A 41,662-nucleotide genomic window follows, 5' to 3' on the forward strand; every position below is an offset into this window, starting at 1 on the left:
TGGCCGGGATCCGCTCCTCGATCGAGACGTAGGAGAACAAGGAGCCGCTGCGCTCCTGCTGACCTCGCATCAAACCTGGGGCAGTTGGCCCATTCTCGCAGAGGTGGCGGGGTTTTTCAGCAAACTCCTAAACTTTGTTCAACTTATTCCGGGTCAACCGGCAGCACCCTGGCGATGCAGGCACCCCCGATCTGGCAACGGCTGCTGGCCGCAGTGATCTATGCGCTGCCCTGGGCCGATGCCGTTCCCTTCGGACGCGCTCTGTTTGGCCTGTTCCCAGCCTTGCAGTGGCTCACCTTGCCGGCGCTTCCTCTGGCGCTGTTGCAGAACCAGATCCCCTTCGGCGGCTTTCTCCTGTTCCTGGTGCTGTTCCTGGCGGTGGTCCGCAATCCACAGGTGCCTTACCTGATCCGCTTCAACGCGTTGCAGGCGATCCTGATCGACATCGTGCTGATCCTGATTTCGCTGGCTTTCAACGTGTTGCTGGCACCTCTCGGCGGCGGCTTCGCCCTGCGCACCCTCAGCAACACCATCTTCCTTGGCACGCTGGTTCTGGTGCTGTTCGCCGTGATCCAGTGCCTGCGGGGCAAGGAAGCCGACATCCCCAGCCTCTCCGAGGCGGTGCGGATGCAGCTCCACTGAGTCGGCGCCCAGGACCAGAGAGGGTGCGCTGATAGGATGGTCAATCCGTCGCTGAAGGTCCTGCCAAGGTCCCTTCAGCCCATGCCCGACGCGGCGATTCCCGACAGGCGACCATGACGCAGCCTTATTACGAAACCATGTACATCCTCCGTCCGGACATTCCGGAAGAGGAAGTGGAAACCCATGTGACCAAATACCGCGACCTCGTGACCGAGGCCGGTGGCGAGGTGCTCGACTGCCAGATGCGCGGCAAGCGCCGTCTGGCCTATTCGATCGCCAAGAACCGCGAAGGCATCTACGTCCAGCTCAATCACAACGGTGACGGACAGCAGGTCGCCCCCCTGGAGCGTGCGATGCGCCTCTCGGAAGATGTGATCCGCTATCTCACCGTCAAGCAGGATGGTCCCATGCCCGCGCCCCGGAGCACGACCGGTGCCGCTGGCGAGCCTCAGGAACAACCCGCCGGCGCCTGAAGCCTGCCTGTCTCCCGACAGATCCGCGATGAACTTCAGCCCCGGCTCTGGCCGGGGCTTTTCCATGGGCTGGCGGCGACAGGGCCACAGCTCCACCGTTCGCCATGTCTTGTAATGGTCCCAGGAGGCCAGTAAGGTCGCGCCATGGAGCCGGATCGTTCCCACCCTCCGCATCTGCCGCCCGATCCGCCACAGGCTGGTGGGCCTCTCTCGACCTGGCAGCAGACGGTCAGCCCGCAGCAGATGCAGCAGCAGGCCTGGCAGCAGCAGATGCTGGAGCGGGAACTGGCCAGCACCCGCGCGGAGCTCGAGGCGATGCAGGAGCTTCTGCAGGAACTGCCGGAGATCTTCGAGCGAAAATTTCAACAACGGCTCCAGCCCCTGCTCGCCCACCAGCAGCGGCTCCTCAGCGAAAACGAAGGGCTGCGCTCCCAGATGCGTCTGCTGCAGCCAGCTGAGTCCGTGGTGACTGGCGATCCCGCCAACGCAACACCCTCAACCCCTCCCACGCCTCTCCCTGGACCGACAGCAGCCAATCCCGCAGAGCTGCCCCCACGGCCACCCCTGCAGTGGACACCATTTCAGGCGCGGGTGGGCTCTGGCCGACCCACAGCGTCTTCCTCATCGGATGCCGGGAAAGGGCCGGGGACAACGAGTGCCGCTGAGACAGCAGAGCCCGCACCGCTACTGCCCCAGCTGCCGCAACGGCCCCGCATCCCCCAGGCGGTCCGCCACGCCTTCAGTCTGAGCCGGCGGAACCGCAAGACGGTCAGCCGCCGGAGCGATGGCGGCCTGCCCACAAACGGGTCGGAAGACCCCAGACGTAAATGAAGCCCTCTGCGGCTCTGTGGTCGAACTGGTCTTCGGAGCCGTAGGTGGCCATATCCGGCACGTAGAGGCTGTCGTTGCTGCTGCTGCGGCCCACCACCGTGGCGTTGCCTTTGTGCAACCGCAGCCGCACCAACCCATTGACACTGGACTGGGTGCGATCGAAGAAGCCGTCGAGGGCATCTTTGAGCGGGCCGAACCAGAGGCCCTGGTACACCAGATCGGCCCACTGCATTTCGAGCTGACGCTTGGTGCGCAGCACATCGGCGGCCAGGGTGAGGCTCTCGAGTTCCTGGTGGGCCCGGATCAGCAGCAGCAGGCCGGGGGTCTCGTAGATCTCACGGCTCTTGATACCCACCACCCGATTCTCGATCATGTCCAGTCGGCCGAAACCGTGGCGACCAGCGAGGGCATTGGCCTGGCGGATCAGGCTGACCGGATCGAGGTGGACGCCATCGATGGCCACGGGATTGCCCTGCTCAAAGGCAATCTCCACCAGTTGCGGTTCGTCTGGAGCCACCGCCACCGAGCAGGTCATGGCGTAGATCTCCTCGGGAGGCTCCACCATCGGATCCTCCAGCGGACCGGCCTCGATCGAGCGGCCGAGCAGGTTGAGATCGATCGAATAGGGAGATCCCTTGCTCACGGGTGAGGGGATGCCGCAACGCTCGCCATAGGCGATGGTCTCTTCGCGGCTCATGCCCCACTCCCGGGCCGGGGTGAGCACCTTCAGATCAGGAGCCAGGGCACCGATGGCCACATCGAAGCGCACCTGGTCGTTGCCCTTGCCGGTGCAGCCATGGGCCACGGCATCCGCTCCCACCTCCCGAGCGATCTCCACCAGGCGACGGGCGATCAGGGGGCGGGCCAGGGCGGTGGAGAGGGGATAGCGACCCTCGTACAGGGCATTGGCCCGGATCGCCGGGAAGGCGAACTCGGTGATGAAGGGCTCGATCAGGTCGCCCACGATCGACTGGCTGGCTCCGGAATTGAGGGCCTTCTGGCGAATGGGCTCCAGTTCATCGCCCTGGCCGAGATCCGCGGCGAAGGTGATCACCTCCTCCACGCCCCACTCGTTCATCAGGTAGGGGATGCAGACGCTGGTGTCGACGCCGCCGGAATACGCCAGCACCGCCTTCTTGGCCCGACCCATCAACCCGTCTCCATGGACTTAGTCGCCCGATTCTCCCCCCTCACCGACCGGGGCCCCGTGCGGGGGGAGACGCCAATGCGCGGCGATCCACAGCGCCAGCCCCAGGGACGGGCTGAACAACAGCACGCCGATCAGCCAGGCACGCGGCACCAGCGCGGCGCTCCAGTGCTGGCCGGCCGCGACCAGCAGGGCGCTGAGGGCCAGGGCCAGGGTCCAGAGGCGCAGCACCGAGGCGAGCTTGCTGCTGAGGGCCATGGGGGCAACGAGGGGGGCGAACGCCGGGAGAATGGCCAGAACCAGGATGCCGCTTCTGCGCCAGAACAGCTGCACAGGAACGACTGAAGAAGAGTCGCTCCACCGAAAACTGCTTCAACGACGCCACTGGAGCAGAACCCGGGCACCGCGGAGCCTGTGGACCTGAAACCAGTCCGGCCGAACGGCTGGGCTGCAAAGCCGGGGGGTTGATCCAAAGGGTTGATCCAAGGGGTTGATCGGGACGATTGATCAGCTGGCAGCTAAGGTGTCTGATTGGCCATTGAAGAGTCCGCGCGACGGCATGAGTGATCTCGCCTCCACCTCCGGCACCCTGACGGGATCGCTGGACAGCATCAACCCCTCGCTGACCCGCTACCGCCGCGTGGACCCGGCTCCGGTGCTGCCCTTGCGGGATGAGCCCGATCTGCTCAGCTGGCTGGAGACCACCGGCCGGCTCGTGGCCGACGAGGAAACCGCCAGCACGGAAGTGAGCACGGTGGAGGAGGAGGAACTCTCCGCCCTGATGGGCGAGAAGGAGGACTACAACGCGGCCGACGACCAGAACGACGAGGCCTGGGAGGACTGAAGCTCCGGGCCGCTCCGGCAAGCAGCCAGTGCTGCGGGAACCAGCGCTGCGGGAAACTGAGCGCCCTCTCCCGCCGTGTCCGTGACAGCCGCCAGTCCTGCCGATCGCTCCAGGCCGCGCACCGCCAGAACGGCAGCAGCCGTGCTCAGCCTGGTGCTGCTGGGCGCCTGCCTGCTCAGCGACGCCCTGGTGGCCAACTCGATGCTCAGTCTGCCCCTGGTGGTGGCCCTGGCGATCAGCGCTCTGACCACCGCCTGGGGTGTGCCTCGATTGCGCCGGCTCAAGCTCGGCCAGGTGATCCGCGAGGAAGGGCCGCAGGGTCATCTCAGCAAGGCCGGCACCCCCACCATGGGGGGCCTGCTGGTGGTGCCGGTGGGGGTCCTGGTGGGAGGCCTGGTGAGCCCTGAGGACCCCAGGCTGCTGGCGATAGCCGCCATCACCCTGGCCTACATGGCGATCGGCGCCGTCGACGACTGGCGCAGCCTCACCAAACTGACCAACACCGGCCTCAGCCCCCGCGGCAAACTGATGCTGCAGGCCGGCGCGGCCCTGCTGTTCCTGCTCTGGGCCGCCCAGGGCCAGTGGCTCGGCGGCGCCGACGGCGGTGACATCGCCCTGCCCTTCGGCTGGATTCTGCCCCTGGGGCTGCTGATCTGGCCCCTGGGCCTGTTCGTGTTCCTGGCGGAGAGCAACGCCACCAACCTCACCGATGGTCTCGATGGGCTGGCGGCGGGCTGCGGCGCGGTGGTCTTCACCGGCATGGGCCTGCAACTGATGCTGCGAGGTCACGAAGGGGATCCGGCCCTGGCGGCCTTCTGCGTGGCGATGGCCGGTTGCTGGCTCGGCTTCCTGGCCCACAATCGCCATCCGGCCCGGCTGTTCATGGGGGACACGGGCTCCCTGGCCATGGGCGCCGCGCTCACGGCCGTGGCCCTGCTGAGCAACAGTCTCTGGCCGCTGCTGCTGATGGGAGGTGTGTTCCTGGCGGAATCACTGTCGGTGATCCTGCAGGTCTGGGTGTTCAAGGCCACCAAGGGTGCCGATGGCCAGGGCCGCCGCCTGTTTCGCATGGCACCGCTGCATCACCACTTCGAGCTGGGCGGCATCAGCGAACAACGGGTGGTGTTCAGCTTCTGGGGCGCAAGCTTGCTACTTGTGCTGATGGGCCTGGTGCTCCTGCCCTGAGCCCTCCATCCCTGAGCCCACCGTCACCCTCAACCGCACCCGTCATGGCCTATTTCACCTGGAAGGAACAAGGGCTCACCGGCGATTGCGCCAGCCTGGAGGCGATGGCAGCCCGTTTCGAAGAAGCGGCGGCCCTGATGCGCCGCATGGCAACCGAGGGCTTCCGGCTGGAACGCGACAGCACAGGCCAGCGGATCACCCATCCCGATCCGGCCGTGTTCGAGTCCTATGGCTTCATCAGTGAGGAGAAGCCGGAGCGGCAGCTCACGCTCATGTCCGGCCTGGAGAGCTGAAGCGCTGCAGAAGGCCTCAGCCGCGGCGCAGGTAGCCCACCACCCAGACCACCACAAAGGCCAGCGACGACAGGCCGAGGTAGACCAGTGCCCCCTGCTGCAAGGTGACGATGTCCCAGCCGAACAGCAATCCACCGGCCGCATCGCCGGCGGTGCTGAAGGCCAGGGGGAGATCGGCGCGCATGGGGGAGAGTCCGCCGGAAGCGAATGCGGGCCCCTCTCTAGCAGCGCCACCCCAGACTCCTGCGACAGGCTGGACCGGCGGAGGCGAGGATCAAGGCCCACCAACCCAGCTCCCAAGGATCCCCCTCGATGCCCGATCCCCGCAGTGCCCCCTTCCCCCGCACCCTGATGCTGCTGGGCAGCGGTGAGCTGGGCAAGGAAGTGGCGATCGCAGCCCAGCGCCTGGGCTGCCGGGTGATCGCGGTGGATCGCTACCCGAACGCACCGGCCATGCAGGTGGCGGATCAGGCGGAGGTGGTGGCCATGGGCGACGCCGCGGCCTTGACGGCCGTCGTGCGGCGCCACCAACCCGATCTGGTGATTCCGGAGATCGAGGCGCTGGCTGTGGATGCCCTGGCCGCCCTCGAGGCCGAGGGCATCACCGTGATCCCCACGGCGCGGGCCACGGCCGTGACCATGAACCGCGACCGCATCCGCGACCTGGCCGCCGCTGAACTGGGCCTGCGCACAGCCCGTTTCGCCTACGCCGCCAGCGCCGAGGAGCTGGCGGCGGCCGCGGCTCCCCTGGGCTGGCCGGTGGTGGTCAAACCGGTGATGAGTTCCTCCGGCAAGGGGCAGAGCGTGGTGCAGGGTCCCGAGGGCATCGGCGCCGCCTGGGAGGCCGCCCTGGCAGGGGCGCGCGGGGCGGGAACCCGGGTGATCGTGGAGGAGTTCCTGCGGTTTGATCTGGAGATCACCCTGCTCACGGTGAAGCAGTGGCAGGGTCCAACCCTGTTCTGCCCGCCGATCGGCCATCTTCAGGAGCGGGGCGACTACCAGTGCAGCTGGCAGCCGGCGGCACTGGGACGCGAGCAGCTGGCAGCCGCCCAGGCCATGGCCAGGGCCGTGACCGACAACCTTGGCGGTGCTGGCCTGTTTGGCGTGGAATTCTTCCTCTGTGGCGAACCCGGTCGTGAGGAGGTGGTGTTCTCGGAACTCTCGCCACGCCCCCATGACACCGGGCTGGTGACCCTGGTGGGCCAGAACCTGAGCGAATTCGCCCTGCATCTGCGGGCGGTTCTGGGCCTGCCAATCCCGGAGATCCGCTCGCTCGGCCCCGCCGCCAGCCGGGTGATCCTGGCGCCGGGCAAGGCCAGCACGGTGCGCTACGACGGCGTCGCCGCAGCTCTGGCCGAGCCGGACACCGAGGTTCTGCTGTTCGGCAAGCCCGAGGCCCACCCGCAGCGACGCATGGGCGTGGCTCTGGCTCGGGGCGCAGATCTGACCGAAGCACGGCGGCGCGCCGATGCCGCAGCAGCCTGCGTGCGGGTGGGCGCCATCTGATCTGGGGACGGATTCCGGGCATGACAACGGACAGGAACCGCTCGGCAAAGCGCCTCAGGCCACTGGCCGGAAGCGAGCATCGCCCGTAAGGTGCGCCGATCAGGACCCACCATGAGCCAGGCCCAACCCACACCCCGTTCCAATCGGGAGGCCGCGGCCAGGGGCGCTGCCGCCATCACAGACCTCACCCGCCGGCGGCGCCAGCAACGCGCCAGCAAAGCGCTGGGTCCACCGGTCGATGGCAACCAGGCACGACCCGGCAAGGCGAGAGTGGCCGAAGTCCAGACCGGCGAGGCGTCTGGTCGGCGCCGCCCACCCTTGCTGGCCTTCGGATTGGGTGCCGTTCTCGGCTATGCCCTGGCCGGTCCACTGCCCCACTGGATCACACCGGTGGTGGCAGGGCTGAAACAAGGATCGAGCAGTGTCACCAGCCTGATCAATCCTCTCGCCCAACAACGCCGGATCCTGGTGCTCGGGACCGATGCGGTGAGCGGCAGCACCGATGTGATGCTCACGGTCCAGGTCAAGGACGGCACCACCGAGCTCACCCAGGTGCCCCGCGACACCTACATCGAAACACCCGACTTCGGCGTCCAGAAGGCCAACGCCCTCTACGCCCTTGGCGGCCCTGAGGCGGTCAAGCGGGAACTGACCCAGCTGCTGGACGCGCCCGTGGACCACTACCTCAAGGTGAACCTGCGCGCCGTGCAGCGGCTGGCGGACGCCCTCGACGGCGTGGAGCTGGATGTGCCCAAGCGCATGTACTACGTGGACAACAGCCAGGGCCTTTACATCGACCTCTACCCCGGCGTGCAGGTTCTCAAAGGCGAGAACCTGGAGGGATTCCTCCGCTTCCGTCACGACGAACTCGGCGACATCGGCCGCCTCGAGCGCCAGAAGCTGGTGCTCTCAGCCGTGTTCCGCAAGCTGGTGCAACCCGGCACGGTGACCCGCCTGCCGGAGCTGCTCCGCATCGCCGGAGACGACATCCGCACGGACCTATCTCCGGTGGATCTCGCCCGGCTGATGGGGTCGATGGCCACCACGAGGCTGAAGACCGAGCAACTGCCCGGCCACCTGTATTGGTACAACGATCTCAGCTACTGGATGCCCGAGACTGGAGCAGGCCAAGGCGGCCAGGATGGGGCTGCTGCGGACGGCACCAGCGAGGGGGTTCGCGCCGCTGCCGAATTCCAGCCTTCAGGAGAGAGCCGCTACTGAGCAGCCGAGCGACCCTGAACAGCCAGAAGACAGCGGAGGGGACGGGTTCAGGGCTCCTGGTTCTTCGGCACGGATTCTGCTGAAGCACCATCGGACGAGCCGCCCACCTCGGACCCCACCGACGCTTCGGACGTGGGCGAGCTTTGTCGTTCTGACTCGTCCGGTACCGGAGGCGGTGCCGGCGGGGGCGGAATCCGCGGAATCGGAGCGTCGCCTTCCCGCAGGGGCGGCGGCGGAATCTCCGATCCGATCGGCAGTTTTTGCGAGGGGTTGGGCTTGGCCTCGGGACCTACCACCACAATGGCGGACTTCTGCACCACCAGCCGGTAGCGGATGGGTTGCTGGCTGTTGATGAACTTCTGCACCGCTGCCACTTGAGCCGGCGTCGGAAGCGTCGGATCGGTCACCCGCACATAGGCGCGGATCAGGGGAGGGTTCTGGGCCCAGTCGATGTTCACACCCACCAGCTGGGCATCGCGGCCGAGGGTGATCGTGCGATTGCGCAGGCTCTGCGCAATCGCTTGCTCCACCTGGCGCAGACTCGCCCCCTGGCGGGCCTGGCGCAACAGCCCGACCAGACTGCCGGTGAGGGGCACCAGCAGCAAGGCCGTCAGGCCCAGGCTGGTGAGGCCCAGCCGACTGCGCAGCAGCACCAGGCGGAAGCTGGGTTCAACCACAGCGAGGGCCACCAGCGCACCGCTGAGGATGCCCAGCAGGTTGGTCACAAACAGCAGACCGGCGCCGAGGGCGCTTTTGAAATCACCACTGGCCAGCACCAGGCCCATGCTGCAAACGGGCGGCACCAGCGCCACCGCGATCGCCAGGCCAGCCAGAGAGGAGACCGCATCACGGCGCAACTTGGCATAGATGGCCAGGGCACCGGCCACCAGGGCGATGGCCAGATCGAGCAGGTTGGGGTTGGTGCGGCTGAGTACTTCGCTGCCGTAGGTGGCGAAACCAAGCAGGCGCCCGATCCCCACAGACAGGATCACCGTGGTCGTCACCCCCAGCATCAAGGTGATCAAGGCCCGCAGCACCAGGTTGAAGCGGCCCCGCAGAATGCCGTAGGCAATCGCCTGCAGCGGCAGGATCCAGGGCGCCACCACCATGGCGCCGATCACCACGGCGGCGCTGTTGGAAAGCAGACCGAAGGTGGCGATCAGGCTCGCGCCCACCGAGAGCACGAGGAAAACCTGGCTGAGGCGTGCGTCAGCCTCAAACTCCCGGCGCAGTCGCTTCAGGAAGGGGTTGTCTGGGGCATCACCCCGTGACCATGCCGACGGGGCTTTGCGATCATCAAGATCTGGTGGCACGCCAGGCTCAGCGGCGCAGGAATCGATCGTGATCTAAACCATCCAGCAGGCCCCAGGCCTGGGGCTTTGAGGAGAAGTACACACGGCGGTGCCCCCTCAGGGATTCGAGCGAGGGATCATGGTCTTCAGGCACCACGCCGAGGGGCAGGCCCTGCAGCAGTTCCCCGTCGCCCTGCTGGCTGGCCCCCACCAGAATGCTGCTGAGCGGCAGCTTCCAGCGCAGCGCCACGTAGCGGATCGCTTCCGCCTTGGAAGCCGTGAGCGGCAGCACATCCAGGAACCAGTGCTGAAACACATGGGGCCTGGCCTGCAGGGCATGGTTGCGCAGGGCCTGCCGCACCAGCGGCAGGATGCCCTGGTCAGGCTCCTGCAGGACATAGCTCACCTTGTAAGGCCCCTGCTCGCTCTCGTCCTGCAGGCAGAGGCGCGGCTCGAGCTCAGCCATGGCCGCAACCACCTCCTGGCGCTGCCAGCTGCGGCCGATCTGCTGCTGCCAGAGCGGGTCCAGCACCAGGTCGGCGATCTCAAGGCCAGGTGCGGCCCACTCGCCGGCAGGCTCGACATCGCCCAGGCCCGGATCGCACCAGCCCAGCTCGGGACCAGACAGATCGCGGAAACGGATGTCAGTACCGGCCTGAGTGATCGTGACGCGAGGTGCCGGCAGATGCAGCTCGGCAAAGCGCTGGCAGGCCGCCTTGAAGGAACGGCCGCTGAACACACCCACCGACAGGCGAGGGTCAGCCTCCAGCCGACGGCGCAGCTCCACAAGGCTGGCGTCATCGGGCGAAGCCAGCAATACATCGAGATCGAAGAGCAGCAGGCGCTGGGACGGAGCCAAGCGTCTGGGGGGAACCACCATGGGACCGGATGTTCCCGGCACACTGGCATCGGAGCTGACGGCAGCAGCGGGGTGTCGCACCACTTCGGCATGGCGAGCGGCAGCGGCAGCGGCCTCACCCAGGTAGCTGCAGACATGGGCATTCCAGCTGAAGTGGCGGCTGACCGCTTCGATGCCGTTCTCCGACCAGCGACGCCAGAGCAGGGGACTCGCCAGGCTTGCCTCCAGCGCCTGCTGCAGGGCATCGAGATCGGAGACGTCCACCAGCAGACCGCTGTCGGTGCGGCTGAGGATGTCGCGGGGGCCGCCATCATCGGTGGCCACGATCGGCAGGCCACAGGCCGCCGCCTCCAGCAGGGTGAGACCGAAGGGCTCGGTGAGCGCAGGATTGACGAAGACGCCGCCCAGCTGGGCCGCCCAGCGGTAGAAGGCCGGAATCTGGTCGCGTCGGTGTTGCTTCGGATAGGCCACCTGGCCATAGAGATCGAAGCGGTCCACCTGCTCGAACACCTGCTGGAACACCTCGCGCTGCTGTTTCTCCAGCTCACGGGGGTCGTCGCGGCAGCCGAGCACCAGCACCAGATTGTGGTTCTTGCGTAGGTGCTCGGAGCGGCCGAACACCTCCACCAGGGCCGGGATGTTCTTGCGGTGATCGGCACGGCAGATGGCCAGCACCGGAGGCTTGGCCGGATTGCGCAGGAACGGCTGAACCAGTTGATCGATCGCCGTTTCAACCTCACCACTCAAGGGCGGGCGGAACTGGCGGGCGTCCACACCGGGAGGGATGACACGGGCCTGCTCCAGCCGGAAGCGGCCATAGCGGGCGTACTGCTGCTCCCGTTCCTGGCTGGTGCTGGTGACCACCATCGACGCATGGGCCAGGACCAGCTCCTCGGCATCGATGCGACGGGCCATGGCGTAGGTCTGATCGATCTGGCGAGGATCAAGACCGGAGAGCATCAGCCGGCGACGCTTCTCACGTCCGAGCGAATGGCCCGTGAACACCAACGGGATGCCAAGCCGGCGCCTCAGCAAGGCCCCCACATACCCGGCATCGGCGTAATGGGCGTGGATCCAGTCCGGCAGGCGTGGCTGAGCCACCAGAACCTCCGTGAGGGCGTCAGCCAGCTCGTCGAGGTGGGGCCAGAGCAGTTCCTTGCGCAGATAGCGCGGCGGACCGAAGGGAAGGCGACGGATGGCGGCATCAGGCCCGATCGGCTCCAACGGCCGGGCGTAATCGGACGAAACGCGGCGGTCGCGGATCAGCCGGGTGACTACCTCGACCCGCTCCACCTCGGGCCGTGCCGCCATTGCCCGGGCCAGTTCCAGCACGTAGGTGGTCTGGCCACCGGTATCGGGATCACGACCCAGCTCCAGGTCATGACCTCGAAACAGACCGTGCAGATGCAGGTGGAGGATGTTGAAACCCATGGCGGCCCCGAAGTGGTGGACGAACGGGTGAGCAGTGGTCGATGACCACGGCGTCAGGGGTGGTCAATGACCACGGCGTCAGCCGTGACAAGAGGGTGGAAGTGATTGAGTACGTAAGGGATCCATAGCCAACTTTTCGGAATCACGCTGCAGGGAAAACCGGCCAAGCGCAGGCGCAGCATGGCTGCGTCGGGCACAGATCCCGCACGAGTACGGCATCAGGCCGCCCGGCCACGCAAGGGCCCCGGCCCAGCCCTGTCAGCGTTCACAGACAAAGAATGGGCTCCGCCGCACCGAGGACACCCAGCCGAGGCTGCCCACCGCAGGTGGAGTGTGGTCTGCGCTGCGACGCTCAGCGCTGCAACGGAAGCACGCTGGTGGTGGCATCCACCAACGGCTTGTCAGCATCCCCCCAGCCGTCGGCTGGAAGCAGGGGCGGAGCACCGGGAGCCGGCCGCAGGTTGGGACCGGCGGCATAGGCCCCGTTCACCCAGCCCAGCAACAGACCCCGGAGTGGGCCGCCATCGCCAGTCGCTGGTCCACGCAGGTTGAAATGGTCGCCGCCACCGGCCACCACCAACTGATGCCCGGCCGGGCGCGAGCGACTGAAGGGAGCGATCGCCTCGGGGCCGGCAGGCACAACCCAGTCACGGCTTCCGGTCACCAGCAGGGTCCGGGCCGACATGCCGGCGGAGCTTCCCTGATCAAACAGCAGAAAAAGGGGCGGACTCACCGCCGCCACGGCGATCACCCGTGGATCAGCCACGTTGGAGCGATCGGCGCTGCTGAGGAAGCTGCACTGGAGCACCCAGCTCATGTTGCGGTCGGGATCGTTGCGGTTGCGGCTCGGATCCTTGCTGTCGTTGCAGCTCTGATGCAACCGACTGCTGCTGGGCTTCAGCCCGGCCAGCTGCAGAGCGGTGGTGGCGCCCCAGGAGTGACCGATCACCACAGCGTTCTGAGTATCGGCTCCGGTGAAGCCATCGAGAATGGCCTTCACATCGAGGGGGCGCAGCCGCAGCTCCTCCGGGCTGGGGGGCTTCGCCTCTCCTGAGAGCATGGCCCGCTGCTGGTCGCGGTCGCTGCCCGGGTGGAGAGGCAGCACCACGGTGTAGCCGTGGCTGGCCAGGTGGCGCGCCCAGCCCTCGAAGCTCTCGGGAGCATCCCAGAGGCCGTGGGAGATCACCACCAGCTGGCCATTGCCCCCCTGGGAGGGCTTGAACAGCACCACGTTCAGGGGTTCAGGGCGATAGGACACCGGCAGGGTGAAGCTGCTGCGCACCGGGGTGAAGGCACCAGGCGCGGAGAGGGCTGGATCCTGGGTTGCGGGCGGGAGGTCGCGCACCAGCTCCACGGCGGGGGCCTGCTGCTTCTGCAGCCGACGGGCTGCCGACAGAGCCTTCCCCAGGTCCACAGTCACGGAGTCGCCGGGCAAGGCACGCAGCAGGGACAGCAGGGTGAGCTGCCCGCCGGAGGCCGCCTGCCGCACAGCCTCTGCCAGCTGGTCCCCGCCGATGTCGGCGCCCGCAGGCAGCCCCTCCACCTGGCCCAGGGCGGACACGGCGAGCAGCGCCTGGGTGAGCAGGGGCGTGCCGCTGGCCTGATCCACCACAGCCTCCACCTGCAAGGGCAGGGGGCGATTGAACACCTCCAGCAACTGCCGCCCCACGGCACCATTGGTGGCGCGATCAAGCTCAGCCAGATCGCTGCTGCCGCTCAGAAGTCTGGCCGGTTGCTCCAGCTCGCTGAGTTTGACGCTGAAGCTGGTCTCCATCAAGGGCAACTGCAGCACCACCGTTTCCAGGGAGCGGGCGGGAGCCGCAGCAGTGGCCAGGGCCAGCCCGGCCGCCAGCCAGCCGATGCGACGAAGCCGGACACGGGAAACGCGCATCGGAGGGGAGGAGGTCGGGAGGGAAAGGCCTGCAGGGAATTGTGATCCATCCGACCCCGGCAACAGCAACCGGCGCCACAGGCTGCCGGGGTCAGGCTGCCGGGGTCAGGCGCCGGAAATCCTTGACGAACTGGCGACCGAGCTGGGCCACGATGGTGGGATCGTCCTCGATCAGACCCATCTCCCGGTTCAGGGTCGCCGAGTCGGGGGAGAGGCTGATCGAGCCCACATAGGCGAGGCGCCCATCCACCCGGGCGGCGCGGGCATGCATGTAGGGCGCATCGAAGCTCTCGAGCGGCCCGCTGGTGCGCACCCGCACGCCGGCGGCCGAGAGGGCCTGGATCGATGCGGTGTGCTGGCGGTTCTGCTCCTCACTGGCGCCGTTCACCTGTACCGGGGTGATCAGACGCACGATCACCCCGCGGGCCACCGCCGCCACCAGTTCGCTCTCGAGGGCCGCATTGCCCAGCTCCTCGGTGTACACATCCAGCCGCCGCTCGGCCTGCTGGTAGAGATCCGCCATGCCGGAAGCGGCGTTGCGCGGTGCGATCAGCAGCTCCGGCGGCTCCACTGGGGGAGTGGGATTGAAGGCGGGCGGTTCCTGTCCCACCGGGGCCGAATAGGCCCAGTCGTTGGCGAAGAGGCGGCGGATCGTGCGCAGCACGGTGGGATCGGTGCTGCTGAGGGCGAAATCGCGGTACTGGGCGAAGGTGGTGGAGTCGAGGCAGGCGGAGCCGTACACCAGCAGCTTCGAATCGATCAGGATCGTCTTGGGAAAAGAGCGCGGAAAGATCGGATTGCTGAGGTGCAGCTCCCCGCCGGCGGCCACGAACTCCGCCGCCAGGTTCTGCCGTTCCGGCTCCAGCGCCTCGTATTTGCCCCGGTCCACGATCGCCCGCACCCGCACGCCGCGGTCCAGGGCATCCCGCAGGCCGGCCAGGATCTTCGGATCCTCCAGCACGCAGATCTCGATGCGGATCTGCTGCTCAGCCAGGGCGAAGGCCTCGCGGTAGATGCGCCGGCCATCCTCGGGCAGCACCTGCAGACGATCGAAGGGTTCCCCGGTGAGGGGATCACGGGAGGAATCGGCGGCATCGCCGCGGCTGCCTCGGGCGCCGGCGGCTCCGGCGGTGTCCCGAACGGGAAGAGGGCGGAGGAGGAAGAAGCGGAGCGGGCCCAGTCCGGCAAGGCGGGCCGGGGATCCGGCTCCAGGAAGGGCGCAGGGGAAAGGGACTCAAGCATGGACGAGGCCGGAGACACTCCTGCCACTGGGATCTCAGGCTAAGAGCCTGCTGAAAAAGTCCCGAGGTCGCCATGACTTGAGTCTGACCTCTGGGCGCAGCGCCCGTGAACACTGGGCTCGGAGTCAGGCGTTCCCGGGCTGAATGGCCCTTGAAGGGGTTTTTCAGCAGTCTCCTAAGGAGCGCGGACCGGGCCGGCCAGGGCAGGCCGGGCCCCAGCGGGAAGGCTGCGCAGGCTGAGCAGGGCATCGCTGAGCATCAGCAGGCGGCTGCAGAGCAGCAGCTCGCCTTCGCCTGAGGGGGGCTGATCCTCCAGCTGGCGCTGCAGCCGCTGCCGCAGAGCCTGCAGATCCCGGCGGCTGCGGCGCCCATCGGAGCCGCAGGCAGAGGCGCGCAAGTGGGCCGCCCCACAGCTGATCAGGGGAGCCCAGGGGAAGGTGGCCGCGGCGGAGCCGGGCCCGGCCGCGGCAAGGATGGGGTGGAGATCGCGGGCACAGCTGAGCACCGTGCCGGCCTGGAGCAGCAGATCCTGCGCCAGGTTGAGGGGATCCTCGCCGCTGAGATGGAGCACCCCCTGCTCGGCCGCCAGCTGCGGCAGGCGCCGGCGCAGGCCATCGCGCCGCTCCCGCATCCGCAGATAGGGCTCCTCCGAGTGCTGGGTCAGGGCCACACGCTCGAGGGCATCGGCCAGGTCGAGCAGCCACTGGCGGCAGTCGGCCTGCCAGAGCAGCAGGCTGCGCTGGCTGTAGATGTGCCGCGACACGAGAATGCCGATCCCCACCCCCAGCAGGGTGGTGACCGTGCGGAACAGGGCATAGGGCCACCACTCGAGGCCGTGGTGGAGCAGGCTCCCCGCCACCACCTGCCCGCCCACGATGTAGCCGCTGCGCAGGCCCGCCGCGAAGCTGAACAGACGCACCAGGGTGAGCCCCCCGAAGATCGCCAGGGGCAGCGGTGCGCCGCCGAGGGCGCCGGCCGCGATCACCACCGCCACCAGGCCGCAGAGGGTGCCGAGCAGGCGCTCCCGGCCGGCCAGCACGCCCTGGCCGAGGTCGGACTCGAGCACCGTGAGGGCCCCCAGCGCCAGGAACAGCCCCTCGGGCAGGCCCAGGAAGGCGGCGGCGGCCATCAGCAGCGCCAGCACGCTGCCGTTGCGGAGGATCAGCGCCAGGGGCGCGGGCGAGGACGACGAGGGGGAGGAGGCCATGCTCAGGCCAGCTCCGGGAAGGTGCCGTAGCGCCCCAGGGCCTCCCGGCAGGCCCGTTCATCCAGGGTCTTGAGCACCGTGGGGCCGCGCAGCATGGCCACGGCGTGGCGCAGGGCGATCTCGAGGCAGTCGTGACGATCGCGGTAGGAGGGGGACTGCAGCAGGGCCGCCTCGCTGCCCCGCAGAACCTCCGAGCGGACCGCCCGGTGCTCCGCATAGCTGGCGATCAGGGACTCGGCCGAGCAAACCTGGCGGCCGGCCAGCAGATCGTGCAGCCGCTGCACCAGAGCCCGTTCGCTGGTGATCAGGCGCTGCAGCGGCGCATCCGGCCAGAACAGACGCTCCACGGCCATGCCGATCCCGAGGCCCAGGGCATGCCAGAGGGTGCGATCGAAGACATAGCGGAACCCCATGGCCCCGTAGGCGGGCACACCGAGCAGGAGCACCACCATCACCCCCGCGTTCACAAGGGTGGCGCTGCTGAAGCCGCAGCGCCGACCGATCCGATGAATCAGCACGTAGGCCACCCCCATGGCGAGCCAGTCGCGGAAGGCGAGCATCACCAGGAACACCACCACCCCGCCGAAGGCCGTGCCCTGCAGCCGTGCCTGGGCCGCCTGCAGGGAGGCATCCCGGCTGGGCAGCAGGCTGCGCACGGCTCCGTACACCAGATAGAAGCCCTGTTCGGCCGCTACCGCAGGCCCGGACCAGAGGTAGAGGGCAGTGGCGAGAAAACCGGCGAACCCCACCAGAAGGGCGTTTCTGGTCTGCTGCGGGGAGAGGGAGCGCAACGGCATCTTGCTGTGGTCAGGAGTGGATCATCCCGACCACACTGCGAAACAGAAACTCAGCGGCTTCGTGACACTTCCCCCACGCGCTCTGAAGTTCCTCGGAGGCCTTCGCCCAAGCCGGAACACCCCAGCAGAGCCGCCGATCAGCCATGACTCCCTGCAGGAAGACAGGGTGGAATCCTCCTTTCCAAGCCTGTCGTTCTTTGTATTGCTGATCACGTCCACGATCATTGCAACACTGGGGCTTCTGGTCGACAGCCCCGCTGTGGTGATCGGCGCCATGATCGTGGCGCCGTTGATGAATCCGATCCTGAGTTGTGCCTTCGGGATCAGCACCTCCGACGGGATCCTCATTCAACGTTCCTTGCTCACGATTGTGCTGGGAAGTTGCACGGTGATGCTGCTGGCCTGGGCCCTCGATGAAGCGGTACCAGCCACGATCCTGAGCCGGGAAATCATCGCCCGCACCACACCCAACATCGTGGATCTCGGCATCGCTCTGGCGGCCGGTGCCGCCGGTGCCTTCTCCCTGACCAGGCCCAAGATCGCCAATTCCATTGCAGGCGTCGCGATCGCCGTGGCTCTGGTCCCTCCCCTGTGTGTCGCCGGAATCGGCCTCGGCCTGCGGGACGACATCGGCGTCTCGGTGGAAACCGTCGTGCCCATCGGGATCGGCAATCAGGTCACGACGGGAGCCCTGCTGCTCTTCTGCGCCAACCTGATCGGCATCACCGTGGCCGCATCCCTCGTCTTCCTGTGGCAGCGGTACGGCCACTGGCGACGGGCGGGGGTGAGCCTGGTGTCTCTGGGGCTCCTGCTGGCCGTGGTGAGCGGGCCCTTGAGTGGAGCGATGGGGGAATTCATCCTGGAGAAAAGGATCGACAGCCAGATCGCGAAACTGTGGGAGCGGTATCCCCACTACCGCGAAGTGATCCAGCTCAAGAATCTGAGCGTCCAGACAAATTCCAAAGGGGTGAAGGTCGACTTCCAGCTCTATGCCCCATCTAGCCTGCTCGATGATCAGATCCTGGATCAGCTGCACGGGGAATTGAGTCAGGTGCTGGAGAAGAGTGGCCTCGGTACAGTCACCACCACGATCCGGCATGTCCCCACGGAAGTGAGGAGCTACCGCAGCACGCTCGCCCCCTGAACTCCCCAGTTACCGCACACCGCACCGGAAGGCGTCAACCCACGACCCAGGCACGGAACAGCACGGGAGATTCACTGTTGGGGGGCGTGGTCCCCTGGGGGAAGGGCGGCACGGAATGAAAGTCCAGGCCCGTGGGCGGAGTGAGGAAGCCGGCGTGGAACACGTTCGAGTAGGTGCCATCCGCCAGGGCGAACTGGATGCCGCTCTGGGTCAGCTGGGGATCGCTCTTCCGCCCCTCCGGCAAGCGCCGGGGCTCGTAGCGCACGAGGTTGTCGCCGGTGTAGGGGGCATTACCGGGGATGGAGGTGCCAGCGGGCACCAGCCCGGTGATCCGGTCCCCGTTGCGCTGGCCACGGATGCGCAGAATTTCGTGGAAGCCATCCCCGTCGGGGTCCCGATCGGTGAGGAAGCGGCCCTGGGCCCGGATGCGTTCGCCATTGCCACTGCCTGTACTGGTGCCGGTGCCGCGGTAACGCCACCGCCAGCGGAGGGGTTCGTCGGCCTGTCGATGGGACATGGGGAACTGGCTCCGGAAGCGGGCATCCGCGTGCCTGGATCCCTGGATGGTGGCACCGGAGCGTCCGAACGCCATGGGACTGTTCACAGCTCCCTCCACCCGGTGGGAGGCCTGCTCCATAGGGTGAGGATGAGGGTACTTCCGCAGACCATGGAGCCAACGCCGCAGGGCGAGCGCATGCGGTTCCACCGCATGGACGAGATGAGCCCGGACGATTTCCGGCTGCTGCGCACGGTGCATGAGCAGAACCTGCTGCAGCTCCCGGATCTGCTGCTCGATCTGCTGGAGAGGCTGGGCGGGGACGAGGCCTACCCCGTGGATCGCCGCACCCATTCCCTGCAGGCGGCGACCCGGGCCCTGCGGGACGGCCGCGACGAGGAAACCGTGGTGGTGGCCCTGCTGCACGACGTGGGGGAGGCACTCGGCCCCCTCAATCACGGTGAGGTGATCGCCGCCATCCTCAAGCCGTTCATCCGGGAGGAGAACCACTGGATGCTCGCCCACCATCCGGTGTTCCAGACCTACTTCTACGGCAGCCAGGTGGGCATCGACCCGAACGGCCGGGAGGCCTACCGGGAGAGCCCGCACTTCGCCTACACCGCTGAGTTCTGCGCCCTGTACGACGAGGTCTCATTCGATCCGGACTATCCCCAAGAACCAATCGAGACCTTCATTCCGATGGTCCGCCGCGTTCTGCGCAGACCGTGGGATACCCCGGCGCCGGAGCCAGAGACAAGAGGAGGAGAGTTGAACTAGAATTGCTAAAACACTCTATCGCGCATGGAGATCAACTGGGCATGCGCTCAGCTGAGCACTCCCTGGCATCACCCGGACAAGACGCTGCTCGTTATCGCGATCGAATCCGATATCGAAATGGTTTCGGCATGCGGAGGAAAAACCATCTGCAGCTCCTGCAAGGTTGAGGTTCTCGAAGGGCTGGATTATCTGGAGCCAAGAACCCCTGAGGAAGCACGCATTGCCGAGCGCCTCCACTGGCCGGATAACATACGGCTGGGCTGTGCGACGAGATTTCGCGACAGAGGAAAGGTGAAGATCAAGCGACTGATCAAACCTCCCGGGGAGAGGAAAGCGGAAAAACGAAAAGCCAAACAGGGGGGGGGTTAGGCGTTGTTCGATCCCTGGCGATCCTGTTCGTGGATCTCAAAGGATTCACCCCCTTTCAGAAAGCATTCCCGCGTTCGACTTGGTGTATATCCTGAATCGCTATTTCACGGCACTGAAGGAGGAGATTGTCTAAAACCATGGAACGATCAACCTCTGGGTTGGCGACGAACTGAGCTGTGTATTCGGCATCCAGGAAACCGATTCAGGATCCTATTGCGAAGATGCTGTGAAAACCGCCTTTGCAATCCGCAAAAGAATCCTCGTGCTCTCCGAAGCACTCCGAAAGGAATTCAATCGCTCTGTTGACGTTGGCATCGGCATCCATTACGGACCCACCGTCGTGGAGAACACTGGCCCGGTAGACGACCTGCGCTTCGGGCTTGTGGGTGATTGCGTGAATATCGCCAGCCGAATTGAGCGCAAGACCAGGGATTTCAATTGCGACATCCTGATCAGCCAGGCCGTCTGGGACAACCTCACGGAATCCCGCGATCTAATCCAGGAAAAACATGAGGTGCCCCTCAAGGGCGTCAGCCAGACGATGACGGTCTATCCCGCTCGTATCCCTGTCAGACAGGCAGGAATCACCGGCACATCCAACCGCCAGGCAGCCAACGATCAGGCAGCCACCTCCACAGGGGGATGCTGCTCCAGCACCTGCTTGAGGTACCGGCCGGTGTGACTGGTGGGATGTTCCGCCACCTCCTCCGGGGTGCCGCAGACCACGATCTCACCGCCCTTGTCGCCCCCTTCAGGCCCGAGGTCGATGATCCAGTCGGCACAGCGGATCACATCGAGGTTGTGCTCGATCACCAGGATTGAATTGCCCTTGTCCACCAGCCGCTGCATCACGTCCATCAGCTTGTGCACGTCGTAGAAGCTCAGGCCAGTGGTGGGTTCATCGATCAGATAGAGCGTTTTCCCGGTGGCACGTTTGGAGAGCTCGGTGGCGAGCTTCACCCGCTGCGCTTCCCCACCAGAGAGGGTGGGCGCCGGCTGGCCGAGCTTGATGTAGCCCAGACCCACATCCACCAGGGTGCGCAATCGATCCGCCGCCTGGGGGATAGCGGAGAACACATCGGCAGCCTGCTCCACCGTCATCTGCAGCACATCGGCGATGGTGAAGCCCTTGTAGGTCACCTGCAGGGTCTCGCGGTTGTAGCGCGCCCCCTTGCAGACATCACACTGCACATACACATCCGGCAGGAAATTCATCTCGATCACATTGACGCCCTGCCCGCTGCAGGCCTCGCAGCGCCCCCCTTTGACGTTGAAGCTGAACTGACCCACCTGGTAGCCCCGCGCCTTGGCCTCCACCGTGGCGGCGAACACCTGGCGGATCGGATCAAAAGCGCCGGTATAAGTGGCTGGATTGGACCGGGGCGTGCGACCGATCGGGCTCTGGTCGATCACGATCACCTTGTCGATCGACTTCATCCCCTTCAGCGACTCCAGCCCCGAGGGGAAAGGCACCTTCAGGCCGAGCTTGTGCTCCAAGGCCGGATGGAGCAGCTCATTGACCAGGGTGCTCTTGCCACTGCCGCTCACACCGGTCACGCACACCAACCGCCCCAGTGGGATCTCAACGCTGATGTCGTCCAGGTTGTTGCGGCGGCAGTTCACCAGGGTGAGCTGGCGGGTGCAGGCCTGGCGGCGCTCCGCGGGGGTGGGAATCGAGCGCCGGCCGCTGAGGTAGGCGCCGGTGAGTGAATCCTCCGCCGCCAGCAGCTGCTCAAGACCTCCCTCGGACACGATGCGGCCGCCGTGCACCCCGGCGCCGGGACCGATGTCCACCACATAGTCGGCGGCGCGGATCGTGTCCTCGTCGTGTTCCACCACGATCAGGGTGTTGCCCAGATCCCGCAGCTTCAGCAGGGTGGCCAGCAGGCGATCGTTGTCCCGCTGGTGCAGGCCGATGCTCGGCTCATCCAGCACGTAGAGCACGCCGGTGAGGCCGGCACCGATCTGGGTGGCGAGGCGGATGCGCTGGGCCTCCCCGCCCGAAAGGGTCATGGCCGGGCGGTCGAGGCTGAGGTAGTCGAGCCCCACATCGAGCAGGAACTTGAGGCGCATGCGGATCTCCCGCAGCACCAGGTCGCCGATCTGGATCTGGCGGGGGCTGAGCAGCGGCGGCGCCCCGGCACTGGCCCCGACCCCCATCAGCGCCTCGATCCGGGCCAGGCTCTCGCCCACGCTGGTGCTGGTGAGCTCGTGGATCCGGTACGGACCCACCCGCACCGCCAGGGCCTCGGGCCGCAGCCGCAGCCCCTGGCAGGTGGAGCAGGGCACCAGTTCGAGGTACTTCTCCAGTTTCTGCCGCACCGCCTCACCGCTGGCATCGCGCAGCTGCCGCTCCAGGATCGGCAGGATCCCCTCGAAGGGACGCTCGTAGGTCTGGCTCTTGCGGTAGCGGCTGTCGGCCTGGATCGGGATCGGCTCGCTGCTGCCATGCAGCAGCACCTGGCGCTGCTCCTGGCCGAGTTCGCTCCAGGGCAGCTTGATCTCGAAACCGAAGGCCTCCCCCACCGAGTAGAGCAGGGAGAAGTAGTAGGAGCTGTCTTTGTCGCTCCACGGGGCGATCGCCGCATAGACCGGCAGCGACGGATCCGGCACCACCCGATCCTCGGTGAACTGGCGCAGGTGGCCGAGGCCATGGCAATCCGGACAGGCGCCATAGGGGCTGTTGAAGGAGAACAGCCGCGGCGAGAGCTCCTCCATCACGGCGCCATGCACCGGGCAGGCGAAGTTCTCCGAATAGAGGCGCTCCCGCTCCAGCCCCTCCGGCAGCTCCTCGCCGGTCTTGGGCACCACCTCCACCAGGGCCAGACCGTCGCCGCGCTTCAGGGCCGTGCGCAGCGAATCGGTGAGCCGCTCCTGGATGCCATCGCGGGCCACGAGCCGGTCGACCACCACCTCGATGTGGTGGGCGTGGTTCTTGTCGAGCTCGATGTTGTCGGCCAGTTCGCGCACCTCGCCGTTGATCCGCACCCGCGCGAAGCCCTCCGCCACCAGGCCCCCCAGCAGCTTCACGTGGGTGCCCTTCTTGCCCCGCACCACCGGCGCCAGCAGCTGGTAGCGGGTGCCCTCGGGAAGGGTGAGGATCTGGTCGACCATCTCGTCGATGGTCTGGGGCCGGATCGAGCGGTCGCACTGGGGGCAGTGGGGCTCACCAGCCCGACCGAACAACAGGCGCAGATAGTCCTGGATCTCGGTCACCGTGCCCACGGTGGAGCGGGGATTGTGGCTGGTGGATTTCTGATCGATCGAGATCGCCGGCGAGAGCCCCTCGATCGCATCCACATCCGGCTTGTCCACCTGGCCGAGGAACTGGCGCGCGTAGGCCGAGAGGCTCTCGACGTAGCGGCGCTGCCCTTCGGCGAAGATCGTGTCGAAGGCCAGCGAGCTCTTGCCGCTGCCGCTCACGCCGGTGAACACCACCAGGCGATTGCGCGGAATCGTGAGATCGACGTTCTTGAGGTTGTGCTGCCTGGCGCCCCGCACCCGGATCACATCCTCAAGGCTGCCGCCGTTGAGGGTGAGGGCAGCCTCGCTGGCACTGGTGGCGCCGTTCGGGGCCGCTGCTGTTGCCGCGGGGCTGGCAGAGGCTGTGGCGCGGGGCATGCGGCGGCCTGGTGAACGGTGGATTCTAGGCGCGCTGGCCTGACCCATTCAGTGATCCGGCACCCTCCTGGCCCGGCTAGGGGGCGGTGCCATTGCCGGCAGCACCGCTCTGGCCGCCCAGATCCGTTTCCAGAAAGCCGCGCACCACATCGGTGACCGAGTTGAGTCGGTTGAAGGCAATCCTGAGCTGAGGCAAGCTCACGGCCAGATCCTGGTTGGGATAGGCCTGCAGGAAGCCGAGCGGCGACAGGCTGCCGTCCCCCTTCTCCAGCCCCAGGATCGTGGCGGCCCTCAGGGCCGGAACCGCCACGCCCGGTGCCTTGAGGGGGAAGACGATCCGGGCGACCCGGTTGAGGGCCGCCTCGCCGATGCGGGTGCCGAGCAGACGGCTGGTGAGCACCAGGGGCAGGCGGATCTGCACATTCAGGAGCTTGGCCAGCTCAGCCGGGTTCTGCCGTCCCAGCCGCAGCACATCCCCCAGCAGGCCTCGCGCTTCGCCGGTTTCCGCCAGATGGGCCAGATCCGCCACCGGAATCGAGCGGCGGAAGGCCCCGCTGACGAACACCACCTGCTCGGCCGCATGGGCGGCGGGCGGTGCCAGCGCAGGCAACAGCAGCAGACCGGTAGCCAGAGGGGCGGCAAGGGAACGAAGACGCGGCACCACGACACCCAGGAGCTGCGGCCAACTTAGGCAGGGCTCACTGCAGTGCCCACTGCCGACATCCGGGTGGCCAGCGCCGGGCTGGCGGCAGCGCAGAGCGCTTCACTGCACTCCCACAGCCGGCGGCGCTGCTGGCCATCGAGGGCGGCCGGGGCAACCCGCACCGCCGCGGGCCAGCCCCGCAGACCACCCCATTGATCGGGGCCGTAATGGCCGCCACCCTCCGCCTGCGGGGCCGTGGCGGCAAACAGCTGGGGCAAAGCCCCCATGGCGGCGCTCTGGAAGAGGGGATCCATCAACCGGTAGGCCAGGGCCTCGAAGCGGGCACCGCTGGCCTCCACCGAAGCGGGCTGAAGATTGGTGCGGGCCAGGCCGGGGTGGGCCGCGAAGGAGCGCACCGTGCTGCCGGCCTGCTCCAGACGCTGCTGCAGCTCCAGGGCGAACATCACGTTGGCGAGTTTGCTCTGGCCGTAGGCGCGCCAGCGGTCGTAGGAGCGCTCCGCCTGCAGATCATCGAAGGCGATGCGGCCGAAGTACTGGGCACCGGAGGTGACCGTGACCACGCGGGCATCGGGCTGGCCCTCGAGCAGAGGCAGCAGGGCCAGGGTGAGGGCGAAATGACCCAGGTGGTTGGTGGCGAACTGCAGTTCGAACCCATCACGGCTGAGGGTGCGGGGCGGCGCCATCACACCGGCGTTGTTGATCAGCAGATCAAACCGGCCGTACTGCTCCTCCATCCAACCGGCCGCGGCGACCACCTGCGCCAGATCGGCCAGGTCCAGCTCCAGCAGATCAAGCGGCCCACGGGCCGCCGGCAGCAAGGCCTGGCGAGCCTCCTCGCCGCGGCGCCGGTTGCGGCAGGCCAGCACCACGGTGGCGCCATGGTGGGCCAGGGCCCGGGCGGTTTCCAGGCCCAGGCCGCTGTTGGCACCGGTCACCAGGGCAATGCGGCCGCTCAGATCGGGGATGGCAGCGGCGGTCCAGCGCGGCGGCACGGCAGGCACGGAAAGCGGAGCGGCGGCAGGGTGGTTCTAGCGATCCGGCCGCGGCGGCGCGGCGGCCCGATCCAGCAGGCTGGCGGCAAACAGGCGGGCGTCACCGGAATCACCGCCGGCCAGCTCGGCCAGCTCCGCCTGGCGGGCGCGAGTGTCCCGCAGGTGGGACACCTGGGTGTGGGTGACGCCGTCGACGACCTGCTTGCTGACGCGGTAGTGGTGATCCGCCGCAGCCGCCACCAGGGGCTGGTGGGTGACACAGAACACCTGCCGCTGCAGGGCCAGGCGCTGCAGCAACTCCGCCATCGCCCCACTCACCCGGCCACTGACCCCCGTATCGATCTCGTCAAACAGCAGGGTGACGTGGGCATCGGCCGCGGCCAGGCAGGTCTTGAGGGCGAGCAGGAAGCGGCTCATCTCCCCCCCCGAGGCCACCTCCGCCAGGGGCGCCAGGGGCTGACCCGGGTTGGCGGAAAACAGGAACTGCACCGCATCGGCGCCCTCCTCACCGGCCGGGGCGGCCTCCACCCGCACCTCAAAACGCACATTGGCCAGACCCATGGGCCGCAGGGCCTGCATCAGCTGCTGCTCCAGCTGCCGGGCCGCCGCCTGGCGCCGTTCGTGCAGGGCGGCATTGAGATCATCCCGTCGCTGACGCAGCTGCTGCTCCCGCTGCTCGAGGGCAGCCAGGGACGCCGCTGCGCCACCGGGAGCCAGCTGCTGGCGCAGCGCGTCCCGCAGGCTGATCAGGCCGGCGAGATCAGAGCCGTGGCGGCGCTCCAGCGCCTTGAGGGTGGCGAGCCGGTCCTGGAGCTGGGCCAGGCTGGCTGGATCACTCTCCAGCGAAGCGGCGTAGCGATCGAGATCGCGCATCAGATCCTGAAGCTGCACGAAACCCTCGGTGCAGCGCTGGCGCAGGGGGCTGACCGAACCATCCAGCCCCTCCATCACAGCGAGCTCCTGCTCGCAGGCAGCCAGGTGATCGAACACCGAAGGCGCCTGCTCGGCCCCCTCCACCAGGCGCCCCTGCAAGCTCATCACCCCCTCCTGCAGACGCACCCCGTGGGAGAGGCGGTCCTGCTCGCTCTGGAGGCGCTGCACCTCAAACGGGTCGTCGAGGTCCGCCGCCTCCAGATCCTCAAGCCGCTGCTCCTGAGCGATCCGCTCGCGCTCCAGCTGATCGCGATCGCGCTGCGCCGCCTCCAGCGCCTCGACCGCATCACGCCACTGGCCAAAAGCCTGACGCACCGGATCAAGCAGCAACTGGATCGGCTCACCCGCAAAGCGATCCAACCAACGCCGCTGCTGACCGGGGCGGGCCAGCTGCTGCGTCTGTCCCTGCACGGTGAGATCCAGCAGCAGGGGCCGCAGCTCCTGCAACTGAGCGCGGCTGACCAGCACGCCATTGAGGCGATTGCGGCTGGTGAGGCGCTCCTCGCTGCGGCGCCACTCCCGGCTGAGCCAGAGCTCACCCTCCTGGCTCTCGATCTCCTGCTGGGCCAGCCAGACTTCCAGCGGTGGATCGAGGCTGAAGCTGGCCTCGATCACGGCCCGCTCCGCCCGAGGGCGCAGCAGCCGGGCACCGGCACTGCCCTGGGCACCGCCCAGCAGGGCATCGAGGGCATCGAGCAACAGCGACTTACCGGCCCCCGTCTCTCCCGTGAACACGGTGAACCCCGGCGCGAAACCGAGCTCCAGCTGTTCGATCAGGGCAATGTTCTCCAGGCGCAGCCCCGTGAGCACCCCGGCCTCCGGTATGGAACACGTGTTCGCCCCGACCGTAGCGGCCTTGCGATTGTTCTAGAAGAGGGTGTACGGGATTGCGCCACAGGCGCTGGGGCATGGTTCGAACCGCCGCTGACGCCGCTGCCGACGCCATGCGCGCCGCTGTCTTCGGAGAGGCTGGCGTGGAAGAGAGGGTCCTCGAAGAGGCTGCGCATCAGGACAGTGTTTTCAGAGATGCAGTCCACTCGGCAACTCCACGCTCATCAGCGCGTCCAGGAGGGGAGGCTGGAGGATCGACACCCTGGCCGGATCTGAGCACCACCGCTCGAGGCGGCTCGCCCGAGCTGGGCGATTTCATTGAAGCCGCCGGCCTGCTGGAGTACGACCCGGCAGCGATCACCAGGATCTATGCCGGACATCCCCAGCGGCTCCTGCGCCGACTGGCCCAGACCCTGATTCCGATCGGCCTCTATCTGCTCGGTGTGGGGACCGACTGGCTGCTGGGCATGCTGGCCAACCCTGAACGCTCCCGGGCCAGGGCCCGCGAATGCGCCAACCTGCTGGTGGATCTGGGGCCCGCGTTCATCAAGGCCGGACAGGCCCTCTCCACCCGGCCGGACATCGTTCCGCCGATGCTGCTGGAGGAACTGGCCCAACTGCAGGACCAGCTGCCGGGCTTCGATTCAGCCCTGGCGATGGCCTGCATCGAAGAGGATCTGGGCGCACCGGTCGAAGCGATCTACGCCAGCCTTGAACGGGAGCCGATCTCGGCTGCGTCACTGGGACAGGTCCATCGCGGCGTTCTCCGTACCGGTGAGCGGGTGGCCGTGAAGGTGCAGCGTCCAGGACTGAGGGAGCAGATCACGCTGGATCTCTACATCGTGCGCAATATCGCCGCTTGGCTGAATCAGAACGTGCGGCTGATCCGCAGCGATCTGGTCGGGCTGATCGATGAGCTGGGCCGGCGGGTATTCGAGGAGATGGATTATTTCCATGAAGCCGCCAATGCCGACCGCTTTCGCGCGCTGCACGCCCACAACCGCCTGATCGCCGTTCCCTTGATCTACCACCAGGCCACCAGCCGCCGGGTGCTCACGATGCAGTGGATCGAAGGGGTGAAGCTCACCAACCTCGAGGCGGTCCAGGCCCTCGGCATCGATCCGGATGTGATGGTGAGCATCGGAGTCGACTGCAGCCTGCAGCAACTGCTGGAGCACGGTTTCTTCCACGCTGATCCCCACCCCGGCAACCTGCTGGCCCTGAGCGACGGGCGGCTGGCCTATCTCGATTTCGGCATGATGAGCGAGGTGAGCCGTGAGGCCCGTACGGGCTTGATTCAGGCGGTGGTCCATCTGGTGAATCGCAACTTCAGCGCCCTGTCCAAGGACTTCGTCAGCCTCGGCTTTCTGGCCGAGGATGTGAACCTGGAACCGATTGTTCCCGCCTTCGAGAGCGTCTTCGGCCAGGCGCTGGAGATGGGCGTGAGCCGGATGGATTTCAAAGCGGTGACCGATGATCTCTCCGGGGTGATGTATCGCTTCCCCTTCCAGGTTCCGCCCTACTACGCCCTGATCATCCGCTCGCTGGTGACCCTCGAGGGCATCGCCCTGAGCGTGGATCCTGATTTCAAGATCCTCGGTGCCGCCTATCCATACTTCGCCCGCCGCCTGATGGAGGATCCCGATCCCAGCCTGCGGCAGAGCCTCAAGGAAATGCTCTTCGATGGCGAGATCTTCCGCTGGCAGCGCCTCGACAACCTCATCGCCAGCGCCTCCAAGGGGAGCCAGCTCGATCTGGACACCCTGCTCGACCAGGTGCTCGATTTCCTCTTTTCTCCCCAGGGGGGTCTGCTGCGTCAGCAGCTGGTCGACGCGGTGGTGGAGCGGATGGATGCGGTGGCCTGGCAGGCCACCCTGCGGCTCGGCCAACGGCTGCCGACCAGGCTGCAGCCACCCGGTCTGCGCCGCCGCGATCCCTGGGAAGCCAGCGAGCCCTTGCTGGATCTGGAACCGGTGCGGCAACTGGTGCTGATCCTGCGGGTCCTGCCCGGCTTCGAACCCCAGTTGCTGCTGAAGCGGCTGCCGCGTCTGGTGGGGGAACCCGATCTGCGCCGCATGGGGGCCCAGGTCGCCCGGGGGCTGGCCGAACGTGGCGTGGTGCGGCTGCTGCGGGATGTGTTGGTGGCGCCCCAGCGCAGCGCCGATCTGGCCAGTGCCTGAAGCGAGCGGGGGCGGTGAACCGGCCTGTCCCGCAGCCGCCACTCAGCTCCCACCGAAACACGGCTCCTACGATGAAGGCCATTCTTCGGAGAGTTCCGTGCAGAAGCGGTCCGGGCGGCAGCCCCGCCAGTGCCACCGTCTGGGGGCCGCCCTGCTGGGACTCGGGCTCTGGGCCAGCTCCCCTGCGGCCCTGGCCGGCGAGAATCTGGTCTTCGTGAGCGGGGCCTTCCGCCGCTCGATTCCAGTGGCGGATCTGGAGCACCTGGCCACCACCGGAGAGGCCCGCGGTCTGCTCGCGGACGTGCTCAAGTTCAGCAAGCAGAAGCCGGAAGAAGCCGCCAAACTGCTCAACCAATCGATGACCGTTCCGGTCGTGCTGGTCAGCCGCCTGCTCAACACCAGCATCGGCGAGGCGATCCTGGCGCGGGCCGCCCAGATCATCTACCCACTCAACGCTGAGACGGTGGGGGTGCAGGCGATGCGATCGGCGCTGGTGCTGGGTGCCGCTGAAGACTCCGGCAAGCTGTCGCCGATCGGCTTCCTCAAGGCCTACCCCACCAACGAGATCGAGGTCAGCATTCCTGCCTTGCTGGGGCTGATGAGCAAGGCGAGCTCCGTGACCGACCTGGTGCGCTTCTTCTCGGAATCTCCCCTTGATGGCCTGCGCGGTGATGTCGGTGCCAAGCCTGGCTCCTGAATCCGGGCCAGGGTCAGCCTGAGTCGCGCCGTAGATTCGCCTCCAGCCTCCAGACCCTGCCCCGTGCCCCTGCTCCGTTCCTTCCGGCGCCATGGCACCGGTCCCTTCGGCGCCCAGCCGGTGATGCAGGACTGGCCGGGCCTGATTGAGGCCTACCGCGCCTGGCTGCCGGTGAGCGATGCCACGCCGGTGGTGACCCTGCGGGAAGGAGCCACGCCGCTGATCCCGGCTGCGTCGATCGCCGAACGGATCGGCCGTGGCGTGCGGGTGTTCCTCAAATACGACGGTCTCAACCCCACCGGCTCCTTCAAGGACCGGGGTATGACCATGGCGATCAGCAAGGCCAAGGAAGCGGGTTCGGAAGCGGTGATCTGCGCCAGCACCGGCAACACCTCCGCCGCGGCCGCGGCCTATGCGCGCCGGGGTGGCATGCGGGCCTTCGTGCTGATCCCGGATGGCTACGTGGCCCAGGGGAAGCTGGCCCAGGCCCTGCTGTACGGCGCCGAAGTGCTGGCGGTGCAGGGCAACTTCGACCGGGCCCTGGCGATCGTGCGGGAGGTGGCTGACCGCTACCCCGTCACCCTGGTGAACTCGCTCAATCCCTTCCGCCTTCAGGGGCAGAAGACCGCCGCCTTCGAAGTGGTGGACGCCCTCGGCGAAGCGCCCGACTGGCTCTGCATTCCGGTCGGCAACGCCGGCAACATCAGCGCCTACTGGATGGGCTTCCGCGAGTACCGCCAGGCAGGCCGCAGCTGGAAGCTGCCGAGGATGATGGGCTTCCAGGCCGCCGGAGCCGCCCCGCTGGTACTGGGCCACACGGTGGAGCAACCCGACACGATCGCCACCGCCATCCGCATCGGCAACCCGGTGAACAAGGAGAACGCCCTCAAGGCCCGGGCCGAGAGCAACGGTGACTTCATGGCCGTGACGGACACCGAGATCATTGAGGCCTACAAGCTGCTCGGGGCTGGAGAAGGCGTGTTCTGCGAACCGGCCAGCGCCGCTTCGGTGGCGGGGCTGCTCAAACGACGTGAGGAGGTACCGAGCGGCGCCACGGTGGTGTGCGTGCTCACCGGCAATGGCCTCAAGGACCCCACCACGGCCATTGAACACAACGACGCCAAGTTCCACGCCGGCATCGAACCCGACACGGCCACAGTGGCCAAGGTGATGGGCTTCTGAGCCTCACGGCCCTGGGATCAGCGCGACCGCGGCTCTGGTCATCAGCCCCCGATCGGGGGCTTTTTTGTTGCGAATCAGCGGGATCTCAGGACGCAGCCAACCCTGAAACCGCCTGCTGAAAACCCCGGGAAAAGGGATTCCCTGAGCTGGGGAAAACGAACGCGACCGGACACCCGGGGCGGCCCTGGTTTTCCACAGGGCCGGGATTTGGTGGAAAGCTGCGATTTCCAGGGTTTTCCTCCGGCGTTTTCCTCATGCCTGTAAGAGCAAAACAATTGCAGCGCAAAGGGTTTAATGCTGTTTTCCCCCGATTCCCCAGGCTCTACGACTACGAGTTGGGATTGTTATTCAGAAAAAAAATCAATCCTTTTGGCAGTCGGGTTGGGGAAAGTGGGGTGGAAAGCGGGAATCCGGCCAGCCGGTGCGTTGCGCTTGGCGCCGCCCTATGGAACGGTGGTGAGGCCGATCTGCCGGCCGCCAGGCCTCCAGAAACCCCCATGAAGCTGGTCTGTTCCCAGGCCGAACTCAGTGCCAGCCTTCAGTTGGTCAGCCGGGCCGTCTCCGCCCGGCCTACCCATCCGGTGCTGGCGAACGTGCTGCTCACCGCCGATGCCGGCACCGGTCGTCTCAGCCTCACCGGCTTCGACCTCAGCCTTGGCATCCAGACCAGCCTGCCGGCCTCGGTGGAGGCCAGCGGCGCCATCACCCTGCCGGCCCGGCTGTTCGGCGAGATCGTCTCCCGCCTCTCCTCCGATAGTCCGATCACGCTCCACTGCGACGACGGCACCGAGCAGGTGGAGCTCACCTCCCTCTCGGGCAGCTATCGCATGCGGGGCATGCCTGCCGATGACTTCCCCGATCTGCCCCTGGTGCAGGCCGGCACCCCGATCCGTCTCGATGCCGAGGCCCTGATCAAGGGCTTGCGCGCCACGATCTTCGCCAGCAGCGCCGATGAGGCCAAGCAGGTGCTCACGGGCGTCCATCTCCGCCTCGAGAACGACTCACTCGAGTGCGCCGCCACCGATGGCCACCGGCTGGCCGTGCTCAAGCTGGATCAGGCCCTGCGCCTCGATCCCGAGGTCGAGAGCGAGTCCTTTGCCGTCACCGTGCCGGCCCGGTCCCTGCGGGAGCTGGAGCGGCTGCTGAGTGTGCGTCAGTCGGATGATCCGCTCAACCTCTTCTGCGACCGCGGCCAGGTGGTGTTCCTCTCGGCGGATCAGGTGCTCACCAGCCGCACCCTCGATGGCACCTATCCCAACTATCGCCAGTTGATCCCCGACAGCTTCGGGCGCAGCATCGCCATGGATCGCCGGGCTTTCACGGCCGCTCTGGAGCGGGTGGCGGTGCTGGCCGATCAGCACAACAACGTGGTCAAGATCAGCACCGAGCCGGCCTCCGCTCAGGTGCACATCCGCGCCGACGCCCAGGACGTGGGCAGCGGCGCCGAGACCCTGGCGGCCCAGCTGGAAGGGGAGCCGATCGAAATCGCCTTCAACGTGCGCTACGTGCTTGAAGGGCTCAAGGTGATGGCCAGCGAGCGGGTGATCCTGCACTGCAACGGACCGACCACGCCGGCGGTGCTCTCGACGGCCGATGAGGGCGCCTTCACCTATCTGGTGATGCCTGTTCAGATTCGCGGTTGAGTGGCGTGGCCCTTCCCGAGCAGCTGCTGCTCAGCGATCTGCTGCAACGCCGGGTCCGCTGCGACCAGGGCCTGGATCACGGTCCCGGCCTGATCGGCTGGATGCATCCGCCGGTCCACCGTCTGCTCGGTTGGGTCACCAGGCCCTCGGCCTTCGGCAATCAACGGCTGGTCTGGCGGCTGAATCAGCTGCGGGGGCTCGGGGAGGGTGAGGCCTATGTGCAGGGAGAGCCGGCCGAGACGGATCCGGCCACTTTGGAGCGGCTGCCGACCCTGTTCGATGCCGCCCTGCTGGGCCAGGAGGGCCAGCCCCTCGGCAGCGTGGTGGATGCGGCGGTGGAGCTGCGCAGTGGCCGCATCCGCCACTACCTGATTGCCCGCAGTGATCCGCGGCTGCCGGGCAGCAGCCGCTGGCGCCTCACCCCCGAGCGGATCGTGGATCAACAGCCCGGCATGGTGCGCACGGCCCTGGGCAGCCTCGACGAGCTGCCCCTGGCCCGCGCCAGCGTGCGGCAGGAACTGCTGCGCCGCTCACGGCGCTGGAAGGAGCAGCTGGAACAGGAGACCGGCCGCTGGCGCGACCAGATCGATCAGGTGGGGGATCGCTTTGAAGGCCGGCTGGAGGGTTGGCTGGAGGAGCCCCCCTGGGAGCCCCAGGGGCGTTGGCGGGAGGACCCCGAGGATCCCCTGGAGCGCAGGCCGGAGCGCGAGGCCTGGGATCAGTGGGAGAGCGACTCTGATCCCGACGAGGCACCGCCCCGCTCCCAGCCGCGCTCCCGCAGGGATCCCGGCGCTGATGCCGATCCCTGGGTCTGACGGCCCGATCCGCCTGCCCAGCCGGGTTGGTCGGCCCCTCGGCCAGAGTGGAGCACCGTTGCCTGGCTGCCACCATGCCGTCCCCCGCGGCTTCCGCCTCCTTTTCGCTGCCCGAGGCGCTGCGCAAGGAAGGCCTGAGCCAGGCCGATTACGACGAGATCGTGCGGCGGCTTGGGCGGGAACCGAATCGGGCCGAACTGGGCATGTTCGGCGTGATGTGGTCGGAGCACTGCTGCTACCGCAATTCACGGCCACTGCTCAGCCAGTTCCCCACGACCGGCCCCCGCATCCTCGTGGGCCCCGGTGAGAACGCCGGCGTGGTCGACCTGGGCGAAGGGCAGCGGCTCGCCTTCAAGATCGAGAGCCACAACCACCCCTCGGCCGTGGAGCCGTTTCAGGGGGCGGCCACGGGGGTGGGCGGCATCCTGCGCGACATCTTCACCATGGGCGCCCGGCCGATCGCCCTGCTCAATGCCCTGCGCTTCGGGCCGCTCGAAGATGAGCGCAACGTGGGTCTGATGGAGGGCGTGGTGGCCGGCATCGCCCACTACGGCAACTGCGTCGGTGTGCCCACCGTGGGCGGTGAGGTGGCCTTCGACCCCAGCTACTCCGGCAACCCGCTGGTGAATGCCATGGCCCTGGGGCTGATGGAAACCGAGGAGATCGTCTGCTCCGGCGCCGAGGGGGTTGGCTATCCGGTGGTCTACGTGGGCAGCACCACCGGTCGCGATGGCATGGGCGGTGCCAGCTTCGCCAGTGCCGAGCTCACCGCGGCCTCCCTCGACGACCGCCCCGCCGTGCAGGTGGGCGATCCCTTCCTGGAGAAGGGTCTGATCGAGGCCTGCCTCGAGGCTTTCCAGAGCGGTGATGTGGTGGCCGCCCAGGACATGGGCGCCGCCGGCCTCACCTGCAGTTGCTCCGAGATGGCCGCCAAGGGGGGGCTGGGCATCGAGCTCGATCTCGACCGGGTGCCCGCCCGCGAGAGCGGCATGACCGCCTACGAGTTCCTGCTGAGTGAGTCCCAGGAGCGGATGCTGTTCGTGGTGAAGCCCGGGCGTCAGCAGGCGTTGATGGAGCGTTTCACCCGCTGGGGCCTGCAGGCGGCGGAGGTGGGCCGGGTGCTCCAGCAGAACGTGGTGCGGGTGCTGCAGCACGGGTCGGTGGCGGCGGAGGTGCCCGCCAGTGCCCTGGCCGACGACACCCCGATCAACCACCACACATTGCTCAGCGAGCCCCCCGCCGCCATCCAGGCCCACTGGCGCTGGAGCGAGGCCCAGCTGCCGCAGGCCACCCAGGCTGGCATCACGCCGGTGAACGGCCCCCTGGCCGGTCAGAGCCTGGGCTGGGCTGCGGTGCTGCTGCAGTTGCTCGACGACCCCACCATCGCCTCCAAGCGGTGGGTGTTCCGCCAGTACGACCATCAGGTGCAGGCCAACACCGTGGTGCTGCCCGGCGGAGCGGATGCGGCCGTGGTGCGGTTGCGGCCCCAGCGGGGAGAGGGGGCGATGCAGGCTGCCAGCCGCGGTGTGGCGGCGGTGGTGGACTGCCCCAACCGCTGGGTGGCCCTCGATCCGGAGCGCGGCGGCATGGCGGCCGTGGCCGAGGCGGCCCGCAACCTCAGCTGCGTCGGTGCCGAACCCCTGGCCGTGACCGACAACCTCAACTTCCCGTCGCCTGAGACCCCCACCGGCTACTGGCAGCTGGCCCTGGCCTGCCGCGGCCTCTCGGCGGCCTGCAGCGCCCTGGAGACCCCGGTGACCGGTGGCAACGTCTCCCTCTACAACGAGACCCGGCTTCCAGACGGCCAGATGCAGCCGATTCACCCCACCCCCGTGGTGGGCATGGTGGGGCTGGTGTCCGATCTCGCGCTGGTCCGCGGCCTGGCCTGGCGTCAGGCCGGCGATGCCATCTGGCTGCTGGGGGTGCCGCTGGACGCCACCGCCTCGGCAACCACCACGGCTTCGGAGCTCGATGAGCGGGTCAGCCTGGCCGGCAGCAGCTACCTGGAGCGCATTCACGGGGCCGTCACCGGTCGGCCGCCGCTGATCGATCTGCAGCTGGAGAAGCGCGTCCAGGCCTTCCTGCGTCAGGCGATTGCGCAGGGCCTGGTGGCATCCGCCCACGACCTCAGCGACGGAGGGCTGGCCGTGGCCGTGGCCGAGGCCTGCATCGCCTCCGGTCTGGGGGCAGAGCTGCAGCTGCCGGCCGGCGACCTCCGGCCGGATCGTCTGCTGTTCGCCGAAGGCGGTGCCCGGGTGCTGGTGAGCATCGCGGCCGCCGATGCCGCCGCCTGGCAGCAGGCCCTCGATCAGGCCGCCGCCGCTGGTGCCGCCATTCCGGCCCAGTGCCTCGGTGCCGTGCAGGCCGCCTCCGGGGCCCCTGCTGCCCTGACCTTCAACCGCGGCGGCACGACCCTGCTGAACCTGGCCGTGGACGACCTTGGTGAGGCGTTTGAACAGGCGATCCCGCGGCGCCTGGGCCAGGCGCTGCCCCCCAGCGTTTAGCCGGTCCGAGCCCTGATGTCGCGGCTGATGCACAATGATGCAGTCAAGCTTTAGGTGGGCAGGGTCTTGCAGCAACACCAGCCCGTTGCCCGTGATGAGCTGAGGCCCGACAAGCCTGAGGAGGCCTGTGGGGTATTCGCCGTGCTGTCCCCCGGTCAGCCGGTGGCCAACCTCACCTACTTCGGTCTCTACGCCCTGCAGCACCGCGGCCAGGAGTCGGCCGGTATCGCCGTGTTCGATGGCCCCAAGGTGCGGCTGCACAAGGACATGGGCCTGGTCAGCCAGGTGTTCGACCAGGACGTGCTCGAACGCATGCCCGGCGACCTGGCGATCGGCCACAACCGCTATTCCACCACCGGCAGCAGCAAGGTCTGCAATGCCCAGCCGGTGGTGCTGATGACCCGCCTCGGGCCCTTTGCGCTGGCCCACAACGGCAACCTGGTCAATGCGGCGGAGCTGCGCCTCTCGCTGGATCACCTCGCCGGTGAGTTCACCTCCACCACGGATTCGGAGCTGATCGCCTTCGCTGTGCAGCACGCCGTGAACGGGGGCCTGGGCTGGGATGAGGCCATCCGCGCGGCCGCCGGCCAGTGCCGCGGTGCCTTCAGTCTGGTGATCGGGACCCCCGAGGGCCTGTTTGCCCTGCGCGACGGCCACGGCATCCGTCCCCTCGTGTTCGGCCACATCGGTGAGCGGCAGGAGGCCCGCTGGGTGGCCAGCAGTGAAACCTGCGGGCTCGATATCATCGGCGCCACCTACATCGATGATGTGGGTGCCGGCGAGATCATTCACTTCCGTGTTGGTGAACCTGAACCTCTGCGCAGCCGCTGGTGTGAAGAGCCGGCCAAGTTGTGCGTGTTCGAGATGATCTACTTCGCACGCCCCGACAGCCGTTTCTTCGGCGAATCGCTCTACAGCTACCGCGTCCGCATCGGCGAAGCTCTGGCCCGTGAAACCCCTGTGGAGGCTGATCTGGTGATCGGCGTGCCCGATTCCGGCATTCCGGCCGCGATCGGCTACTCCCAGGTCAGTGGAATCGCCTTCGCCGACGGTCTGATCAAGAACCGCTACGTCGGTCGCACCTTCATCCAGCCCACCCAGGCGATGCGGGAAGCGGGCATCCGCGTCAAGCTCAACCCCCTGCCGGATGTGCTCGCCGGCAAGCGGGTGGTGGTGATCGACGACTCGATCGTGCGGGGCACCACCAGCCGCAAGCTGGTGGCGGCCCTGCGGGAGGCCGGCGCCACCGAGGTGCACATGCGCATCAGCTCACCGCCGGTGACCCACCCCTGCTTCTACGGCATCGATACCGACACCCAGGATCAGTTGATCGCCGCCCGTCTGACCCTGGCTGAGATCAGCGCCCATCTCGGCGTCGATTCGCTGGCCTACCTCAGCAAGCAGGGCATGGTGGACGCGGCCCAGGCCAATTCCAGCCACTTCTGCACCGCCTGCTTCGACGGTGCCTATCCGATTGACCTGCCGGAGGAAGTGAGGGCCAGCAAGCTGATGCTCGAACCGGCCGGTCTGGCGCTGGTCGGCTGAAGCGAGATTCTCCGCTGTTCAGCCGGTGATCAGGGGCACTAGGGCCTGAACCGTTTCCCGTTCGCGCAGGCCCAGCAGTTCGCCGTCGCCGCTGCTGTCCTGGCGCTCAAGCTCTGCGGTGGCGAGCCGCACGCTGCGGATCTCTGAGATCACAACGCTCACCATGGCCGTTTCGGCTCCGCAGAGATCCACCAGGGCATCACGGCGATCGCGGAAGCGGATGGCGATCTGGCCCAGATCACCCCGCTGACACGGCCGCAGATTCTCCACGGCCAGGCGCTTGAGCAGGCCCAGACGGCTGGCCAGCAGCACGTCTCCGCCGGTGGCCACGGCGGCGGCGCCCACCACTGCCTCGCCCGGCAGTAACCGCAGCAGCACGGGCCCCTGCGCAGTGCGTCCCATCAGCGGCAGGTTGGCTTCCTCCACCGCCAGACGCAGCAGGCGGCCGGTGCTGCTGGCCACCACCACATCCTGGCCGTCATGGCAGGGCACCACCCGCAGCAGGTGGACGCCCTCCTTGAGCTTGAGCACGGTGGCGGCCCGGCCGGAGAGTTCCTGAAAGTCCTCCAGGGGCAGCCGCTTGAAGCGGCCGTCGCTGCTGAGCAGACCGAGGCTTGTGCCGCTGGCCTGGCTGGGCAGAGGCAGCACCTGAACCACCGTTTCGCCCTCGAGGCTGTCGGGCAGGAAGCGCTCCAGCCCTCCCTGTTGCTGGCCGGCAAATTCCCAGCGCAGCAGGGCCACCCGGCCATTGGCGGTGAAGGCGAGCAGGTTGGGCTGGCCGGCGGTCGGCAGGATCAGCCGGGCCGGCGGTGGCTGTTCCGCCAGTGGCGCGGGTTCCTCGAGATGGAGGCGGCCCAGCAGCTGCGGGCCGACGATCTTCACGGATCCATCGGCCAGGATCAGCAGGCGGCTGTCGCTGGCCAGGGCCTCGAAGGCCTGCTGGCGCTGCAGTTCGGCGTTGGGACGCACGGCGGCGCTGCGCTGCGCCACCAGCTCATCGCCCCCCTCGATCAGGCGGGTGCGGCGCGGCGTGGCATAGCGCTTGCGCAGGCGCTTCAGTTCGGCCACCAGATGGTCAAGCAGGGCGTCGCGGTCGTCGAGCAGGGTGCGCAGACGGCTGCGTTCGACCCGCAGTTCCTCGACCTCCTTGCGCAGGCTCTCCTGTTCCAGTCCCGTGAGCCGCCGCAGCGGCATCGCCAGCACCGCATCGGCCTGGCGCTCGCTCAGATCCAGCTGCACCTGCAGGCTGGCGCGGGCGGTGGCGGAATCGGGAGCCGCGGTGATCAGGGCAATCACCTGCTGGAGCGCCTCCAGGGCCCGGATCAGGCCTTCCACCACCTCCAGCCGGTCTTCGCAGCGGCGCAGGGCATGGTTGGTCCGGCGGATCAGGGTGAGTTCGCGGTATTCCAGGAATTCCTGCAGCATGCGCCGCAGGGTGAGCTGCACCGGCTGGCCGTTCACCAGGGCCAGCAGAATGGCGCCGAAATTGCTCTGCAGGGCGGTGCGGCGCTGCAGGTCGGCCAGCACCTTGGTGGCGTCCGCATCACGGCGCAGTTCCACCACCACTCGCATGCCTTCGCGATCGCTTTCATCGCGGATGTCGGCGATGCCGCCGATCTTGCCCTCATTCACCTGGTCGGCCAGCTTCTCGATCCAGCCGGCCTTGCTGAGCTGATACGGCAGCTCGGTGATCACGACGGCACTGCGGCGGTGGCGACCCTTGCCGGGCTGCACCTCCTCGGTGTGGGCCACCCCCCGCATCGGAATGCTGCCGCGGCCGCCCAAGTAGGTGTCGCGAAGACCGCTGCCGATCAGCACCTCGCCGCCGGTGGGGAAGTCGGGGCCGGGCACCAGTTGCAGCAGCTTCTCGTCGCTGAGGTCGGGCTTGCGCACCAAGGCGATCAGGGCATCCACCACCTCGCCGAGGTTGTGGGGCGGGATGCTCGTGGCCATCCCCACGGCGATGCCGGTGCAGCCATTCAGCAGCAGGAAGGGCAGCTGGGCCGGCAGCACCGTGGGCTCCTGCTGGGAGCCGTCGAAGTTGGGGGCGAAATCGACCGTGTCGCTGCCGATCTCCTCAAGCATCGCCTCATGGGCGATCGGAGCCAACCGGGTTTCGGTGTACCGCATCGCCGCCGGCGGATCGTCATCGACGGAGCCGAAGTTGCCGTGGCCGTCCAGGAGCGGGTGGCGGCTGGCGAAGGTCTGCACCAGCCGCACAAGGGCGTCGTAGACCGCCTGATCACCGTGGGGGTGGTATTTGCCGAGCACATCGCCTACGACCCGGGCGCACTTGCGGTAGGGCCGATCCGGGGTCAGTCCCAGCTCGTGCATCGCGAACAGGATGCGCCGCTGCACTGGCTTGAGCCCATCGCGCACGTCCGGAAGGGCCCGTCCCACGATCACGCTCATCGCGTATTCGAGGTAGGAGCGCTGCATTTCCTGATGCAGGGCGATGGGCTGAACGCGCTCCTCGGCCATCCGGGTCTTCGGTGTGAGGGCGAAAAGTGGGGCTCAGCCTACAGATCCTGTGCGGTTTCTCCCCGAGGTCAAGGTGTCGACTCCTCCGGATCCGTGCTGGATTCTGCGTTGGCGTTGGCGCGGTCCACCACGCTCTTGAGCTCTGGATCCTCCAGAAGCCGGCGGGTGCTGGCCCTCAGTCTGTCGCCCCAGAGCTGTTCTTTCTGAAAGCTGTCGAGCACGTAATTGGGTTCGTCATCCAGGGCCTGGGCCGCCAGCTGGCGAGCCTCTGCCTGCTGCTGCGGTCCACTGGCGTAGAGGCCGGCTGCCAGCGCCAGGCTGGGTTCGGCGGCTTCGGGTCGGATCTTCAGCACCCGGCGCCAGCGATCGATCGCCTCTTTGCCGCGGCCCTGCTCGTAGAGCACCAGACCCTGGTTATTGATCGCTTCCCAGAAGTCTTTGCGCAGGCCGGAGGCCCGCTCAAAGGCAGAGAGAGCTGCGCCGGAATCGCCCAGCAGCAGATGGGCGTTGCCCAGATCGAAGTAGGCGCCGGCATTGCGGCCATCCAGCTTGATCCCCTGTTGCAACAGACCCACCGCCTGTTGCGGTTCGCCGTTGCGTAGGGCCAGAGATCCCTGGGCGAACCAGATGCCGGGATTGCGCGGATCGAGTTCCTTGGCCCGGGCCAGGGCAGCGGCGGCCTCGTCGAGCTGGTTGCTGCGCAGCTGGGCTTCCGCCAGCAGCAGCCAACCGCGCGGATCCTGGGGCAGCAGCTGCACGGTGAGCGCCGCCAGGCGTGCGGCGTCCTCGGCTTGGCCAAGCCGCAGCAGCCGGCCGGCCGCCTGGGCAATTCCCAGACCCGCCCCTGCCAGTTCCTGGCTCTGGGGCACGAAGACGTAGGGCACCAGTGCCCGAGCCGGCGCCATCTGAGCGGCCCACAGGCCGATCCCCAGCGGCATGGCCAGGGCCCAGGTCCGCAGACTCCGTCGCGACGGGGTTGCTCCTGTCGCGGCCGGCGTGAACTCAGATGCCATCCCTTTGCTCCTGAACTGCCACCAGCGCCGGATCACAACTGCCCCACAGGGAGGCTCCACCCTAGGGACAGCCATTCGCCTTGCCCGCCGCCGCCGCCCGCAGATTGCGCCGCCACATCCAGGGCTTGATGCGGCGCAGGGCCGAGGCCCGCAGGTGCTCATCCCAGGTGGCGTCATCCCATGCCAGGGCCGTCTCGGGCCGCAGGTTGAGCAGCCAGGGCCGCGGCTGCACCTCCGGGTCGGTGCTGCTCTCCAGATGCTGCTGATTCCATGGACACACGTCCTGGCAGATGTCGCAGCCGGCCACCCAGGGGCCCATCGCCGCGGTGATGGGCTCCGGTAATTCCGAATCGCGATTTTCGATCGTGTGGAAGGCGAGGCAATGGCGGGCATCCACCACAAACGGTTCCGGCAGGGCGCCGGTGGGGCAGGCCTCGAGGCAGCGGCTGCAGGAGCCGCAGAGTGGTTCGGCGGGGTGGTCGGCCGGCAGGTCCAGGGTGGTGAGCAGATGGCCCAGCAGCAGCCAGGAGCCATGCTGGCGATGGATCAGGTTGCCGTTCTTGCCGATCCAGCCCAGGCCGGCTTCCTCGGCCCAGGCCTTGTCCAGCAGCGGCGCGCTGTCCACGCAGGCGCGCCAGCCGGTGCCGGGTGCCTCGGCCTCGAGCCAGCGCCCCAGGCGCCGCAGGCGGCCATCGATCACCCGGTGGTAATCACGCCCCCAGCCGTAGCGGGCCACCGCCAGGCTGCCGGGCGCCCGCTCGGTCGCCACGTAATAACTGAGGCCCACCGCCAGCAGGCTGCGCACCCCCGGCAGCAGGGTCTCCACGGCGCGGCGGCGCGGATCGCTCATCCAGGCCATGGAGCCCTGGTGGCCGGCCTCCAGCCAGCGCTGCAGTGCCGCCGTGCGCAGCGCCA

At 67.6% G+C, this 41,662-nt stretch carries 36 protein-coding genes; 19 read left to right on the forward strand and 17 right to left on the reverse strand.

Annotated features, from left to right (window positions below; genetic code table 11):
* Positions 1–174 precede the first annotated feature (174 nt).
* The 3 genes from VB777_RS08680 (at position 175) to VB777_RS08690 (ending at position 1,946) form a co-directional block, all read left to right on the forward strand.
* On the forward strand, positions 175–642 hold the full coding sequence (locus VB777_RS08680; protein ID WP_323248378.1) for a Tic20 family protein: 468 nt from the start codon (positions 175–177) through the stop codon (positions 640–642).
* Positions 643–755: 113 nt separating this feature from the next.
* A complete protein-coding gene (rpsF, locus tag VB777_RS08685) occupies positions 756–1,115 on the forward strand; it encodes a 30S ribosomal protein S6 (RefSeq protein WP_197157793.1) in 360 nt (119 codons plus the stop codon).
* Positions 1,116–1,259: 144 nt separating this feature from the next.
* Positions 1,260–1,946 carry a hypothetical protein gene (locus VB777_RS08690; protein WP_323248381.1) on the forward strand — a complete coding sequence of 229 codons (687 nt, stop codon included), beginning with the start codon at positions 1,260–1,262 and terminating at the stop codon, positions 1,944–1,946.
* Here VB777_RS08690 and VB777_RS08695 read toward each other — a convergent pair.
* Entirely contained in the window at positions 1,885–3,096 is a 1,212-nt protein-coding gene (locus VB777_RS08695) for an argininosuccinate synthase (protein ID WP_323248383.1), read from the reverse strand. The genes VB777_RS08690 and VB777_RS08695 overlap by 62 nt on opposite strands.
* A gap of 18 nt (positions 3,097–3,114) precedes the next feature.
* Positions 3,115–3,351, reverse strand: a complete 237-nt coding sequence (locus VB777_RS08700; RefSeq protein ID WP_323248385.1) for a hypothetical protein — start codon at positions 3,349–3,351, stop codon at positions 3,115–3,117.
* A gap of 301 nt (positions 3,352–3,652) precedes the next feature.
* Here VB777_RS08700 and VB777_RS08705 point away from each other — a divergent pair, with 301 nt between their 5' ends.
* From VB777_RS08705 to VB777_RS08715, 3 genes are all read left to right on the forward strand, one after another.
* Complete coding sequence (locus tag VB777_RS08705; RefSeq protein WP_197157799.1) at positions 3,653–3,937, forward strand: DUF3134 family protein; 285 nt, start codon at positions 3,653–3,655, stop codon at positions 3,935–3,937.
* A gap of 81 nt (positions 3,938–4,018) precedes the next feature.
* Positions 4,019–5,122: a phospho-N-acetylmuramoyl-pentapeptide-transferase gene (mraY, locus tag VB777_RS08710; protein ID WP_197157801.1), complete on the forward strand. Its 1,104-nt coding sequence runs from the start codon at positions 4,019–4,021 to the stop codon at positions 5,120–5,122.
* Positions 5,123–5,166: 44 nt separating this feature from the next.
* On the forward strand, positions 5,167–5,415 hold the full coding sequence (locus tag VB777_RS08715; protein WP_197157802.1) for a hypothetical protein: 249 nt from the start codon (positions 5,167–5,169) through the stop codon (positions 5,413–5,415).
* Between the two features lie 16 nt (positions 5,416–5,431).
* Here the strand turns inward: VB777_RS08715 and VB777_RS08720 are convergent, their stop codons facing one another.
* A complete protein-coding gene (locus VB777_RS08720; RefSeq protein WP_322757921.1) occupies positions 5,432–5,599 on the reverse strand; it encodes a cytochrome B6 in 168 nt (55 codons plus the stop codon).
* 59 nt (positions 5,600–5,658) lie between these two features.
* On the opposite strand from VB777_RS08720, the gene purT reads away from it, so the two are divergent.
* Both purT and VB777_RS08730 read left to right on the forward strand, forming a co-directional pair.
* Positions 5,659–6,921 (forward strand): formate-dependent phosphoribosylglycinamide formyltransferase, encoded by a 1,263-nt coding sequence (purT, locus tag VB777_RS08725; RefSeq protein WP_323248424.1) that lies wholly within the window; start codon positions 5,659–5,661, stop codon positions 6,919–6,921.
* A 111-nt stretch (positions 6,922–7,032) separates the two neighbouring features.
* Complete coding sequence (locus VB777_RS08730) at positions 7,033–8,142, forward strand: LCP family protein (protein WP_323248390.1); 1,110 nt, start codon at positions 7,033–7,035, stop codon at positions 8,140–8,142.
* Between the two features lie 47 nt (positions 8,143–8,189).
* On the opposite strand, the gene VB777_RS08735 is transcribed toward VB777_RS08730, so the two are convergent.
* From VB777_RS08735 to VB777_RS08760, 6 genes are all read right to left on the reverse strand, one after another.
* Positions 8,190–9,455 (reverse strand): DUF389 domain-containing protein, encoded by a 1,266-nt coding sequence (locus VB777_RS08735; RefSeq protein WP_323248391.1) that lies wholly within the window; start codon positions 9,453–9,455, stop codon positions 8,190–8,192.
* A gap of 7 nt (positions 9,456–9,462) precedes the next feature.
* Positions 9,463–11,724, reverse strand: a complete 2,262-nt coding sequence (locus tag VB777_RS08740) for an HAD family hydrolase (RefSeq protein ID WP_323248393.1) — start codon at positions 11,722–11,724, stop codon at positions 9,463–9,465.
* A gap of 352 nt (positions 11,725–12,076) precedes the next feature.
* A complete protein-coding gene (locus VB777_RS08745; protein WP_323248395.1) occupies positions 12,077–13,615 on the reverse strand; it encodes an alpha/beta hydrolase family protein in 1,539 nt (512 codons plus the stop codon).
* A gap of 91 nt (positions 13,616–13,706) precedes the next feature.
* Positions 13,707–14,654, reverse strand: coding sequence for a phospholipase D-like domain-containing protein (locus VB777_RS08750; protein WP_323248396.1), 948 nt, complete (start codon positions 14,652–14,654; stop codon positions 13,707–13,709).
* 377 nt (positions 14,655–15,031) lie between these two features.
* Complete coding sequence (locus tag VB777_RS08755; RefSeq protein WP_323248399.1) at positions 15,032–16,063, reverse strand: FUSC family protein; 1,032 nt, start codon at positions 16,061–16,063, stop codon at positions 15,032–15,034.
* A gap of 2 nt (positions 16,064–16,065) precedes the next feature.
* Positions 16,066–16,860, reverse strand: coding sequence for an FUSC family protein (locus VB777_RS08760; protein WP_323248401.1), 795 nt, complete (start codon positions 16,858–16,860; stop codon positions 16,066–16,068).
* 166 nt (positions 16,861–17,026) lie between these two features.
* On the opposite strand from VB777_RS08760, the gene VB777_RS08765 reads away from it, so the two are divergent.
* The gene (locus VB777_RS08765) at positions 17,027–18,004 is read left to right on the forward strand and encodes a DUF389 domain-containing protein (protein WP_323248402.1); all 978 of its coding nucleotides are present in this window, start codon (positions 17,027–17,029) and stop codon (positions 18,002–18,004) included.
* A 34-nt stretch (positions 18,005–18,038) separates the two neighbouring features.
* Here the strand turns inward: VB777_RS08765 and VB777_RS08770 are convergent, their stop codons facing one another.
* The gene (locus tag VB777_RS08770; protein WP_323248404.1) at positions 18,039–18,521 is read right to left on the reverse strand and encodes a hypothetical protein; all 483 of its coding nucleotides are present in this window, start codon (positions 18,519–18,521) and stop codon (positions 18,039–18,041) included.
* A 150-nt stretch (positions 18,522–18,671) separates the two neighbouring features.
* Between VB777_RS08770 and VB777_RS08775 the strand changes: the two genes are divergently transcribed.
* From VB777_RS08775 to VB777_RS08785, 3 genes are all read left to right on the forward strand, one after another.
* Entirely contained in the window at positions 18,672–19,277 is a 606-nt protein-coding gene (locus VB777_RS08775; RefSeq protein WP_323248406.1) for an HD domain-containing protein, read from the forward strand.
* 24 nt (positions 19,278–19,301) lie between these two features.
* A complete protein-coding gene (locus VB777_RS08780) occupies positions 19,302–19,646 on the forward strand; it encodes a 2Fe-2S iron-sulfur cluster-binding protein (protein WP_322757929.1) in 345 nt (114 codons plus the stop codon).
* A 169-nt stretch (positions 19,647–19,815) separates the two neighbouring features.
* On the forward strand, positions 19,816–20,328 hold the full coding sequence (locus VB777_RS08785; protein WP_323248426.1) for an adenylate/guanylate cyclase domain-containing protein: 513 nt from the start codon (positions 19,816–19,818) through the stop codon (positions 20,326–20,328).
* On the opposite strand, the gene uvrA is transcribed toward VB777_RS08785, so the two are convergent.
* From uvrA to recN, 4 genes are all read right to left on the reverse strand, one after another.
* On the reverse strand, positions 20,265–23,267 hold the full coding sequence (gene uvrA / locus VB777_RS08790) for an excinuclease ABC subunit UvrA (RefSeq protein ID WP_323248408.1): 3,003 nt from the start codon (positions 23,265–23,267) through the stop codon (positions 20,265–20,267). The two genes, VB777_RS08785 and uvrA, sit on opposite strands and share 64 nt — an antisense overlap.
* Positions 23,268–23,343: 76 nt before the next feature.
* Positions 23,344–23,931 (reverse strand): alpha/beta hydrolase, encoded by a 588-nt coding sequence (locus VB777_RS08795; protein WP_323248410.1) that lies wholly within the window; start codon positions 23,929–23,931, stop codon positions 23,344–23,346.
* A 23-nt stretch (positions 23,932–23,954) separates the two neighbouring features.
* Positions 23,955–24,923 (reverse strand): oxidoreductase, encoded by a 969-nt coding sequence (locus VB777_RS08800; RefSeq protein ID WP_231598121.1) that lies wholly within the window; start codon positions 24,921–24,923, stop codon positions 23,955–23,957.
* Positions 24,924–24,959: 36 nt separating this feature from the next.
* A complete protein-coding gene (gene recN, locus VB777_RS08805) occupies positions 24,960–26,666 on the reverse strand; it encodes a DNA repair protein RecN (RefSeq protein WP_323248412.1) in 1,707 nt (568 codons plus the stop codon).
* Between the two features lie 98 nt (positions 26,667–26,764).
* Between recN and VB777_RS08810 the strand changes: the two genes are divergently transcribed.
* From VB777_RS08810 to purF, 7 genes are all read left to right on the forward strand, one after another.
* Positions 26,765–28,867 carry an AarF/ABC1/UbiB kinase family protein gene (locus VB777_RS08810; RefSeq protein ID WP_323248414.1) on the forward strand — a complete coding sequence of 701 codons (2,103 nt, stop codon included), beginning with the start codon at positions 26,765–26,767 and terminating at the stop codon, positions 28,865–28,867.
* A 97-nt stretch (positions 28,868–28,964) separates the two neighbouring features.
* Positions 28,965–29,564 (forward strand): alpha/beta hydrolase, encoded by a 600-nt coding sequence (locus tag VB777_RS08815; RefSeq protein ID WP_231598119.1) that lies wholly within the window; start codon positions 28,965–28,967, stop codon positions 29,562–29,564.
* Positions 29,565–29,687: 123 nt separating this feature from the next.
* A complete protein-coding gene (gene thrC / locus VB777_RS08820) occupies positions 29,688–30,746 on the forward strand; it encodes a threonine synthase (RefSeq protein ID WP_197158982.1) in 1,059 nt (352 codons plus the stop codon).
* A 497-nt stretch (positions 30,747–31,243) separates the two neighbouring features.
* Positions 31,244–32,389 carry a DNA polymerase III subunit beta gene (gene dnaN / locus VB777_RS08825; RefSeq protein WP_323248416.1) on the forward strand — a complete coding sequence of 382 codons (1,146 nt, stop codon included), beginning with the start codon at positions 31,244–31,246 and terminating at the stop codon, positions 32,387–32,389.
* A gap of 5 nt (positions 32,390–32,394) precedes the next feature.
* Positions 32,395–33,204 carry an RNA methyltransferase gene (locus VB777_RS08830; protein WP_323248418.1) on the forward strand — a complete coding sequence of 270 codons (810 nt, stop codon included), beginning with the start codon at positions 32,395–32,397 and terminating at the stop codon, positions 33,202–33,204.
* A 74-nt stretch (positions 33,205–33,278) separates the two neighbouring features.
* Positions 33,279–35,708 (forward strand): phosphoribosylformylglycinamidine synthase subunit PurL, encoded by a 2,430-nt coding sequence (gene purL / locus VB777_RS08835; protein WP_323248420.1) that lies wholly within the window; start codon positions 33,279–33,281, stop codon positions 35,706–35,708.
* A gap of 54 nt (positions 35,709–35,762) precedes the next feature.
* A complete protein-coding gene (purF, locus tag VB777_RS08840) occupies positions 35,763–37,253 on the forward strand; it encodes an amidophosphoribosyltransferase (protein ID WP_197171289.1) in 1,491 nt (496 codons plus the stop codon).
* Positions 37,254–37,271: 18 nt separating this feature from the next.
* Here the strand turns inward: purF and VB777_RS08845 are convergent, their stop codons facing one another.
* The 3 genes from VB777_RS08845 to queG all read right to left on the reverse strand — a co-directional run.
* A complete protein-coding gene (locus VB777_RS08845) occupies positions 37,272–39,734 on the reverse strand; it encodes a DNA gyrase/topoisomerase IV subunit A (protein WP_197157844.1) in 2,463 nt (820 codons plus the stop codon).
* A gap of 68 nt (positions 39,735–39,802) precedes the next feature.
* Positions 39,803–40,672: a tetratricopeptide repeat protein gene (locus VB777_RS08850; RefSeq protein ID WP_322757938.1), complete on the reverse strand. Its 870-nt coding sequence runs from the start codon at positions 40,670–40,672 to the stop codon at positions 39,803–39,805.
* 136 nt (positions 40,673–40,808) lie between these two features.
* The coding region (gene queG / locus VB777_RS08855; RefSeq protein WP_323248422.1) for a tRNA epoxyqueuosine(34) reductase QueG at positions 40,809–41,662 on the reverse strand (854 nt) is incomplete at its 5' end.

It is taken from the genome of Synechococcus sp. CCY9202 (assembly GCF_034931685.1).
Taxonomy (GTDB): Bacteria; Cyanobacteriota; Cyanobacteriia; order PCC-6307; family Cyanobiaceae; genus CBW1002.

Excerpts from the sequence above, each read along its gene's own strand:
- VB777_RS08680 (WP_323248378.1), top strand. The coding sequence starts at position 175 with ATGCAGGCACCCCCGATCTGGCAACGGCTGCTGGCCGCAGTGATCTAT.
- rpsF (WP_197157793.1), top strand. The coding sequence starts at position 756 with ATGACGCAGCCTTATTACGAAACCATGTACATCCTCCGTCCGGACATT.
- VB777_RS08690 (WP_323248381.1), top strand. The coding sequence starts at position 1,260 with ATGGAGCCGGATCGTTCCCACCCTCCGCATCTGCCGCCCGATCCGCCA.
- VB777_RS08695 (WP_323248383.1), bottom strand. The coding sequence starts at position 3,096 with ATGGGTCGGGCCAAGAAGGCGGTGCTGGCGTATTCCGGCGGCGTCGAC.
- VB777_RS08700 (WP_323248385.1), bottom strand. The coding sequence starts at position 3,351 with ATGGCCCTCAGCAGCAAGCTCGCCTCGGTGCTGCGCCTCTGGACCCTG.
- VB777_RS08705 (WP_197157799.1), top strand. The coding sequence starts at position 3,653 with ATGAGTGATCTCGCCTCCACCTCCGGCACCCTGACGGGATCGCTGGAC.
- VB777_RS08715 (WP_197157802.1), top strand. The coding sequence starts at position 5,167 with ATGGCCTATTTCACCTGGAAGGAACAAGGGCTCACCGGCGATTGCGCC.
- VB777_RS08720 (WP_322757921.1), bottom strand. The coding sequence starts at position 5,599 with ATGCGCGCCGATCTCCCCCTGGCCTTCAGCACCGCCGGCGATGCGGCC.
- VB777_RS08730 (WP_323248390.1), top strand. The coding sequence starts at position 7,033 with ATGAGCCAGGCCCAACCCACACCCCGTTCCAATCGGGAGGCCGCGGCC.
- VB777_RS08740 (WP_323248393.1), bottom strand. The coding sequence starts at position 11,724 with ATGGGTTTCAACATCCTCCACCTGCATCTGCACGGTCTGTTTCGAGGT.
- VB777_RS08745 (WP_323248395.1), bottom strand. The coding sequence starts at position 13,615 with ATGCGCGTTTCCCGTGTCCGGCTTCGTCGCATCGGCTGGCTGGCGGCC.
- VB777_RS08755 (WP_323248399.1), bottom strand. The coding sequence starts at position 16,063 with ATGGCCTCCTCCCCCTCGTCGTCCTCGCCCGCGCCCCTGGCGCTGATC.
- VB777_RS08760 (WP_323248401.1), bottom strand. The coding sequence starts at position 16,860 with ATGCCGTTGCGCTCCCTCTCCCCGCAGCAGACCAGAAACGCCCTTCTG.
- VB777_RS08770 (WP_323248404.1), bottom strand. The coding sequence starts at position 18,521 with ATGTCCCATCGACAGGCCGACGAACCCCTCCGCTGGCGGTGGCGTTAC.
- VB777_RS08775 (WP_323248406.1), top strand. The coding sequence starts at position 18,672 with ATGGAGCCAACGCCGCAGGGCGAGCGCATGCGGTTCCACCGCATGGAC.
- VB777_RS08780 (WP_322757929.1), top strand. The coding sequence starts at position 19,302 with ATGGAGATCAACTGGGCATGCGCTCAGCTGAGCACTCCCTGGCATCAC.
- uvrA (WP_323248408.1), bottom strand. The coding sequence starts at position 23,267 with ATGCCCCGCGCCACAGCCTCTGCCAGCCCCGCGGCAACAGCAGCGGCC.
- VB777_RS08810 (WP_323248414.1), top strand. The coding sequence starts at position 26,765 with ATGGTTCGAACCGCCGCTGACGCCGCTGCCGACGCCATGCGCGCCGCT.
- thrC (WP_197158982.1), top strand. The coding sequence starts at position 29,688 with ATGCAGGACTGGCCGGGCCTGATTGAGGCCTACCGCGCCTGGCTGCCG.
- dnaN (WP_323248416.1), top strand. The coding sequence starts at position 31,244 with ATGAAGCTGGTCTGTTCCCAGGCCGAACTCAGTGCCAGCCTTCAGTTG.
- purL (WP_323248420.1), top strand. The coding sequence starts at position 33,279 with ATGCCGTCCCCCGCGGCTTCCGCCTCCTTTTCGCTGCCCGAGGCGCTG.
- VB777_RS08845 (WP_197157844.1), bottom strand. The coding sequence starts at position 39,734 with ATGGCCGAGGAGCGCGTTCAGCCCATCGCCCTGCATCAGGAAATGCAG.
- VB777_RS08850 (WP_322757938.1), bottom strand. The coding sequence starts at position 40,672 with ATGCCGCTGGGGATCGGCCTGTGGGCCGCTCAGATGGCGCCGGCTCGG.